This is a genomic window from Streptomyces sp. NPDC037288 (assembly GCF_055603265.1).
In genome coordinates this window covers 144,020-198,338 of sequence record NZ_JBVJVY010000005.1, presented here as the reverse complement: position 1 = coordinate 198,338, position 54,319 = coordinate 144,020, and the positions used below count along the sequence as shown (strand labels likewise).

Below are 54,319 nucleotides of genomic sequence, written 5' to 3'. Positions count from 1 at the left end.
GCCCGGCGCCGGGTGCGGCCCGGCGGCGGGCCCGAGGTCGCCTGGGTGCGCGGCGACGCCCGCGCCCTGCCGCTGAGGGCCGCCTTCGATCTGGTCGTCTCCTTCGGGGCGTTCGGTCATTTCCTGCCGCGCGAGCTGCCCGGGCTGTTCGCCCAGGTCCACTCCGTGCTGCGGCCCGGTGGCCGGTTCGCCTTCCCGGTGCTCGCGCCGCCCCGTCCGACGCAGCCCGGCTTCTGGGTGCTGCTCGGCTTCGACGCGGTGATGCGGGTGCGCAACGCGCTGTGGCGGCCGCCGTTCGTCATGTACTACCGGGCCTTCCGGCTCGGCGACGTGCTCGCGGAGCTGGCGCGCGCCGGATTCACCGTCGAGCTGCACACCCTGCCCGGGTTCGGGCGGCGCGGCGACGGCAGCCCACGGGCCCGGCTGGTCGAGGCCCGGCGGGCTCAGCTCGCCGCGGGCAGCGTGAACTCGTAGACCAGTGTGTCCCCTTCGGCGTCCACCACCAGATCGGTGATCTCCAGTGGCCGGGCGTACTGGTCGTGCACGCGCCGCGTCACCCGCACCGAGGAGGCGCCGTCCACCTGGGTGATGGAATCGCGGTGGTGCAGGGCCAGGCCGGCCTTGCGCATCCAGTCGTAGGCCCGCCGCAGATGCGCGGGCGTGGCGCCGTCGGCCCGGTCCCGGTAGCGGGCCAGCTCCGCGACCTCGGCCAGCGCCACCGCCGAGAACGACGTCACCGCCGTGCGCAGCGACCGGCCGTCCGGCGTGTCCGACCGGTAGCGGTGCACGAGCGTCGGCCGGCGCGGGGCCAGGCCCAACGCCCGCGCGTGTTCCGGCGGCGGAGTCTCCCAGGTGACCGTGGCCCGGTCGACCGCGGACGGGTCCGCCGAGCGGGCGCCCAGCGGGAAGGCCGGCGTCCCCGGTGCCTGGACCGGCCGGGCGGGCAGCGCGGCATGGCTGCCCCGCCGGTCGGTGGCGACCAGACCGCTGCGCCGCAGCACCTCCAGCGCCTGCCGGACGGTCTCCCGGCTGACCTGGAAGTGCGCGGCCAAGTGCCGTTCGCCCGGCAGCCGTTCGCCGGGCGGAATGGTGCCGTCGCGCAGTTCGTCGAGCAGCAGTGCCGCGATGCGCCCGTACAGGGGCCGGTCGTCGTTCTGCGCGGGTTCGTGCGGGGTGGTGCGGGCCATGCCGCGCCTCCTGTGGTGACAAGACGTAGTCGTTCGGGCTCGTTGCGCGACCACAATTAGCATTGGTCTAAACCACGAGGGAAGACCGGCCTGCCGGTTCGGCCGAAACCCGCCCGCGCGGGGCCGTTGTCACAGGGCGCTGCCGCCTCCCACCCGGGCGCGTTCGCCTGCGCCGCGCCGACCACGGGATTCGGCAGTGCCGCGAGCGCGGCGGGCGGCAACTGGCTGAGGACGGCCACCCGTTCGCTGTCCGCCACGGTCGGCGAGCAGACGCGCGCACAGCGCCCCCCTGGGCCGCGGTGGTCGACCCCACGTCGAGCAGCATGTTCCGCTGCTGCGGTCGGGTGGCTCCCGCTGCCGCGCGCGGCCTCAGGCGTACGACCTCAGCCAGCGCACCTGCTCCACCTCGTGGAAGGGGCCACCGCCCTCGTGGTCGTTGAAGTCGTAGACCTCGATCGCCTTGTCCTCGTGCGCCCAGGCGTTGAACGCGGCGAACACCGTCGACGGCGGGCAGGTCTGGTCCTCCAGCGCCGCCGAGAACAGCGCCGGCGCCCGGCCCCGGGCCGCGAAGTGCACCGCGTCGAAGTAGGACAGCGTGCGCTGCACCTCCGCCGAGCGTCCGCGGTGCGTCTTGAGGAACAGGGCGATCTCGCGGTACGGGTGACGATCCGTCAGTACGGTCGCGCGCGGGAAGTCGCACAGGAACGGCACGTCCGGCGCGACCGCGACCAGGTCGGGGACCAGGCCGCCGACGGCCAGGCAGATGCCGCCGCCCTGGCTGGAGCCGAGCACCACGGTGCGCGCCGCGTCGGTCAGCGGGTGCGAGCGGGCCGCCTCCACGGCACGCACGGCGTCCGTGTACACCCGGCGGTAGTAGTAGTTCTCGGGCGCGTCGATGCCCCGCGTCATGAACCCGGGGTACGCCGGTGCCGCGCCCACCGGGTCCGCCGTGCCGCCCCCGGCACCCCAGGCGCTGCCCTGGCCGCGGGTGTCCATCACGAAGTGTGCCCGGCCCGTCGACGCCCACAGCAGGTTCTCGTGGGGCAGCCCGCGCCCCCCGCCGTAGCCGATGAACTCCACGACCAGCGGCAGGGGCTCACTCGCGCCGGCCGGCAGCCGCAGCCAGCCCTTGACCGGATGCCCGCCGAAGCCGGCGAACGTCACGTCGTACACCTCGACCGTCGACAGCCCGGTGTCCACCGGCTCGAAGCGGGCCTCCAGCTCGTGCTCGCGTGCCTCCTCGAGGGTCTTCTCCCAGAAGGCGTCGAAGTCCTCGGGCTCGGTGGACTCGCTGCGGTGCGTGCGCAGTTCATCGAGGGGAAGGTCGAACAGGGCCATCAACAACCGCCTTTGTGAAAGGAAACAGCGTCAGTTCACCGTACGTTGACGGTCGGAGGGTGACCAGTGGGTTTGCGCCCGCCCGGCGGCCGGATCGCCGTCATGCGGATCGCGGTCATGCCCGTGGCTGGGTCCACCTCGGGCCCGTGCGCGCCCACTCCCGCTCCCACTCCGCCAGCCGGTGGCGCAGGGCGATCCGGCGCTCGGCGGCGTATCCGAGGAGGACGACGGCCGCCGCGCCGCCCGCCGCGCACACGCCGACGGTCACCGAGTGCTGCCAGACCGCCGCGTCGTCGGCCGGCGGTGCGACATCGCGGCCACGGGCGTCGAACCACACGGCGACCGTGTCGCCGGTGCGGGTCCCCGCCGGCACCCGGGCCCACGCCGTCCGGGTCCCCCTGCCGGGCTCGGTCCAGCGGACCTCGGCGCGGTAGGGGTGCTCGCGGTCGCCCTGCACGGCGGACACCCGCACGGGCGGGTCGCCGATCACCAGCGCGCGCACCTGATGGCGTTCGGCCCGCTGGGCAGCGGCGAGCGTCCGGGCCTCGTCATGCGCGCGCAGGCCGGCGGCCGCGCCGGCCAGGGGTGCGACGACGAACAGCAGGACGGCGACGATCAGCACCGTCCACGCCTCCACGAGATCCGAGTGGCGCCGTAGCGGATTGCGCCGCCAGCGCCAGCCACGCACCCGGGTACGCATGTCCACCTCCTCGCACCGTCGGAGCCGGAGAGCCGACGAGCCGCTCACCGCGGCATGTCACCCCCGCCGCTCACGCACACGAGTGTCCACACCCGTCTCGTACCCCGTACGGAGCACCTCGCTCACGTTGCGAAGCGCGAGTTCGAGCCCGTCTGGAGCGCGGAACGCGCCATGCGCCCCACGATCACGCGACCGGCCGCGGTGCGCGCCCCGGGATCAGCCGAAGCGCTCGATACGGATCCGGCCCACCGGCTGGCCCGCCGCGACCAGCAGCCGGGAGGCGTGTTCGGCGAACCCGTTGGATCCGCACACATAGGCCTCCCACCCCCCGGGAGGCTGCTCGGACAGGAGCGGGGCCACATGGGCGGCCGCCATACGTCCCACGGGCACACCCTGCGGAGCGCTGCGGGTGAACACGGGCGTCGTCTCCGCGCCCAGCTCCGCGGCGTAGATCAGTTCCTCGGGGCTGCGCGCGGACACCAGCATGCGCAGCGGCAGGGCGAGGCCGCGCCGCCGGTGGTGCCGGACCATCGACATCAGCGGGACGATCCCGGAACCGGCGCCGATCAGCAGCGCGGGCCGGTCGCCCGGCCAGGCGAAGAACCCGCTCAGCGGCCCGCGCACCTCGATCGTGTCCCCGGGGCGGGCGACGGTGTGGAACCAGCCGGAGACCTCGCCGTCCGGCACGTGGTCCAGTGTCAGCTCGATGTGCCCGGAGTCGTCCGGCGCCGAGGCGATCGAGTAGTGGCGCTGCGCCACATAGCCGTCCGGCGCGGTCAGCCGCAGCATCAGATGCTGGCCGGGCACATGCCCCGCCCAGTCCGGCACCGCCAGCCGGAAGGTGGCCGCGTGCGGCGTCTCACGCCGGATCTCCGTCAGGGTGGCCGTCTGCCACACCGCCGCCACCCGCTCGCTCACGGCGATGCGGCCGGGAACCGCGAACTCCCCGGCGGGAACGTTCGAGCCGGGGTCGGGGGAGGCCCCGGCCGGGGGGTCCGGGTGCGTCGTCAGCGTCTCAGTCACCGGAGTAACGCTGCTCCTCCCAGGGGTTGCCGCGCTCGTGGTAGCCGTTCCGCTCCCAGAACCCGGGCTCGTCGTGGTCGAGGAGCGTGAGGCCCGCGATCCACTTGGCGCTCTTCCAGAAATAGAGGTGGGGCACCAGCAGCCGTGCCGGGCCGCCGTGCTCGGACGGCAGCGGCTCGCCGCCGTACTCCCAGACGATCCAGGCCCGCCCGCCGGTCAGGTCACCGAGTGGCAGGTTGGTGGTGTAGCCCGTGTGGGAGCGGGCGATCACATGGGTGGCCGACACATGGGGCCGCGCAACACTGAAGAACGCGTCCAGGGAGACACCGCCGAACCGCACGCCGAACTTCGACCAGCCCGTCACACAGTGGATGTCGCCGTCGTACTCCGAGGCCGGCAGCGCGTGCGCGGCGTCCCAGTCCCAGGTGTACGACCGCTCGACCAGTCCGTCGATGCGGAAGGTCCAGTCGGCCGGCGCGAGGTCGGGGGTGACCTCGGCGGACAGGACGGGCCAGTCCTCGCCCGCGTCGTACTGCCCGGGTGGCAGCCCCGGGTTGTGGACGCGCGGGCGGCCCGTGAAGCCTCGCGTGACGTTCATCCTTAAACCGTACGCTGTCGTTCAGGGTGCTCAGTTTCCTGGTCACGCCCCTGATCATTGCGCCCGGCCCAAGGCGTACGTCCACACGCGGCACGGCGGAGTGAACACGGGCGCGATCCGGCTGTACGAGTCCTTGGGCTTCCGGCTGCGGCGTCGTACGGCGTTCCTCGCGGCCCGCGCCCCGCAGCGGCCGGTGGACGACCGGGCCGCGGCAGCGGCACCTGTGGCGTGAGTGAGGGGGACAGCAGAGGGGTCAGGCGGGTCCGGTCTCGCGCGGACCCGCGTTGTACCGCTCCAGGTAGGCCGCGAAGCGCACCAGGTCCTCCTCCGGCCAGTTGGCGAGCCGCTCGCGGAACGCGGCGCGGCGGCTGCGGGTGACCTGGGCGAGGATCTCCCGGCCGGCCTGCGTCAGATGCAGCACCTGGACCCGGGCGTCCTCCGGGTCCGGGCGGCGCTCGATCAGCCCGGCCCGCTCCAGCGCGGTCACCTGGCGGCTGACCGTGGACTTGTCCAGGGCGTAGTGCGCCGCCAGGTCGGTCGCACGGCAGCCCGCCTGCTCCTCCAGGTGGCCGAGCAGGGTGTACGACACCAGCGACAGCTCCGGGTGCATACGGCCTGCCGAGGCGCGGGCCCGGCGGGCGAAGATGGTCATCTCGCGCTGGATCGTCTCGACGGCCGACTGCGCTGCGCTCACGGGAATACCTCCTCCGGCGTTCTAGTTGTATAGTACAACTTGAGCAGGAAGTTGTATAAGCCAACCTTTGGAGGTCGCCCGCGATGAGGTCACCGGCACTGCGCCACGTGCTGACGCACCTGATCACCCCGCTGCTGATGTGCATAGGCATGGGGCTCGCGTACATGGGGGCCTTCGTCACCCCCGAGCCGCACCACCTGCCCGTCGCCGTCGTCGGCACCGCCCCGCAGGCCAAGGTCTTCGCCCAGACCGTCAAGGACACCGCCGGGGACAAGCTCGACGTGCGCACGGTCGCCACCCGCGCCGACGCCGTCGACCTGCTGAAGTCCCGTGAGGTGACCGGCGCCTATGTGCCGAGTGCCGAGGTGCCCGAACTGCTGGTGGCGAGCGCCGCCTCCGACATGGGCGCGACCGCCGTCGAGAAGGTCTTCACGCCGGTCGCCGCCGGGAAGGGCGTGCCGCTGAAGGTCACCGACGTGGCCGAGCCGGTCGCCGACGACCCCACAGGCCAGGGACTGTTCTTCCTGCTGATCGCCCTCAGCATCGGCTCCTACGCCTCGGTCGCCGCCCTCGGTGCCGCCGGCGCGGGCCTGTCGATGCGGGTGCGGGCACTGCTCGCGCTCGGCGTCTCCGCCGTGGTCAGCGGCATCGGCGCGCTGCTCGCCGGACCGGTGTTCCACCTCGCGCACCACGACCTCGCCGGCGTGTGGGGCATGGCCTGGCTGTACTCGGCCGGCATCCTCTTCGTCGGCGTCGGCCTGCACACCTTCCTGAAGCGGTGGACGACGCTCACCATGATGGTGCTGTTCGTGATGCTCAACTTCACCAGCTCCGGCGGGTTGTTCCGCCCCGAGCTGCAGAACGGCTTCTTCGGCGCCCTGCACGCCTTCTGGAACGGTGCCGGCTTCGTCGAGGGCGTCCGCAGCCTGCTGTACTTCGGTGACGACGGTCTCTCGCGCAACCTGTGGACCCTCGTGCTCTGGCTGCTGGCGGGCCTGGTGGTGACCGGGGTCGCGGCCCTGTACGAGCGGCCCCGCAAGGCCCGGCACGCGGCCGGCCACGCCGGCGCCGCAACGGAGGCGGCGGCCACACCGGCCCTGGTGCCCGCCGAGCGCGAGGCGGAGCGGGCCGCCGAGGAAGAGGCCGAGGAGACGGTCGGCGTCTGAACCGGGCCGGCCAGGACAGGGAGCGCACGTCATCGCCGCGAGCGTAGCCGCCGCGCCAGTCGTTTTCGCCCGAACCGGGGGGCGCCCCTTGGGGTATGGTGGCTGTCCGGTCGCGGCGCTCGCGGCCCCGATCGCGAGGAGGTGGGACCCATCACCGCTGTGTCAGCCGGGGTGCTCTCTCCTCAGGACGACGCGGTGCACCGGCAGCGGTGACCGCGGGAGCGCCCTGAAGTTCTCGCGCTCCCGAAAGGCCCGTCGCCTCCATGCCATATGCGTCGCGTTCGACATCTTCGAAATCCTCGTCGTTCTCGTCGTCTTCCCGTTCCCTCACCGCCGTCGTCTCCGCGCTGCGCGCCGCCGGGTGTGTCTTCGCCGAGGACGAGGCGGACTTGATCCTCGCCACCGCCGGCACCGTGGACGAAATGTCCTCGATGGTGGACCGTCGTGTCGCCGGGCTCCCGCTGGAACAGGTCCTCGGCTGGGCCGAGTTCCGCGGGCTGCGCATCACCCTGGAGCCGGGGGTGTTCGTCCCCCGCCGCCGCACCGAGTTCCTGGTCGACCAGGCGCTGGCCCAGGCGTCGTACGCGAGCGTGGTCGTGGACCTGTGCTGCGGCTCGGGCGCGCTCGGCGCGGCCCTCGCCGCCGCCCTGGACGGTGCCGAGGTGCATGCCGCCGACATCGACCCCGCCGCCGTACGGTGTGCCCGCCGCAACCTCGCCGCCTTCGGCGGCCGGGTCCACACCGGCGACCTCTACGGCGCCCTGCCCGCCGCACTGCGCGGCCGTGTCGGCATCCTCACCGCCAACGTGCCCTATGTCCCCACCGCCGAACTGCCCCTGCTGCCTGCGGAGGCCCGCGACCACGAGCCGCGCGTCGCCCTGGACGGCGGTGCGGACGGCCTGGACGTGCTGCGGCGGGTGGCCGCCGGGGCGCCCGAGTGGCTCGCGCCGGGAGGCTGTCTGCTGACCGAGACCAGTGAACGGCAGGCGCCGGCAGCCGTCCGGGCCCTCACGGGCGCGGGCCTGACGTCCCGTCTGGCGGTGTCGGAGGAGCTGTCCGCGCACGTGGTGATCGGCGTACTGCCGTAACCGTCAGGGCAGTTCCTGCGCCCGGGCGATCAGCAGGGCGACGTCGTCGTGGTTGTCGGGGTGGTGCAGGGTCCGCAGCAGGAGGTCGCAGGTCTCCTCCAGCGGGCGGGCGGGGTCGTCGAGCAGGGACAGCAGGAAGTCCAGGCGTTCGTCCAGGGAGTGGCAGCGGGTCTCCACCAGCCCGTCGGTGTAGAACACCAGCTCGTCGCCCGGCTCGAAGTCGACCGTCACGGTGGAGAACTCGATCCCGCCGACCCCCAGTGGCACCCCGGTCGGCAGGTCGAGCAGTTCCGGCGGCCGGCCCGGGCGGACCCGGGCCGGCGGCAGATGGCCGGCGTTGGCGATCCGGCACTGTCGCAGGTGCGGATCGTGCACGGCGTACACGCAGGTTGCGATGGAGTGGTCCAGGGCCGACGTCGTCTTGTCCAGGTGCTCCAGCAGCAGCGCCGGGTCGAGGCCGAGGGCGGCCAGCGTGGTGGTCGCCGTGCGCAGCCGGCCCATGGTCGCGGCCGCGCTGATCCCGCTGCCCATCACGTCGCCCACCACGAGCGCCGTCTTGCCGCCCTCCAGCGGGATGACGTCGAACCAGTCGCCGCCGACCTCGCTGGTGGCCCCGGCGGGCTGGTAGCGGGAGGCCACCTCCAGGCCGGTCATGACCGGCGGATGGCCGGGCAGCAGGCTCCGCTGCAGGGTCAGGGCGGTGTTGCGGGCGCTCTGGTACCAGCGCGCGTTGTCGATCTGCACGGCCGCGCGGGCGGCCAGCTCCCGGGCGAGCAGCACGTCGTCCTCGTCGAAGGGCGCCGGATTGCTGGTGCGTTTGAGGTCGAGGGCACCGAGCACCTCGCCCCGCGCGATCAGGGGCACCGCTAGATACGAGTGCAGTCCCGCCCGGCCCAGCAGTTCGGCCGCCTCGGCGGAGCGGGCGATGCGCGGCAGGTCGTCGTCCTTCACGTGGGGCACCAGCACCGCCTCGCCCGAGCGCACGCACTCGGTGACGAGGCGGTCGGGTGCGTACCGGGCGATCCGGCCGGGCGGGTCGGCGGCCCGTACGGCGTCCGAGTCGTTCTGCGGGCGCACCGCCAGGGCCCGGATCACCGCCGCCTGCGACGGGCCGAGCGTGCTGCGCCGGCCCTCCACCACCGCGTCCAGCAGGTCCACGGCGGCCACGTCGGCCAGCTCCGGCACGGCGACGTCGGCCAGCTCACAGGCGGTGCGGTCCAGCTCCAGCGTCGTACCGATCCGGGCGGAGGCGTCGGCGACGACCGCGAGCCGGCGGCGGGCCGCCTCCGCCGCCAGCGAGGCCCGGTGCTGCTCGGTGATGTCGACCACCGAGACCGCGACACCGAGCACGTTGCCCATCGAGTCCTCGAGCCGGTACAGCGAGTGTGCCCAGGTGTGGTCCTGGTCCGGGTCGGCGGGGGTACGGCCGACCAGCGTGTTGTCGATCACGGGCACGCCGGTGTCCAGCACCTGCCGGGCGTCGGTCTCCACGGGCTCGGAGTTCAGCATGGGGAGCACTTCGCGCAGCGTGCGGCCCACGTGCTCGGCGGCCGGCACCCCGTTGATCTTCTCCAGGGCCGGGTTGACCGAGACGAACCGCAGCCGGGTGTCCAGGACGGCGTAGCCGATCGGTGACTGCTTCACCATCCGCTCGGACAGGGCCACGTCCTGCTCCAGCCGCCGCACGGTCGACTGGTCGGCGGCGAGTCCGAGCGCGTACACGTCACCGCGGTCGTCCAGCAGCCGCATGTTGCGGAACTCCACCAGGCGGGTGCTGCCGTCCTTGTGGCGGATCGGGAAGCCGCCGGCCCAGCTCTGCCCGGTGCGCATCACATCGGCGAAGAGCTTGCCGACCAGCTCGAAATGCCGTTCGTGGACCATGAGCCGGGCGGCGTACTGGCCGAGGGCCTCGCCGGCGCTGTACCCGAACAGCTCCTCCGCCTGCGGGCTCCACAGCACGATCCGCCCGGTGGTGTCCAGCACCACCGAGGCCACGCCCAGTACGTCGAGCAGACCGCCGGGACGCAACGGCCCGCGCACCGGCTCGCCGCCCTCCGTCACCGGAGCCTCGGCTGCACTCATGCCATGCACCGCCTTCGCCCGTTGGCACGGCACATCGTCCCCCGTGCCGACTCCCCTTGTTCCACCGCGCTCACACCCGACTCTCCGACGCCTTCGCCGGCTACGTCCACCATCTCTCACCCCAGCGGTGCACGTCCGCCGAAGCCGCCACGCCGGGGCGGGACTCGTCCCGGACATCGTGCACGCCGGTGCGGCGGGCCGGGAGAGTTCACGCTCATGTTGCTTCATTGGCCTGTACATGACCATCGCGCCACGCCAGACTGTCCGCCGTCCGAGTGTCTCCCGCCCGTCCGCCCTGCCCCTGCCCCTGCCCGCGCCCCGTGTTCCCATCCCCCGTCCGAGGAGTCGGCCATGCCCGCGTCCGCCCGGCAACGTTGTCACGCAGTTCTCGCCGGACTCGTCACCTTCGCCACCGCCGCCGTCGTGTCGCTCGCCGCACCCGGGCCCGCCGCCGCGGCCGACACCTGGACCGAGACCGGTTCCGACCGCGCCGACCCGCTGACCGAGAGCCAGGGGCTGGCCTCCGTCGAGATCCCGGCGAACAGCCCCAACCGGTACACGGGCATCGGGACGATCCCGCTCGGTGTCTCCAGCCGCGGCTGGAACCACGTCGGCGACCCGGACGCCTCGTACAACGGCTACTACATCGAGCCCTATCAGCGGGACTCCGGCAACTCGAAGATGTACCGCGTGCAGGCGCCCGACGGCACCTGGTCGGAGTACGTCCACACGCTGAGCCCCGGCGAGGCCCTGAACAACTCCTGGGACGCCGTCTCGCCCGACGGCCAGTGGATGCTCTCGGGCGAGTGGGGCACGATGAACCGCCTGCTGGTCTTCCCGACCCCCGGCGTCAACCCGGCCACCTCCCCCTCCGCGAACCTCCCGCAGGCCGCGACGGTCCACCTGGACCACGCCGTCCGCGACGTCCAGGGCTGCGACTTCTCCGCCCCCACCACCCTGCTGTGCTCCTCCGACGACCCGGACGGCAGCCTCTTCGGCCTCACCAAGCCGCTGCTCCGGATCGACCTGTCTGCCCCGCCCGGCGGCTCCTCGGACGTCACCGGCCATGTCACCGCCCTGCGCCGGCTGCCGCTGCGCAGCTCCTGCTCGGGGTCCTTCGAGGTGGAGGGCATCGACTACGACCGCCGCACCGGCATCCTGCGCGTGATCGTCGTGTCGCCCGGCTTCTGCGTGCTGACGGACAGCAAGACGTACAAGTTCTCGCGCGGCTGAGCCCACCTGGGGTGTGCGGACCGGCCGGTGGTGCTTTCCTGAGGATGGACGCGGTTCGGCGGGGTACCCCGTTCCACTGCAGCGCGGCCACGAAGGGAGCGATCAATGGCACACACGGAGCGGTCGCATCCGGAAACCGTCACGGTGGAGATCAGCGGTGACAAGGAGGACGCCCGCCTCGTCTTCGACGCGCTGGGCTCCTGCTTCGCGTCCGACCGGGGCGCGGACGAGATCCCTCAGCAGCTCCACGAGGTCCGGCCGATGGTGTGGCTCGGCACCTACGACGTCGCGGACGCCCGTGGCCAGGGCTGCGAGCCGGTCCACCTCGGCGCGTCCGTCCAGGCGGACGTCCAGGGCGGCTACTGGGCCGTGGACCGGTTCCGGCACACCCTGGACTCGATGTTCACCGTCGAGGAGACCTGCACGGCCTCCGGCGACCAGGAGAGGGATCTGCATCTGCGGCTGCAGAGCCGCTGACCCCCCCTTCTCGCTACCGCAGCGCCCCGTCCGGCTCCGCGCCGGCCGGGGCGTACTGCGCCTTGCCGTCGCCGAAGGACCAGTCCACGCACGTGTTCTCGGTGACGGTGACGACGACGTTGCGCGGCTCGGTTCCGGTGCGCTCGTGCACCAGCCCGGCGATCCTCCGGTACAGCGCGCGCTTCAGCTCCGGGGGCCGCCCCGAGCGCATGGTGATCGCCACGAACACCACCGAGCCGTCCTTGCGCAGGCCCAGGTGGTCGCCGTAGCGCAGCGTGCTGGTGACGCCGTCGTGGCCGGTCAGCACCTGGAAGCGGTCCTCGGGCGGGACGCCGAGCGTCTCCACGAGGGCGTCGTGGACGGCCTGGCCGAGCGCGTCGAGCCGGGCGGGGTCGGTGCCGAGCGCGTCTATCCGGACGAAGGGCATGGCGAAGCGTCCTTTCGGGGCGGGTGTGGGTCTCTCCCGAGTCTCTTCCCGAGTCGTGTACATACTAGTAGGTACAGAGTGGCTGGTGTCACGTCGGCCCGGTTGTGCAACTAGTTGCATAAAACCTCGGGTGTCCTCTACAACAAGAGGCGACGACACCGCGCACGGAGGGCCCGATGAGCCGTTACCCGCACCTGATGACCCCGCTCGACCTGGGCTTCACCACCCTGCCCAACCGCGTGCTCATGGGCTCCATGCACGTCGGCCTGGAAGAGGCCGAGCGCGGCTTCGAGCGCATGGCGGCGTTCTACGCGGCCCGCGCCCGCGGCGGGGTCGGCCTCATCGTCACCGGCGGCATCGCACCCAACGACGAAGGCCGCCCGTACGAGGGCGGCGCCAAGCTCACCACCGAGGCGGAGGCCGAGCAGCACAGGGCCGTCACCGAGGCCGTGCACCGCGAGGGCGGCCGGATCGCGCTGCAGATCCTGCACTTCGGCCGGTACGCCTACCACCAGGACCTCGTCGCGCCCAGCCCGCTGCAGGCGCCGATCAGCCCGTTCGTGCCGCGCGAGATGACCGACGCCGACGTCGAGCGCACCATCGACGACTACGCCCGCGCCGCCCGCCTCGCCCGGCAGGCCGGCTACGACGGCGTGGAGATCATGGGCTCCGAGGGCTACCTCATCAACGAGTTCATCGCCGCGCAGACCAACCGGCGCACCGACCGCTGGGGTGGCTCCTACGAGAACCGGATGCGCTTCCCCGTCGAGATCGTCAAGCGGGTGCGCGAGACCGTCGGCGAGGACTTCATCGTCATCTACCGCCTCTCCATGCTGGACCTGGTCCCGGGCGGCTCCTCCCTGGACGAGGTGATCACCCTCGGCAAGGCGGTCGAGGCCGCCGGGGCGACGATCATCAACACCGGCATCGGCTGGCACGAGGCCCGCATCCCGACCATCGCCACCTCCGTGCCGCGCGGCGCCTACACCTGGGTCACCAAGAAGCTCATGGGCGAGGTGTCCGTGCCCCTGGTGACCACCAACCGCATCAACACCCCGGACGTCGCCGAGGAGTTGCTGTCCGGTGGCTACGCGGACATGGTGTCGATGGCCCGCCCGATGCTGGCCGACCCCGACTTCGTCGCCAAGGCCGCCGCCGGGACACCGGAGGCGATCAACACCTGCATCGGCTGCAACCAGGCCTGCCTCGACCACACCTTCAGCGGGAAGATCACCTCCTGCCTGGTCAACCCGCGCGCCTGCCACGAGACGGAGCTGGTGCTCGCCCCGACCCGGCTGAAGAAGCGCGTTGCCGTCGTCGGCGCCGGCCCGGCCGGACTCGCCTGCGCCGTCTCCGCCGCCGAACGGGGCCACGCGGTCACCCTGTTCGACGCCGCGGGCGAGATCGGCGGCCAGCTCAACGTCGCCCGCAAGGTCCCCGGCAAGCAGGAGTTCGACGAGACGCTGCGCTACTTCCGCCACCAGCTCGACGCGCACGGGGTCGACGTACGCCTCGACACCTGGGTCACCGCCGAGACCGTGGCCGGCTACGACGAGGTCGTCGTCGCCACCGGCGTCACCCCGCGCACCCCGGACATCCCCGGTGTCGACCACCCCCGCGTCCTCGGCTACCTCGAGGTGCTCCGCGGCGGTGCTCCCGTCGGCGACCGCGTCGCGATCCTCGGGGCGGGCGGCATCGGTTTCGACGTCGCCGAGTACCTCACCGACGGCGGCGACAAGGCGAGCGAGGACCCCGAGACCTACTTCCGGAACTGGGGCGTCGACATGGACTACCAGACACCGGGCGGCCTCGCGGCCCCCCAGCGGCCGGCCCCGCCCCGCCAGGTCCACCTGCTGCAGCGCAAGACGACCAAGGTCGGCGCCGGCCTCGGCAAGACCACCGGCTGGATCCACCGCACCGAGCTGAAGCACCGCGGCGTGACCATGGTCCCGGGCGTGCGCTACGACCGGATCGACGACGCGGGCCTGCACATCACCGTCGGCGACGAGAGCACGGTCCTGGAGGTCGACACGGTCGTCCTGTGCACCGGCCAGGAGCCGCGCCGAGACCTGTACGAGGAGCTGTCCGCCGCCGGGCGCAGCGTCCATCTGATCGGCGGCGCGGACGTCGCGGCCGAACTGGACGCCAAGCGGGCCATCAAGCAGGGGACGGAGCTGGCGGCGGCCCTGTAGGCCGCCCGGAACACGTCCCTAGGATGAGTCCATGTCACTCCCGCACGCGATCCTCACCGCCCTGCTGGAAAAGCCGTCGTCGGGACTGGAGCTGACCCGCCGGTTCGACAAGTCGATCGGCTACTTCTGGTCCGCGACGCACCAGCAGATCTATCGCGAGCTGGGGAGGCTGGAGGCCGAGGGGCTCATCCGCACGCTGCCGGCCGAGCAGCCGGCCCGCGGGCAGAAGAAGAGCTACGAAGTCCTGCCCGCGGGCCGCGCCGAACTGGCCCGCTGGACCGGCGCCGCCCAGGACCCGAGGCCCCAGCGAGACGTGCTCCTGCTGCGGCTGCGGGCCGCGGCGGTGGTCGGCACGGCCGGCTTGGAGGCGGATCTGCGCCGCCATCTGGAGCTGCACCGGCGGCAGTTGGCCGTGTACCGGGAGATCGAGGAGCGCGACTTCCCGCCGGACCGCGACGCCCCCGAGGACCGGCTGCGCCACCTCGTGCTGCGGGCCGGCATCGACCTGGAGACCTTCTGGACCCAGTGGCTCACCCATGCCCTGGCGGAGTTCGCCGAACTGCCCGACGCCGGCTGAGCCGCGCTCAGAGCCGGTACGGCCGCGAACGCCGGCGCAGATACCAGCCCGTGGCGATCATTCCGGCGCCGACCAGGGCCCCGCCGACGCCCAGCGTCAGGGAGCCGTAGTCCCGGGTGGCGCCGCCCGCGCCACCCATCACGCCCCGGGAGGGCGCCGGCGTGGACGTCGACGAGATCGTCGGCGCCGAGGGCGCCGAGACGATCACCGACTGGGTGCCCGCCGTGCTGCCGCTGGAGCAGACCACGACCACGGTGTACGTCCCCGGGCTCACTCCCGACCAGGCCGCGGACTGGCTGATGGTCGTACCCGACAGGGCCACCTGGCGGCCCTGGGCGAAGTTCGCCTGCCGGCTGCCGAGCAGGGCCGCGGTGCCCCAGCTGCCGTTGATCTGGGTGCAGGCGCTGGTGACCACCGAGACGGTGGACCCGGTGGTGCTGACGGAGATGCCCGAGACCGCGGCGGACGGGCCGGCCAGGGCGGTGGGGAGCGCCGCGGCGGACGCCAGGAACAGACCGGAGCGGACGAGGAGTCGCGAGGTGTGCATGGGCTGGCCTCCGGCGGCACGGTTGGCGGTACGTCCCATGCGCCGCCGGGGTCGGGAAGCGTCCGTGCTGCCTGGGCAGCAGCCAACGCGGCCACGGGCCCGCCCGCACCCGGGAGACACCCGGCCAGGTGACGGTTTCCTCCGTCCGGCGCAAGGTGACACGCCGTGGGGATGCGCCCGTCAGCCGCCCGTGGTCACCGTCCGCTGCGCCGACCAGCCGCCCCAGGTGCCGTCCGGCAGCCGTGCCCGCAGCCGCACCCGGTGCTCCTCGCCCGCGCTCCGCCCGACGTAGAAGGTGTAGCCGGCCCGTCCGCGCGGGGGCGTGCCACCCCACACCAGCGAGGTGGCCGAGGCGTCGTCGAGCCGGATCTGGTACTCGGTGATCACTCCGTCCACGCGCGGCGGGTCCCAGGACAGGTCGAGGTAGTACGCCCCGCCTGCCCGGTGGGTCGTCGTGGTGAAGCCGGTGGGCGCGGTGTTCCGGCCGTCGTCGGTGCCCGGCGTGGTGAGGCGCACCGGGGCGCTCGCGGGGGAGAGGTTGTCGGCGGCGTCGCGGGCCCGCACCGTGAACACATAGCCGGTGCCGGGGCGCAGTCCGGTCACCACGGTCGCGGTCTGGTTCCCGCCGACGCTGTGGATCTTCGTCCCGCTCTGGTACACGTCGTACGACACCACGCCCCGGTCGTCCCGGGAGGCACCCCAGGACAGCTGGACCGCGCGGCTGCCGACGGTCCGCCCGGCGGGTCCCGACGGCCGGGTCGGCGCCGAGCGGTCCGCCGCGATCCTGGCCGGTGTGCGTGCCCGCACCGCCAGGCTCGGCGGGCCGAGCCGGCCCTCGGCGTCCCGGGCCCGCACGGTGAAGGCATACAGGGTGGACGGCCTGAGCCTGGTGACGTCCACCATGTGCTGCGCGCCCGGCACTTCCTCCACCCTTGTGGTGCCGCGATACACATCGTAGGAACGGATGCCGGGTCCGTCCGGCACCGCGTTCCACATGACGTGCACGCTCGTGGCGCTGCCCGCCCGCGCGGTGACCCCGGTCGGAGGACCCGGCGCCCGGCCCTCGTCGCCGTCGGCGGCCCGGTTCCCGCCACAGGCCGCGACCAGCAGCAGGGCCCCGCAGACCGGGACGAGCGGCCAGGGAACGCGTCGCACGGCTCTGCCTCCCCGGGGACGGCGTCGGCGTCACGCAAAGGTCCGGACCAATATGGCGCGGCGGGTGCGGGGGTGGCAAGAGGGCCGCGGTGGTGGCGGCCGGGGGTGTTACGTATGCTGAGCCACCTACGGCTGAACTACCCGAGAGGGCAGGGGAGTTCATGCCTGTGGCGCGGACACGCTGTCGTCGCCGAACCCGCGCCGGCGCGGGTGGCCGGGGGATCCGGACCGGCTTCGGCCCGGATCCCCGGCCCCTGTTGTCGCCGCCCATTGGCCCAGTTGGTGGAGTTGTCCCTCACGGGGTGTCATAAGCGTGCTCCATCCGGCCGCTTCGGAGTGGCCCGGACAGCCGGGGCCGTGTACCGGCACCACAGTGTGCTGGATGTCCGCCCGTCCCCGTCGAGAGGGTCCTCATCGTGCGTGTCCCGTCCTTGACGCTGGCCGTCGCCGGCGCCACTTTGCTCGCCCCGGCTGCGCTGCCCGTCCCGGCGGTCGCCCTCCCACCCGGGGAACGGTCCATGTCCCGCGGTGGGGGCGCCGTGGCCGCCACCGATCTGCTGGCCCGCCTTGGAGAGTGTCACCAGATCTCCCGGGGCCGGTACCGCACCGACACCGACAGCCCCGCGAACGTCCCCGTCTGCGGCACCCGGGACGCCGTCTACTGGAAGGCCGACCTGGATATCGACTGCGACGGGCAGTCCACCACCCGGTGCAACCGCCGCACCGACCCGCAGTTCGCCGACGCGACCGCCTACGAGCAGTCCGACGGCCGCCATCTGAACGCCGAGACCCTGCCCTACATCGTCGTGCCGGCCCCCAGCCGTATGTGGAACCCCCACAAGGACGGCGTACGCGGCGGCTCCATCGCCGCCGTCGTCTACCGGGGCCGGGTGCAGTACGCCGTGGTCGGCGACACCGGTCCGCGCGACGTCATCGGCGAGGCCTCCTATGCCACCGCCCGGCGCCTCGGCATCCGGGCCGACCCGCGCGGCGGCGGGGCGCCCTCCGGTGTCACCTACATCATCTTCAGGAACTCGCGCGTGGACCACATCGAGGACGACGCCGCGGCGGCGGCCGCCGGAGCGCGGCTGGCCAGACTGTTCGTCGCGGACAGGTGACCAGCGCGTCCCCGTGGAGCGGTCAGACCTTGCGGTAGCCGTACGCCTCCCTCGCCGCGGCCTCGACCGCGTCCAGGTCGGCGCCGGTGGCGGCGGTGACCACGGCGGCCACCGCGCCCTCCACGAAGGGCGCGTCCACCAGCCGTGACCCGTCCGGCAGTTCGTCGCCCTCGGCGATCAGCGCCTTCACGGTGAGCACGGCACTGCCGAGATCGGTGAGCAGCGCCACCCCGGCGCCCCGGTCGACCGAGGCCGCCGCGGCGGAGATCAGCTCGGCGCTGGTGCCGAGCCCACCGCCCTCGGTGCCGCCGGCCGGGGCCACGGGCACCGCCATGGCCCCGCCCGCCAGCCCCTTCGCCAGCTCGGCGACCGAGGCGGCCACCTCCGCACTGTGCGAGACCAGCACGATCCCGACCAGCTTCTCGTCACTCACCGTCAGCCCTCCGCCGCTTCTTCCATCGCGGCGATCAGCAGCGCCGACGAGGTCGCGCCCGGATCCTGGTGGCCGATGCTGCGCTCGCCGAGATAACTCGCCCGGCCCTTGCGGGCCTGCAGCGGCGTGGTGGCCACCGCGCCCGCCTCGGCGGCGGCCCGCGCGGCGGCGAAGCCGTCACCGAGCGCGTCCACGGCCGGGACCAGGGCGTCGATCATGGTCTTGTCGCCGGGGGCCGCCCCGCCGAGCGCCATCACCCCGTCCACACCCGCGCGCAGTGCCTCGGCCAGCTCCTCCGCGCTGACCTCGGCGGCATCGCCGAGCGCCTTGCCGGTCCGGCGCAGCAGGGTGCCGTACAGCGGCCCGGACGCGCCGCCGACCGTCGAGATGAGCTGCCGCCCGGCGAGGGTCAGTACGGCACCCGGGGTGTCCGGCACGTCCTTCTCCAGGGCGGTCCGCACGGCCGTGAAGCCGCGCTGGAGATTGCTGCCGTGATCGGCGTCCCCGATGGCCGAGTCGAGGGCGGTGAGCCGCTCCGCCTCGCGGTCGACGGATGCGGCGGTCGCCGCCATCCAACGGCGGAAGAAGTCGGCGTCGAGCACTGGATCTCCTTGCGTGGTAGGAATGATGACCGGCGTGCCACGGGTGAGGGTCGCCTCGTCCGCCGTATCACATCCCCCAGCGCAGCGCCGGGGTCTTCACCGGCGCGTCCCACAACCGCAACAGCTCCTCGTCGGCCTGACAGAGCGTCACCGACGCGCCCGCCATGTCCAGGGACGTGACGTAGTTGCCGACGAGCGTGCGGGCCACCGCGACGCCGCGCTCGCGCAGCACCCGCTGCACCTCGGCGTTGAAACCGAACAGCTCCAGCAGCGGGGTGGCGCCCATCCCGTTGACCAGCACCAGCACGGGGTTGCGCGGGGGCATGTCCTCCAGGATCGCGTTCACAGCGAAGTCGGCGATCTCCCCGGAGGTCATCATCGGCCGCCGCTCCCGGCCCGGCTCACCGTGGATGCCGATGCCCAACTCCAGCTCGCCGTCCGGTAGTTCGAAGGTCGGGCTGCCCTTTGCCGGGGTCGTGCAGGCGCTGAGGGCCACGCCGAAACTGCGCGCGTTCTCGTTCACCTGGCGCCCGAGGGCCTCCACGCGTTCCAGCGGCTGCCCCTCGGCCGCGGCGGCGCCCGCGATCTTCTCCACGAACAGGGTCGCACCGGTGCCGCGCCGGCCGGCGGTGTAGAGGCTGTCGGTGACGGCCACGTCGTCGTTGACGAGCACCTTGGCGATCTGGATGCCCTCGTCCTCGGCGAGTTCGGCCGCCATGTCGAAGTTGAGCACGTCGCCCGTGTAGTTCTTCACGATGAACAGCACTCCGGCGCCGCTGTCCACGGCGGCCGCGGCGCGCGCCATCTGGTCCGGTACGGGCGAGGTGAACACCTCTCCGGGGCAGGCGGCGGAGAGCATGCCCGGGCCGACGAACCCGCCGTGCAGCGGCTCATGCCCCGACCCGCCGCCGGACACCAGCGCGACCTGCCCGGCCACCGGGGCGTCCCGGCGGACGATCACCCGGTTCTCCACGTCCACGGTCAGGTCCGGATACGCGGCCGCCATCCCGCGCAGCGCGTCCGCCACGACGGTCTCCGGCACGTTGATCAGCATCCTCATGGGTATCTCCTCGTGAACGTAGCACTGGGGCGCAAAACCTGTGTCTTGGCAGGTCACCGGCACAGAGGGCGATTTTTGATCTGGGTGGTTCGGTTGCGGTCCGTTGCGGTCGGAGGCGGGTCGTGGCGGGCTTTCGCTGACTCGACACTGACTTCGGTGACGGGGCGTCAGGTGTTGGCGGCCATCTGGTGGAGGTGGCAGCCCGTCCCGCCTATTGGCAGTATCGACCTTGCGGCACCGAAGGTCACCTGCGGCAGTGCGGCTTTACGGTGCGTAGCGCCCGGTCGACCCACCGTGCCCGGGGCCATCTGCGGCTGGTGGCCGTGTGGACTGCCGCTGTCGACGGCGCCCCTCCAGGGCCACGGGCGCCGCCTCCGGGCGGCCTGCCGTCGTGCGCTTCGCCGATGTGGCGCCAAGCGGTTACGCGTAGACGGCGTCCTGGTTCGAGAGCGTCTTCTGCGTCAGCGCGTCGACAACCGCCTGCGAGGGAAGGGACTTTCCTGACGGGCCCGGCCTGTTGCGGGTGGGTGCCCGGTTGAACCGATCCCTGGCCGCTGCATCGAGCCGTCCGTGGTCGACGCGTGTCCGCGCCGAGCGTGATTCGGGTGCGTTTCGGCACATGCCACCGTCATGCGCACGACCAGAACAACGATGAACGCGGGCGACCACTCTCCGGTTCGGGGGCGGTCGGTTCACCTGGGTCCCGGGCGGTGGGCGGCGAGGTGTTTGCGGGCCTCGTGGTAGGCGTCCGCGTCGATCTCGCCGGAGGCGAAGCGCCGGTCGAGGATCTCCTCCGGTGTCTCCCTGTGCGTCCACCCACGATCCGAGCCGTCACCGCGACCGGCCGGGTGCCGTGTCAGGTGGACCACGGCCCAGACCGCCAGCCCGATCAGCGCGATCCACAGCAGCGGCATGAACGCCATCCAGACCCAGCCGCCGTCCCAGTACATCACCGCAGCTCACCTCCCCAGGAGGCATCCCACACCTCATTGTCCGTCCGGGCCGGTCCCCGTGCCAGGGCTCTTCGGGGCGGTCACGGCGCCGGACGCGACCGGCTGCCGCGGTCAGCCGTGGTCAGGGGAAGGCGAGGGAGGGGAGTGTGTCGAGGACGTGGCCGGGAGGCTTGGGTGTGCGGGATACCGCTCGTCGTAGCGGCGCGTCTTCCACAGCGCGACGGCGCCGATCCAGGTCACCAGGAAGGTGACCACGATGACGATGCCGATGGTGTTGAGGTCGACGGCGGCCAGCCATGACCAGGGCGCGCGGTCGGCCGCGCCGAGCCGCTCCGCGAGCAGGGAGACCAGCTCGACCGTGCCGACGACGAACGCCACGAAGATCGACAGGCCGGTCATGGTGAGGTTGTAGTAGATCTTGCGCACCGGGTTCGAGAACGACCACTCGTATGCCTTCGCCATGAAGACGCCGTCGGTGGTGTCCATCAGGCTCATGCCGGCGGCGAAGATCAGCGGCAGGGCGATGATCGCGAGCGGTGGCAGCGTGCCGTCCGCGGCCGAACCCGCCGCGAGGCCCAGCGCCCCGACCTGGGTGGCGGTGTCGAAGCCCAGGCCGAAGAGGAGGCCCACGAAGTAGAGCTGCCAGCTGTGCTCGATGAGCTTGTTGTAGCGGCCCTTGAAGACCCGGTTCATCAAGCCGCGGTCGGACAGCAGCTGCTCCAGTTCCTCAGGCTGGTGGCGACCCTGCTTCGCCTCCCGCCAGGTGCGGAAGATACCGCGCAGCACGGCCAGGTTCATGGCGGCGATGGCGTAGAGGAACACACCGGAGACCAGCGTGCCGATCACCCCGCCGACCTCGGCGAAGCCGGCCTGGAAGCGGTTCGCCGCCTGCGCGGCGAAGGCGATGCCCAGGGACAGGCCGAACACGACCGACGAGTGGCCGAGCGAGAACGCCAGCCCCAGTCCGAGCGGACGCTTGCCCTTCTGCAGCAGGTAGCGGGTGGTGTCGTCGATCGCCGAGATGTGGTCGGCGTCGAATGCGTGGCGCATTCCGAGGGTGTACGCGAGTCCGGCCGCCCCGGCATACAGGAGCGTGCCCTGGCTGTCGGCGAGGCCGTGGTACCGGGCGTTGTAGTAGGCGAAGAGGCCGAAGCCCGCGACGTGCAGCGCGGCCACGAAGCCGTACATCGCCACCAGGCGTCGTATCTCGCCCCGGTCGAACCGTCGGTTCGGCCGGACGGACGTGGCGGTCGTGCTCATGGGCGGCTCTCTCGGGACGATGTCGGGGGCCATGCCTTACTGCGCTGATGCTCCAGATGCGAATCTTATGCAGTAAGAGGGGCTGCCTTCTCCCCGGGTTGGGAATCGACCCTGGTCCGGATCGCTGTCCGGACCGCCGCGGTGGCCACGGTGACCGGCGGAAACAGCACGTCCCCGGTCCGGTCCCATCGATCAGGGCGATGGCCGCCGGTCACGATGCCGGCTCGACCGGCAGTTCCAGGAGAACCTCCCAGCCGCCGTCACCGGTGGGCCCGAACGTGACGGTGCCGCCGAGGAGGGCCGCGCGCTGCCGCAGGGCGACCAGGCCGTAGTGCGCACTGGGCAGGGGCAGGGCGGGCCGGGTCGGCGCGGTGTTGCCGACCGTGACACGAACGGCGTCACCCTTGCAGCAGGCGCGTACGGTGGCGGTGGCTCCGGGCGCGTGTTTGCGTACGTTGGTCAGCGCTTCCTGGACGGTCCGGTAGACGGCGCGCTGCAGAGCCGGCGAAAGGTCGGCGGGCAGATCCGTCGTCAGGTCGGTGTCGATACCGCTGGCGTCGATCAGCCGCCGCAGGTCGGCCAGGGAGGGCTGTGGAGTGAGTTCCCTGGGGCGGCTGCGGGAGTCACGCAGGACGTTGACCATGTGCCGCAGTTCGTCGAGGGTCTGCACACTCAGTCGCCGGATGGTGGCCGCCGCTTCCCTCGCTCCGGCGTCCTGCGTGGCGACCTGCAGCGCACCCGCCCGCACCGAGATCAGGCTCACCTGGTGGGCGACCACGTCATGCATCTCGCGTGCCAGCTGCGCGCGCTCCTCGGCCAGGACGGCCTGTGCGCTCAGCCGTCGCTCGTGGTCCCGGGCCCGCGAGATCTCGGCCAGCCGCAGCGACAGATCACACCGGGCCTGGACCAGCTGGCCCAGGAAGACGGGGGCCGCGGCCGTCGCCGCGGTGTACCCCAGAGTGATCAACGCCGAGGCGGTCGCCAGATCCAGGTGCGGCGGCGGCGACCAAGAGGTCATGTCGCAGAGTGTGTAGGCCATGGCGCACACGGCCAGCAGCATCCGCCTCCGGGTGCGCGTGGCCAGGGTGTACAGCGCCGCCAGAGCGGCGAAGGTCGCGTCCGACAGCAGGACGGCGGGCAAGGTGAGCAGGAAGATCGGCAGCGGCCGGCGCCGGCGCAGCAGAAGCAGGCAGGCAGCGGCCAGGGCCAGGCCCATGCGCAGCGGCTCGTCCGCGCCGACGTGCACCCAGACGTCCAGCAGTGCGGCGCCGACGAAGCCGGCATCACGCAGTGCGCCGGCCAGGCGGCGGGGCATCATCCCGGCTCCAGGTGTCGGGGCGGTCTGAGGAGTCCGGCGCGTTCGGCGACCAGGGCTGCCTGGACGCGGCTGCCCACCTCCAGCTTGGTGAGGATGGCGCTCACATGGTCCTTCACCGTGCCGGTGCCCAGGTGCATCCGGGTGGCGATGTCCGCGTTGGACAGTCCCTCGGCGATCAGGACGAGCACGGCGCGTTCGCGTTCGGTCAGCCGGTCCAGGCCGCGGGCGGCGGTCCCCTGGCAGCTCGCCTCGAGGTATCCGTCCACGACGGTCCGCGTGATCTTGGACGACAGGACGGTCCCCCCGTCGGCCAGGGCGCGCACGAGGAACGGCAGCTGCTCCGGGTCGGTGTCCTTGAGCAGGAAGCCCGCCGCCCCGCAGCGCAGGGCCGTGGCCACGTACTCGTCCATGTCGAACGTCGTGAGCATGGCCACCACCGGAGGCTGCGGCAGCCGGCGCAACTCGGCCAGGACGGACAGTCCGTCCACATCCGGCATGCGGATGTCCAGCAGTACGACGTCCGGGCGCGTCTCCCGCGCCGTCCGTACCGCCTCCCCGCCGGGAACCGCCGCCACGACCTCGAGATCCTCCGCGGCGTCCAGGATGCACCGGAAGCCCGTACGGATCAGGGCCTCGTCGTCGACCACCAGTACCCGGACCACCCACGCTCCCACTCGCCGTCGGATCACCGTCCGTCGTACCACGCCGAGCAGCGCCCCGCTCCCCGAGACGGATGACCGGCCAGCTGGCGGGGTCAGGGCCGGCCGGTCGGCGGGGACGCTCCGGCCTGCTGCCGGATGGTTACGGCAACAGGGTGCGCGAACCCTGGAGAACGTGGAACGCAACGAGCCGGACCGAGGCGGCCCCGGCGGCGGTGGATCGCCGGCCGCCGCCGCAAGAGGCCGGCACGACGGCAGAGCGGCATCGACGTGGCGGTGTCGCGTCCCGGCGGCGTCACGCCGGGCCACACGAGGAGGGCAGCCGCATGACGATCAGCCTGACACTTGTGTGCGCACACTCCGCAGACGCAGCCTTCGGGCACGCTCTGCCCAGTGACTGCGACCTCGACGGGGCAAGCACCGTCCTGCCGACGCCTGGCCCCGACATGTCGGCCGTGCGGTCGCCCACGACCCGCTGTGCACGGACCGTCGCAGCGCTCGCGCTGAAGGCCACGGCGGAGCCCGCACTGCGCGACCTGGACTACGGCGCATGGCGCGGCCGCACCGCGGCCGACATCGTCGCCGCAGACCCCTGCGGATACAGCGTCTGGGTCACCGACCCGGATGCGGCACCCCACGGCGGCGAAACCATACGCCAGCTCTGCCAGCGGACCGCGCTCTGGCTCACCGGCCTGCCTCCCGACACCGGCCACGCCCTGGCCATCGCCGAACCGGCCGTCTGGCGGGCCCTCCTCGTCCACGCCCTGTCCGCACCCGCACGAGCCTTCTGGCACCTGCCGATATCGCCCCAGCACGCCGTCTGCCTCACGCGTCGCGGTGACCTCTGGAGCATTCGGCCGGCCACCATGTTCCGCGCACCGAGCGACGGCCGGCGTCCGACCGCGCCCGGCACCGGGCCGACGAGGCCCGGGCGCACCACCGGCCGGCACGCGGCGCAGCCCTGTCGGCACCTGTGCCCGCCCCTGGTGGGACACCCCTGACCAGGTAGCCGCACATGCCGCGGGCGTGACCGGGAGACTGCCCGACACTCGTCTTCCACTGATGCGTGGCAGAAGCAGTCGGACCGTGATCGCCCGTTTACCATCTGTCGCATGCTGCGGGAATCTGCCGGCCGCGCGGCGGTGCGCAAGCCGGCCCTCGCCCTCCTCCTGGGACTGGTGCTGCTGCTCCTGGCCCACGCCGTCGCGTGTGCCGGGCACCTTGCCGACGACCACGCGCGTGACGCACCGGTGGCCGCGTCCGCGCCGCACGAGGTGGCCGGAGCGGGCCTGCCGCGGTCCGTCCCGGAGGCGGCGGACGACGGCGACCCGGGTCACGGAGCGTCCGAACACCCCGGGCACGGCAGCGTGTGCTGCGATCCCGCGGACCTGCCTGCCGGTCCGCGCGCCACGGCAGGGGCCGTGCTCCTCGCGTCCATGCTGCTCGCACTGCTCTTTTCGCGTCGTCGCGCCGTGGACCCCCTTACGCCGGGTGCCCTGCCGGGGCGAGCGAGTCCGGGGCCCGTAGCCACCCTCTGCGGCTCCCCTCTGCTCGACCTCGTCTGCGTCAGCCGTACGTGACGGTGCCGCCCGGCAGAACGCCGGGCCCTCCGGCACTTCCACCCGTACGTCAGACACGTGGTTCCCGCGGCAGCGGAGCCACGGGAGGACCCCACCATGAGCACCGCCCTGCGCCGCGTCGCCTCACCCGACGTCACGTCCTTCCTCGCGGCACACGACCTTCCCGAACCGGTGCGAGCGCCCCGCCGGTCACCGGCCGGCATGGTCGGCAACACCCCTGTCCTGTGGGTCGGGGAGCCCTTCAACCCCGCGGGCCGCGGCTTCTGGGCCAAGCTGGAGGGCGCCAACCCCGGAGGAATCAAGGACCGCGCGGCCCTTCACATGGTCGACGCCGCACGAGAGCGGGGCGACCTCGCGCCGGGCGCCCCGATCCTTGAGTCCACCAGCGGCACCCTCGGTCTCGGCCTGGCCCTGGCCGGCATCACCTACGGCCATCCGGTCACCCTCGTGTCGGATCCCGGCATGGAGCCGTTGATGGTGCACCAGTTGCGCGCGCTGGGAGCGCACCTGGACGTGGTCACCGAGCCCGCCTCCCGGGGCGGCTGGCAGGAGGCACGCCGCCGGCGCGTGCGCGAGCTGCTGGCCCGCACGCCGTCCGCCTGGTGCCCCGACCAGTACAACAACCCCGACAACGTCGCCGCCTACGCCTCCCTGGCCCTGGAACTCGTCGTCCAGCTCGGACGGGTCGACGTCCTGGTCGCGGCCGTCGGTACCGGTGGCCACTCGGCCGGCGTCGCGCGCACTCTGCGCGCCTTCAACCCGCAGCTCAAGCTCGTCGGCGTCGACTCGGTGCACTCCAGCGTCTTCGGCCAGCCCGCAGGCCCCCGCCTGATGCGCGGCCTGGGCAGCAGCATCCACCCGGGAAACGTCGACCACGCCGCCTTCGACGAAGTGCACTGGGTGGCCCCGGAAGAGGCGGTGTGGGCCTCCCGGCGGCTGGCCCGCGGCCACTGTGCCAGCGGCGGCTGGAGCGTGGGCGCCGTGGCACTCGTGGCGAACTGGCTGGCCCGTACCGAGCCGGAGCGGACCAGGATCGCTGCCGTCTTCCCCGACGGTGTGCACCGCTACTGGGACACGGTCTACAGCGACGACTACTGCCGCCGGCACGGCCTGCTGCGTCGCTCCCCGGCATCCGAGCCGGACGAGATCACCCACCCGGGCGCGTGCGCGGTGGAGCGCTGGACCCGCTGCACGACCGTCACCGCGCCCGAGGGAGCGGTGCGATGAAGTCCCTTGCCGCGCAGTACCGTTCGTTCAACGGCTGTGTCCGGCTGCTGATGGTCCAGCAGTTCGCCATCAACACGGCCTTCTACATGCTGATGCCCTATCTGGCCGTGCACCTCGCGGACGGCCTGGGCCTGGCCGCCTGGTCGGTCGGGCTGGTGCTCGGGGTGCGCAACTTCACCCAGCAGGGCATGTTCCTCTTCGGCGGCACGCTCGCCGACCGGCTCGGCTACAAGCCCGTGATCATGACCGGGTGCGTGCTGCGGACGGTCGGCTTCGCCCTGCTGGGCTGCGTCGGCTCGCTTCCCGCGCTCGTCGTGGCGTCGGCGGCGACCGGCTTCGCCGGCGCGCTGTTCAACCCCGCGGTGCGCGCCTGTCTGGCCGAGGAGGCGGGGGAGCGCCGCGTGGAGGCGTTCGCGGCCTTCAACGTCTTCTACCAGGCCGGGATGTTCGTCGGCCCCCTGGTGGGGCTCGCCCTGCTGGCCGCCGACTTCCGGCTCATCTGCTCGGTGGCCGCGATGCTGTTCCTGGCGCTGACGCTGATCCAGCTGCGCCTGCTGCCGGTCCGCACGGGTGCGTCGCAGACCGAGCCCGACGGCGTGCTGGCCGACTGGCGCACGGTCGTCGCCAACCGCCCGTTCCTCCTCTTCTCCCTCGCCATGATCGGCTCGTACGTCCTGTCCTTCCAGGTGTACCTGGCGTTGCCGCTGCAGGCGCACCGCGCCGCCCCGGGCAGCGGCGACGCGGTGACCACGGCGCTGTTCGCGGTCTCGGCCACGGTCGCCGTGGCCGGCCAGCTGAAGATCACCGCCTGGGCCAAGGCCCACTGGTCGTCCCAGCGCGCCATCGTGTACGGCATCACACTCATGGGCGCGGCCTTTCTGCCCCTGCTGCTCGGGACCACGCCGGTCACCCGGGCTTCGGGCCCACTGGCCTGGGCCACGGCGCTGACGCCACTCCTCGCGGCGGTCACCGTGCTGGGACTGGGTACCGCGATGGTCTACCCCTTCGAGATGGACACCGTCGTCTCCCTCGCGGGCGGACGCCTGGTCGCCACCCACTACGGCCTGTACAACACCGTCGCCGGCCTGGGCATCACGCTGGGCAACCTGGCCACCGGTGCCCTCTGGGACGCTGCCGACCGCCTGGGACGCCCCGAACTGACCTGGTGGGCGCTCGCGGCGACGGGCGGCATCTGCGCCGGTTGCGTGGGGCTGTTGGCGCGCTCAGGCCGGTTGACGGCGCGACCCGAGCGGACCCTCACGGCGGTTGCCTCGTGACGGGGAACCGGCCTGACGGCGGTACCTGACCCTCGCCGGCCGTGGCCGCGGAACACCCGTGTACCGCGCGACGGGATTCCGGCCCGCCGGGCGCTGAAGGTCACCCTGGCCGCGGACACGGTGTCCATCGCCGTGATGGAACTGGTCGACGACACCGTCATCGTGGGCGTGCCCGGCGCCATGGACGCGCCTTGGATACGGCCCCGGCGGACCGCTCCGATCCTCCGCCGGGCCGGGGGAGTACCAGCGCACGAGGGCACCTCTGCGTGCCCCTCCCCCCTTGACCCGACGCTGCCCTACCGTCGCCGCCCCTGCTCTCAGCTCTTCTTGCCCCGACCCGTCAGCGCGTCGCGCATGCGGTCCACCAGGCCGGTGCCCGGGGCCAGGAGTTTGTTGGCCGGGGGAGTGTCCGGTGCGGACGGGTGCGGGCGGGTGGGGGCCGTCTTCTTCGCCCGGCGCACCTTGTCGCCCAGCTCCATCAGCGCGTCGGCCGGACAGGCGGCCTCCAGCCGCGGGAAGAGGTTCTGCTCCTCGTCCGTCACATGCGAGCGGATCTCACTCATCAGCTGCGCCATCAGCGTGTCGAACTGCGGATCGTCCGCCTGCATGCCCTCCAGGTCCTTCATGATCTGTTCGGCCTTGGCGTGATCCTCGAGTTCCTTGTCGGCCAGGGCGTCCCCACCGGAGATGTGCTCGCGCACCGCCGGGTACAGATAGGCCTCCTCCGCGACCGAGTGGCGCACCAGCTCGATCGTGGCCTGGTCGGCGAGATCCTTGCGGTCCTTGGAGCCGGGCGGCAGCGCCTCGATACGACCGAAGATCTCCTCGACCTCGCGGTGGTCGGTCGTCAGCTCCTGGATGACGTTTCCGCCGTGACCCATGTCGTTACCTCCTGCGAGACATCGCGGCGGCCCATCGCGGCCTGCCGTCGTCGCGCCGAGTGCCCCGCGCGCGGCGCGCTACACGGCCCGCCCGCGCCGGGTCAGCGCATCGGGTGGCTGGGTACGGCCGTCCGGCCGCGCGGGTAGCCGCCGGGTGCGCGTATCGAGCGAACGGCCCGTGGCCGTGCAGCCCGGCTCGGGCAGTGGTCAGGCCTGCGCGTCGGGTTAACGGGCCGTGGCCGTCCGGTGCGACTCGGCCGGCTGTGCCCGGTCAGGCGCCGGGTCGGCGCTTCGAGTGGCGCGCCGCGGCCGTCCGGCCCGCCTGCGACAGCGTCCACCGCCACCAGTGGTCCAGCAACTCCTCCTCGAGCGCCCCCGCGTCCACCAGCGCCGGCCAGCCCACCGCCCGCGCCTGGGCGCTGACCTTGGCACCGCCCGCGACCGGGTCCACGGCGATCACCGGGGTACCGGTGCGCAGGGCCAGCACCAGGCCGTGCAGCCGGGTGGTGACGACGACGTCGAACCGGGAGACCAGGGCGAGGAACTGCTCGGCCGTCGCGCACAGCCGCCAGTCGTCCGTGGCCAGCCGGGTGTCGGCCGGCACCCGCGCGCAGTCCTTCCCGGCCAGCCAGCGGGTGAGCCGCGGGTTGACCTCCTCGTGCCGGCGGCGCGCGCCGTACTCGCCCTGCCCCCGGGAGAGCAGCACCCCGGCCACGGGTGGTAGCGGGCCCGCCGGGGCCGCGGCCGCGAGGTCGTGCCGGGCCGGGGCCGCGGTGCCGTCCCGGGCGACGATCTCATGGAAACCGGTGGCCGCGGGATCCGCCGGATCGACGACCGAGACGCCGGCGGCGAGTCGCCGACAGCTCCCGAACCTGGCATGGAGCCCGGCGACTTGCGGCCCGTGCACCGGACCGCACACGAAGAGCACGGTGTCGTACGCCTCCGGTCGCGCCGCCTCCAAGGACAGCGCGCCGGGACGGAAGCCGGGGCTCCACGCCGTGTCGTGCGGGATACCGGCCAGGGTCAGTACGGCCGACGCCTGCCGCTGCGCCAGCGTGTCCCCGGCCGTCGCCTCCCCGTCCCGGAAGCTGAACCAGCCCGTCAGCAGAACCCGCCCGGGTGGCCGGCCGGACCCGCGCACCACGCGCAGCAAGCCGGCCGTGAGGTCGTCGTCCATGTTCCTCACCAGCCCTCTCCTGCCTGTGCCGGCCCTCCCCGGAGCTCTCCGAGTCCCTCCCGGGTCCTTGTCCGGCCCTCTCCCCGGCTTCCCCCGCAGCTGCCGAGACCCTCTCCGGCACCTCTCCGGCACCCCGGACCTCTCGAAGACCTCTCCGGCCGTCCCCGGCCGTCTCCCGACGCTGCCTTTCCGGCTCCCTCCGAACCTCTTCGGACCCCTCCGCGGCCCCAGCAACCCGTCCGTGAAGGCACCTCCCCCCGCCTTCCCTCCCGCGTGACCACCGCCGGAGTCGCGCGAGTACCCCTGCTTCCGGACAATAAGAATCCAACGTGTGAAACCAACTGGCACGGGAACTCCTGCCAGTGCCGTCCAGCCAACGGCGGCCGAGCAGGGCGGTCCTCCGGACCAGCGGGACCGGTGCCCTGTCCTGATTTCTCTCCCCCCTTTTCTCTCCATGCACCCCCAGCGGGCCGACGAGGTCGGCCCGGCGACGCGGTACGCGCCGAACGCCCAGGCAGGAGCGTTGCGACAGCCCAGCCAGGAGCGTTCCACGGGCGCGACGACGTGGACGAAGGAATGGCCCCATGACTGGTGACACACCGATTTCCTGGCGGCACGCCCTCGTGACCGGCGGCGCCGGCTTCCTCGGCTCCCATCTGTGCGAGAGCCTGCTGGATTCGGGCGTCGAAGTCGACTGCGCCGACAACCTCGCCTGCGGCCGGCGCGAGAACGTCACCCAGCTCGAGGACCGGCCCGGTTTCCGGTACGTGCACTGCGACGTCTCCGACCCCGACTGCGTGGAGTCGCTGCCGGGGCCGTACGACCTGGTCCTGCACTTCGCCTGTCCGGCCTCGCCCGCCGACTACCTGCGCCTGCCGCTGGAGACCCTGGACGTCGGCAGCCTCGGCACCCGCAACGCGCTCGCGATCGCCGAACGCGACGGCGCGCGTCTCCTGCTCGCCTCCACCTCGGAGGTCTACGGCGATCCGCTGGTGCACCCGCAGCACGAGGGCTACTGGGGCAACGTCAACCCGATCGGCCCGCGCAGTGTGTACGACGAGTCCAAACGGTTCGCCGAGGCCCTGGTCACCGCGCACGCCGGCAGCAAGGGCACCGACGCCGGGATCGTGCGACTGTTCAACACCTACGGGCCGCGCATGCGGGCCCACGACGGCCGCGCGGTGCCCACCTTCATCTGTCAGGCCCTGGCCGGGGAGCCGGTCACCGTCACCGGCGACGGCAGCCAGACCCGTTCCCTGTGCTACGTGGACGACACCGTCGACGGCATTCTCCGGGTCGCCGCGAGCAGGTCCGTACGGCCCGTGAACATCGGCGGCAGCGACGAGATCACCGTCGCCGACCTGGCCCGCCGCGTGGTCGCCCTCACCGGCTCCCGCTCACCCATCGCGTTCATCGACCGGCCCGTCGACGACCCCGGCCGACGCCGCCCCGACACCACCCTCGCGCGCGAGCTGCTCGGCTGGTCGCCGCAGGTCCCCTGGGAGGAGGGCCTGAAGCAGACCATCGCCTACTTCGCCGCCCGGCCCGCCGAACCGGTCCCACGGGAGGAGGACCCGGTACCGCACTCCTGACCCCCGACCGCCCGCCGCACTGGAGCAGCGCATGCATGTCCTCGGTATCAACGCACTCTTCCACGACCCCGCCGCCGCCCTGATCACCGACGGCAAGATCGTGGCGGCGGCGGAGGAGGAGCGGTTCTCGCGCCGCAAACACGGCAAGCGGCCCGTTCCCTTCTCCGCCTGGGAGCTGCCCGAGCAGTCGGCCCGCTGGTGCCTGGAGCAGGCCGGCCTCACCCCGTCCGACCTGGACGCCGTCGCGTACTCCTACGCCCCCGCGCTCGCCCGCCCCGCCGAGCGGATGGGCCTCAACGACCCCTGGGACCACCTGCGCCAGGAGTACGCCCGCCAGGCTCCCGGCTTCCTCGCCGAGGCCCTGCCGGGGCTCGACCCGGCCAAGGTGAAGTTCGTCCCGCACCACGTGGCCCACGCCGCCTCCGCCGGGCCCGTCTCGCCGTACCCGGACTGCGCCGTCCTCGTCCTGGACGGCCGCGGCGAGTGCGGTTCCCACCTGGCCGGCCGCTACACCAACCGCGAGCTGACGGTCCTCGGCACCCAGCAACTGCCCGACTCCCTCGGCCTGTTCTACGAGGACCTCACCCAGCACCTCGGCTTCCTGCGCAGCAGCGACGAGTTCAAGGTGATGGCCCTCGCCTCCTACGGCACCCCGCGCTTCGCAGCCCGGCTGCGGGAGTATGTCCAGGCCGACGCGCAGGGCGGGTTCCGCGCCCGGCCCGTCCCCTGGGCCGACCTCGTCCCGCCCCGCCCGGCCGGCGGAGCCTGGGGCCAGGACCACGCCGACCTCGCCGCCAGCGCCCAGCTCTGCCTGGAGGAGGCCATGCTCGCCCTCGCCCGGTGGCTGCGCGAGCGCACCGGCGAGGACGCGCTCACCCTGGCCGGCGGTGTCGCGCTGAACTGCGTGGCCAACACCCGGCTGTGGCGCGAGAGCGGCTTCCAGCACGTGTGGGTGCAGCCGGCCGCCGGAGACGCCGGTACGGCCCTGGGCGCGGCCGCGCATGTCGCCGGCCAGAAGGACACCCTGGAGCCGATGCCGACCGCCGCCCTCGGCCGGGGCTGGACCGACGCCGAGCTGCGGGCGTGGCTGGAGCGGGCGGCCGTACCGTACGAGGAGCCCGCCGACATCGCCGAGACCGCCGCCGAGGCGCTGGCCGCCGACGGGATCGTGGCCTGGTTCCAGGGCCGCAGTGAGTACGGGCCGCGCGCCCTCGGCCACCGCTCGCTGCTCGCCCACCCCGGCAAGGCCGACAACCTGGAACGGCTCAACGCGGTCAAGGGACGTGAGGAGTTCCGGCCGGTCGCGCCCATGGTGCTCGCCGAGCGCGCCGCCGAGATGTTCGACGGGCCGCTGCCCAGCCCGCACATGCTGTTCGTGCACGAGGTGGCCGCCGACTGGAGGGCCCGCATCCCCGCCGTGGTCCACGTCGACGGCACGGCCCGCATCCAGACCGTCGACCGCGCCCAGGAGCCCCTGGTCGCCCGGATGATCGACGGCTTCGAGCGGCGTACCGGGCTGCCGGTGGTCGTCAACACCAGCCTGAACACCGCCGGGCGGCCCATGGTCGACGACCCGCGCGACGCGCTGGAGTGCTTCGGCTCCGCACCCGTGGACCTGCTGGTGCTCGGGCCGTTCGCGGTCCGCCGCGGGAAGGCGTTCGCATGACCGCCGTGCCCGCCTACAGCGTCGTCGTCCCGACGATCGGCCGTCCCTGCCTCGCCGAGTGCCTGCGGGCGCTCGCCGAGGCCGCGGGGCAGCCGCCGCACGAGGTGATCGTGGTGGACGACCGGCCCGCGCCCGACGGCGAGTTGCCCCTGCGGGCGGCCGGGCCGCTGCTCGACCGGGTGCGGATCCTGCGCACCGGCGGCAAGGGTCCGGCCGCGGCCCGCAACGCCGGCTGGCGTACCGTCGAAACCCCCTGGACGGTCTTCCTCGACGACGACGTCCAGGTGCTGCCCGACTGGTCCCGGCTGCTCGCCGAGGACCTGCGGGAGGCCGGCGAGGACGTCGGCGGCATCCAGGGACAGCTGCGTGTCCCCCTGCCCCTGGACCGCCGGCCCACGGACTGGGAGCGCAACACCAAAGGCCTGGAGAACGCCGCCTGGGCCACCGCCGACATGGCCTACCGCACCGACGCCCTCACCCGGGTCGCCGGCTTCGACGAACGCTTCCCGCGTGCCTTCCGCGAGGACGCCGACCTCGCCCTGCGCATACAGCGGGCCGGCTGGTCGCTGATCAGGGGGAGGCGGATCACCCGGCACCCGGTCCGGCCGGCGCACTGGTGGGCCTCGCTGCCCGCGCAGCGCGGCAACGCCGACGACGCGCTGATGTACCGGCTGCACGGCCGCGACTGGTGGGCCCGCGCCCAGGCGCCCCGCGGCCGGCTGCACCGCCACCTGGTGGTCACCGGCGCCGCGCTCACCGCCGCTGCCTGCGCCCTCGCCGGCCGCCGCCGCGCCGCCACCGCCTGCGCGGCCCTGTGGACGCTGGGCACGGCCGAGTTCGCCCTGGCCCGCATCCTGCCCGGCCCCCGTACGGCCCGCGAGATCGCCGGGATGCTCGGCACGAGCGTGCTCATCCCGCCGCTCGCCGTGCGGCACTGGCTGCGCGGAGTCGTCAGCCACCGGCACGCACGACCGCTGGGAGGTGCGGGGTGAAACCTGTCTCCGCCGTCCTGTTCGACCGCGACGGCACCCTCGTGGAGGACGTGCCCTACAACGCCGACCCCGGCCGCGTCCGGCTCCTGCCCGGCGCCGCGGCGGCCGTCGCACTCGCCCGCTCCCACGGCCTCGCCACCGGTGTCGTCAGCAATCAGTCGGGCATCGGACGCGGCCTGCTCAGCGCCGACGACGTACGCCGGGTCAACGCGCGCGCCGACGCGCTGCTGGGTGGCCTGGACACCTGGGAGTTCTGTCCGCACACCCCGGACGCCCGCTGCCACTGCCGCAAGCCACGCCCGGGCCTGATCCTCGCGGCCGCCGCCCGCCTCGGCGTCCCGCCCGCCGAGTGCCTGGTGATCGGCGACATCGCCGCCGACGTACTCGCGGCCCGCGCGGCCGGCGCCCACGGGGTGCTCGTCCCCAACGCGTGCACCGCGCCGGCCGAAGTGGCACGCTTCACCGACCAGAGCGCCCCTGACGTGCTCACCGCGGTCCGCAGGGCCCTGGCGGGTGCGGCGGGGCCGACCGGCACGGCTGCCCCGCGGCGGGAAGCGCCGGCCCCTGACCGGCCGCGGCCCTCCTGGCGGCAGCCCGCAGGTGCGGCCCGGATGCAGCCGCCTCGTGAGGAGGCGGCTGCATCCGGCGGAGCACGGCCGTCTTCGTGGTACGCGCCGGGCCGTGATCGCACGCGGTCGCCTTCGCCGGAGACGCCGGGCCGTGATCGCACGCGGTCGCCTTCGCCGGACCCGACGGGCTCGGCCGGGGTGAGGCCGTCTGAACGGGACGCGGCAGCTCCGGTCCGAGCCCGGCCGTCGGGGCGGGGTGCGGCGGCGCAGAGCCGAGTGCGGTCGTCTTCGCGTGACGCTGTGGCTCCGGGTGGGAGTTGGTCGTCCCGGCAAGGCGCGGTGGCTCCGGGCCGAGTCCAGCCGTCCGAGCGGGACGCGGCAGGCCTGGGGCGAGGTCGGTCCTCCGAACGGGGCCCGGCGGCCGAGGGCCGTGCGTGGTCGTCCCGGCCGGACGCGGCGTTCCCCGGTAGGGGGCGGTCGTCGTGAAGGCTCTCGTCGTCCGGCTCGACAGCTTCGGGGACGTGTTGCTCGCCGGGCCCGCCGTGCGTGCCGTCGCCGCTCACAGCGCGCGCGTCACCATGCTGTGCGGTCCGCGCGGCGCGGACGCGGCGCGGATGCTGCCCGGGGTCGACGAGGTGCTGGTGTGGGAGGCGCCCTGGGAGGGCTTCGACCCGCCCGACGTGAACCCGCAGGACGTCGAGGACATAGTCGGCCGGCTGCGTGCCGAGGCCTTCCACGCCGCGCTCGTCCTCACCTCCTTCCACCAGAGCCCGCTGCCCACCGCACTGTTGCTGCGACTGGCCGGCGTCGGCCGGATCGGCGCCGACAGCGTCGACCACCCCGGGCGGCTGCTCGACGTACGGCACCGGCGGCTGCCGGGCCGTCACGAGGTGGAGGCGGCGCTCGACACCGCCGCCGCCATGGGCTTCCGGCTGCCTCCGGGAGACGAGGGGCGGTTGCGTGTGTTCCCGCCACCGGACACCAGCGGCCTCACCGGCAACGGCCCGTACGTCGTCCTGCACCCCGGAGCCAGCGCGCCCGCCCGCGCCTGGAACCCCCACCGGTGCGCGGACGCGGTCGCGCTGCTCACCGACGCCGGGCACCGCGTGGTCGTCACGGGCGGCCCGCACGAGCGCCTGCTCACCCGGTGCGTGAGCGGCGACGCGGGCGTCGACCTCGGCGGGCGGACCTCCCCGCGGACCCTCGCCGGGGTACTGCGCATGGCCGACGTCGTGATCAGCGCCAACACCGGCCCCGCCCACCTCGCCGCGGCCGTCGGCACCCCGGTCGTCTCGCTGTTCGCACCGGTGGTCCCGGCCGAGCGCTGGGCACCGTACGGCGTCCCCGCCATCCTCCTCGGCGACCAGTCGGCGCCGTGCGCGAACACCAGGGCGCTGACCTGCCCGGTGCCCGGACACCCCTGCCTGGACGAGGTCACCGGCCAGGACGTGGTGCGCGCGGTGCACAAGCTCATCCAGGAGCGGCACTCATGAACATCCTCGTCTGGCACGTGCACGGATCGTGGCTCACCGCCTTCGTGCAGGGCCCGCACACCTACCTCGTCCCGGTCACCGACGACCGCGGCCCCGACGGACTCGGCCGTGCCGTGACCTGGGACTGGCCCGAGACCGTCGAGGAGCACACCCCGAAGGAGCTGTGGGACCACCACATCGACCTGATGGTGTTGCAACGGCCGCACGAACTCGACCTGGCCCTGCGCTGGACCGGCCGCCGCCCCGGCGTGGACGTGCCCGCCGTGTACGTCGAGCACAACAGCCCCGACGAATCCCCCGAGCGGCAACTCCACCCGCTGGCCGGGCAGTCGGAGATCCCGGTCGTGCACGTCACCCACTTCAACCGGCTCATGTGGAACAACGGGCAGGCCCCGACCGACGTCGTGGAACACGGCATCATCGACCCCGGCCACCGCTGGACCGGCACCGGGCGCCGCGCGGCCGTCGTCGTCAACGACCCCGTGCGCAGGGGCCGTACGACCGGCACCGACCTGCTGCCCCGCTTCGCGCGGTGCGCGCCCCTGGACGTCTTCGGCATGCGCACCGAAGGGCTCGCCGAACACCTCGGCCTGCCCCCCGGCCGCTGCCGCACCCGCGACCTGCCCCAGCACGAGCTGCACCGCGAGATGGCCCGCTGCCGGCTCTATCTGCACCCCGTGCGCTGGACCTCGCTCGGACTGTCGCTGCTGGAGGCGATGTTCCTGGGCATGCCGGTGGTCGCCCTGGACACCACCGAGGCACGGGAGGCGATACCCGACGGCGCCGGGGTGGTCTCGAACCGTCTCGACGTACTGGAGGACGCCGTACGGGCCTTCCTGGCCGAACCCGAGCTCGCCCGCCGCACCGGCGCGGCGGCCCGGGCCGCGGCCCAGGCCCGCTACGGAGAGCGGCGCTTCCTGGACGACTGGGAGCGCCTGATCAAGGAGGTCACCCGATGAGCCGCATTCCGCACACGGCCGGGCGCATAGCCATGGTCTCCGAGCACGCCAGCCCGCTGGCCGCGCTCGGCGGACCGGACGCCGGCGGCCAGAACGTGTACGTGGCGCAGGTAGCCCGGCAGCTCGCCAGACAGGGATACCGGGTCACGGTGTACACCCGGCGGGACTCGGCGGGCCTGCCGGACCGGGTGACCCTCATCGACGGGGTGCAGGTGGTGCACGTGCCCGCCGGACCGCCCGCGCCCGTCCCCAAGGACGAACTCCTGCCCCACATGGACGAGTTCGGGGCGTTCCTGGCCCGGCAGTGGTCACTGAACCCGCCGGACGTGGTGCACTCCCACTTCTGGATGTCGGGCCTGGCCGCCCTCGCCGGGGCCCGGGACCTCGGCATACCCGTCGTGCAGACCTATCACGCGCTGGGCACGGTCAAGAAGCGCTACCAGGGCGCCGCCGACACCAGCCCGCCGCAGCGCCTCGCCATCGAGGAGGCCGTCGGCCACGAGTGCGCGCGGATCATCGCCACCTGCAGCGACGAGGTCGCCGAGCTGAAGGCCATGGGCCTGCCGGAGGACCGGATCAGCGTCGTACCGTGCGGCGTCGACCCCGACCAGTTCGCGCCCGCCGCCCGCACCCGCCCGCCCGGCGCCCGCAGGCGGCTGCTGTCCGTCGGACGGCTGGTGCCCCGCAAGGGCTTCGACCGCGCCATCCGGGCCCTGGCCGGCATCCCCGACGCCGAACTGCTCGTCGCGGGCGGCCCCGAGGCCGATCTCCTCGGCGCCGAACCCGAGGCGCGGCGCCTGTACGCCATCGCCGGCGAGTACGGCGTCAGCGACCGCGTCACCCTGCTCGGCGGCATCAGCCGGGCCCGGATGCCGCGGCTGATGGCCGGCGCGGACCTGGTGCTGTCGCTGCCCCGCTACGAGCCGTTCGGCATCGTCCCGCTGGAGGCCATGGCCTGCGCCACACCGGTCGTCGCCACCGCGGTCGGCGGCCAGCTCGACACGGTCGTGGACGGCACCACGGGCGTGCTGGTCCCGGCCGACGACGACTACGACCTCGGCGCTGTCGTCCGCGCGCTCCTCACCGACTCCGACCGGCTCGCCCGGTACGGCGCCGCCGGCCGGCAGCGGGTGCTGACCCACTACACCTGGGACCGCGTGGCCGACGGCGTGGCGGCGGTGTACGGCGCGGTGTCCTCGATCCCCTCGCTCTCGGGAGTCGTCCGATGAAGACCGTCCACGACACCACGCACTGCGACGACCTCGCCAAGGCCCTGGACGCGTTCCGCGAGCACGGCTCCCTCATCGCACGGTGGGGCACCGAACTCGCCCGCCGCCTGGGCTCCGGGGCCCGGCTGCTCGTCGCCGGGAACGGCGGCAGCGCGGCACAGGCCCAGCACCTGACCGCAGAACTCGTCGGCCGCTACCGCGACGACCGGCCGCCGTTCTCCGCGGTCGCCCTGCACGCCGACACCTCCTCCACGACCGCGATCGCCAACGACTACGGCGTCCAGGAGATCTTCGCCCGGCAGACCGCCGCCCACGGCCGCCCCGGAGACGTGCTCATGCTGCTGTCCACCAGCGGCGCGAGCGCCAACCTGCTGGCCGCCGCCGAGTGCGCGCACCGGCTCGGCATGACGGTGTGGGCGCTGACCGGACGGGCCCCCAACCCCCTCCAGCTCGGCGCGGACGACGCGCTGTGCGTGGACGCGCCGGTGGCCGCCACCGTGCAGGAACTCCACCTGGTGGCCGTGCACATGCTCTGCGAGGCCTTCGACGGCGCGGTCGAGCGCGGGGCGGCGCACCGTACCGGGTCCAGCGGCGCGGACGGCAGGCCGGGTGTCGTCGGCCGGCTCGTCGGCCGGGCCCGCACGGTCGGCCGGTCCGTGGACGGCACGCCCGTAGCCCCCCGGAAGGGACCCGCATGAACAGCTCGCGCACCCGCCTGGTCGTCGTGGGCGACGCGCTGCTCGACCACGACCTGTGCGGCCGGGCCGAGCGGCTGGCCCCGGACGCCCCCGTGCCGGTGGTGCACGGTACCCGGCGCAGCTCCCGCCCGGGCGGCGCGGCCCTCGCCGCCTGCCTCGCCGCCACCGACGGCCGCCCGGTCACCCTCGTCACCGCGCTCGGCGACGACCCCGCCAGCGACACCCTGCGCGAGCTGCTGGCCGGCCGCGTCGACCTGGTGGAGGTGCCGCTGGACGGCACCCTGAGCAGCAAGACCCGGGTCATGGCTGGGGACCGGCCGGTGCTCCGCCTGGACGACGGCGAGGGGCGGGCCCGCGCGGCGACGGGGGCCGCCGAGGCCGCCGTGACCGGAGCCGACGGCGTCCTGGTCGCCGACTACGGGCGGGGCACCGCCGACGTCCTGCGCGGGGCGCTGACCACCGCCGCCACCCGGACGCCCATGGTCTGGGACCCCCATGTACGCGGCCGGCCCCCGGTCCCCGGCGTCCGTCTGGCCACACCCTCCGCACAGGAGGCCCGCGCCTTCGCCCGGCGGCTGGACGGCGCCGACGGCACGGGCGACGAGGCCGGGCTGCGCACCGCCGCCCGGGACGCCCGCACCCTGGTCCGGGCGTGGGAGGTCCGGGCCGTCGCCGTGACCCTGGGCGAGCGCGGGGCGCTGCTCTCCCACGGCGAGACACCGCTGCTGGTACCGACCCCGGCCGCCGCGGCGGGCGACCCGTGCGGCGCCGGCGACCGGTTCGCCGCGGCGGCCGCCGGCCTGCTCGCCGACGGCGCGCTCACCGAGGCCGCCGTACAGGCCGCCGTCCACGCCGCGACCCGCTACGTCGCCGAGGGCGGCGCCCGCGCGGTCGCCACCGCGGACCGGGCGGACGCCCCCGAGGCGGCCCCCTCCTCCGGGGACACCACGGCGGACGCGGTGCGCACGGCCGCCCGGGTCCGGGCGGCGGGCGGCACCGTCGTCGCCGCGGGCGGCTGCTTCGACCTGCTGCACGCCGGGCACGTCGCGCTCCTCCAGGCAGCCCGCCGGGCCGGCGACTGTCTGATCGTCTGCGTCAACTCCGACGCCTCGGTACGCCGCCGCAAGGGCACCGGACGCCCCCTGGTCCCGGCCCCCGACCGGGTCCGGGTGCTGCGTGCCCTGGAGTGCGTCGACGCGGTCGCCGTCTTCGACGAGGACACGCCCGAACGCATCCTCGGCGAACTCCGCCCGCACATCTGGGCCAAGGGCGGCGACTACGCCCGCACCGAATTGCCCGAACAGCCCCTGGTGGAGAGCTGGGACGGCCAGGTCCTGCTGCTGCCCTACCTGGACGGCCGCTCCACCACAGCCCTGGCCCACCGCGCGGCCCAGTCCCCGGCCCGCACCGGAGGAACCCCCAGGTGACCCCCGAACCCCCGGCACGCCCGACAGCCCCCGCCGACGCGCAGCGGACCCGGTACCCGGCACGTCCGCTCGGCGGTGCCAGGGCTGTGCGCGGTGCCTGGTCGTCCCGGATCGGCACCCGGTGCGCTCCGCCGGCGGTCTTGGCCGACCCGGGGCGGTACAAGGCGTCCGCTGTGACGGCACTGGTCCCGATGCGCGCGCCGCCCAGCACCGGTCCGATGGCGTCCGCCTCCGCGCGCCCGCTCCGCCATCCGGTACGCGTCCACCGCCCGGGACGTGGTATCCGCCCGCCGTTCCGCCACGGCAGCCGCACCCTTCGGAGGAGTCACCCGGTGACCCGCACGCCCTCGTCCCACCCCCCGGTCGTCCTGGTGCTGCGCGCGCTGGGGCTCGGTGATCTGCTGGCCGGTGTGCCCGCGCTGCGCGGCATCCGGCGGGCCTTCCCCGGCCATCGGATCGTCCTCGCCGTGCCGGCCGGCCTCGCCGAACCGGCGCTCGCCACCGGGGCGATCGACGCCGTGTTCGCCGCCGAGGCCCCGGGGCGGGCGGTGCCCTCCCTCACGCACTGGACCGGCAGGCCGCCCGACGTGGCGATCGACCTGCACGGCAACGGCCCCGAGAGCCGCGACGCCCTCGCGGCCGTACACCCGCGCAGGCTGCTCGCCCACGCCGGCCCGGACGGCCCGCCCTGGCAGGAGCACCACCACGAACGGGACCGCTGGTGCGCGTTCCTGCACGCCTACGGCATCCCGGCCGACCCCATGGATCTGCGTCTGCCCCGGCCCGGGACGCCGTCCCCGGTGCCGGGCGCGGTGGTCGTCCACCCCGGCGCGGCCTCCGGCTCCCGCCGCTGGCCGGGGGAGCGGTTCGCCGCCGTCGTACGGTGTCTGCGCGCGGCCGGACACCACGTCGTGGTCACCGGCGGGCCCGGCGAGGACGCGCTCGTGCGTTCGGTCGCCGAGCGCAGCGGGCAGCGGGCCCGTGACGTCCTCGCCGGCGGGCTGCCGTACGCGGAGCTGTCCGCGCTGGTGGCCGAGGCGTCCCTGGTGCTCAGCGGCGACACCGGCCTGGCACATCTCGCGGTCGCCCACGGCACCCGCTCCGTCACCCTGTTCGGCCCCGTGTCGCCGCACCTGTGGGGCCCGCCCCCGAGCCCGACGCACCTGGCCCTGTGGAAGCCCGGCCCGCCCGGCGACCCGCACGGCCGCACCCCCGACGCCCGCCTGCTGCGCGTCCGCTCCGGCGAGGTCGCCGCGGCCTGTCTGCGGCTGCTCGGGCCGGCAGCCGGCGGCCCCCGGCAGGCCGGACCGGAGGTGGCGCATGTCCAGTGATGAGTCCGCCGCCGACCTCACCCGCAGGCCGGCCGCCGCACGGGACCCGCGGATCACCGTCGCCGTCATCACCCGCGACCGGGCCGCCAGCCTGCTGCGTACGCTCGACGCGCTGGCCGGGCTGCCCGAGCGGCCGCCCGTCATCGTCGTCGACAACTCCCGTGACGACACCACCCGCAGGGCCGTGCGCGACCACCCGGCCCTCACCCGCCTGCTGCGGCCCGCGTCCAACACCGGCGCCCTCGGCCGCAACCTCGCCGCCCGGCACGCCCGCACCCCCTACGTCGCCTTCAGCGACGACGACTCCTGGTGGGAGCCGGGCAGCCTGCGCCGCGCCGCCGACCTCCTCGACCACCACCCCCGGCTCGGTCTGCTCGCCGCCCGCACCCTGGTCGGCGAAGACGCCGCCGACGACCCCCTCAACGCCGTCCTCGCCGCCTCGCCCCTGCCCCCGGAACCCGACCTGCCCGGCCGCCCGGTGCTCGGCTTCCTCGGCTGCGCCTGTGTGGTGCGCCGGGAGGCCTTCCTCGACGTCGGCGGCTTCCACCCGCTGCTCTTCTTCGGCGGCGAGGAGACCCTGCTGGCCTACGACCTGGCCGCCGGGGGCTGGGGCGTCGCCTACGAACCCGCGCTGCGCGCCCGCCACCACCCCGAGGACCACGGCCGCACCGGCCGCCCCTTCCTCGTCCGCCGCAACCACGTGCTGACCACCTGTCTGCGCCGCCCCTGGCCCGTGGCCCTGCGGGCCGGCACCGGCCTCGCCGTGGCCGCCGCGGCCGGCCGCCCGGGTGCGCGCCGCGCTCTCAGGGAGACCCTCGTGCGCTTCCCGGCCGCCCTGGCCCGCCGCCGCACCCTGCCCCCGCACGTCGAACACGCCGCCCGCCTGCTCGACCGACAGGCGGCCCCACGCCCGCAGGAAGACAGCGCGCGATGACCCGGACCGCCCCCGACGACCGTACGACCGTCGTCGTGATCACCCACAACCGCTGCGAGGAACTGCTGCACACCCTCGCCCTGCTGCACCGGCTGCCCGAACACCCCCGCGTGATCGTCACCGACAACGCCTCGACCGACGGCACCGCCGAAGCGGTCGCCCGCGAATTCCCCCAGGTGACGCTGTTGCGGCCGGACCGCAACCTCGGGGCCATCGGCCGCAACCTCGCCGTCCGTCAGGTCCGCACGCCCTACGTCGCCTTCTGCGACGACGACACCTGGTGGGAGCCCGGCAGCCTGCGCCGCGCCGCCGACCTCCTCGACGCCCGGCCCCGGCTCGCGGCCGTCACCGCGCGGATCATCGTGGAACCCGACGGCACCGAGGACCCCGTCGTACGCGAACTGCGCGAGTCCCCGCTGCCCGGACCCGACTGGCTTCCGGGCCCCGCCCTCGGCTCCTTCCTCGCCGCCGCCACCGTGCTGCGCACCGAGGCCTTCCGCGCGGGCGGCGGCTTCCACCCCGGCCTGTGGCTCGGCGGCGAGGAGGAACTGCTCGCCTGCGATCTGTTGCGGCAGGGCTGGTGGCTCGCCTACGCCGAGGACCTCACCGTCCACCACCACGCCTCCCGGCTGCGCGACAGCACGGCCCGCCGCGTCCTCGGCCTGCGCAACACGCTGTGGTTCACCTGGCTGCGCCGCCCGCTGCTGCCGGCGCTGCGCCGCACCGGGCACCTGCTGCGGACCGTGCCCCGGGACGCCGCCTCCGCGCGCGCCTTCGCCCGTGCCACCGCCGGACTCCCATGGGTGCTGCGCCAGCGCGACCCCGTGCCCCCGGACCTGGAACGCCGGCTCGCGGCGCTGGAGCGGGCCCGCCGGAATTCACCCGCACGGCGGTATGTCGGCTGACCGTACACAGCGCGACACGCCCGGCCCGAGTCGTTGCGCCGGGCGCGGGTCACAGGCACAGTGAACTCCCCGGTCAAGACGCGGCTGGCTGATCCTGATCCTTTCCCCCGAGGAAGCCTGATCCCCATGGATGACGGTCAGCGCCCCCGTGTCCGGCTCCGCCCCGGCGGCCCGGCCCCGCTGCTCCTGCAGACGGTGCACGAGCAGCGTCCCGGGCTCGGCGCGGTCAGCGTCCTGAAGGCACGGGGCACGGTCGACGCCTCCAACGCCGGGGAGTTCTCCGAGGCGCTCGCCGAGCACATCGCCCAGGCCGGCAGAGCCGGCGAACACCCCGTGCTGGACATGACCGAGCTGTACCTCGCCTGCGCCGCCGCGGTGCGCGCCGTCGACCGGGCGACCGGGATCCTCGCCTTCTCCGGCCGCGCCCTGCCCGTCGTACAGCCCCGGCCGCACGTACGGGAGGCGTTGCGCGCGGCGGGGCTGCCGGGTGTGCGGGCCCACGCCACGATGGCGTCCGCCCTGAACTCCCTGCAGGAACCGCTGGAGGCCGCGCGACGCGCGAGTTTGCGGCCCGACGGCACCACCTGGTGAGAACACCGGCCGGCCCACCGGCGCGGTGGATGGCGCGATCGCGGGTCGGACACCTACCGTGCACAGTGGTCAGGAAGAGGCCCCTCGAGTCTTGTGCGACGTCTGATCCCGGTGATGCCATGAAACCCTCTTCCGACCCGCCCCCCGCCCCGGCCCCGCTCGTCATCGAGTCGTCCGTGGTGGAGGGACTGCCCGCAGAGGGAGCGCTGCTGCTGCGCATGTCGGGCAGCCTCGACGCCGCGGGAGCCGAGGCCTGGTCGGCGGAGCTGCGCGGCCACCTCGAGAAGGCGGACCGGGCGGGCCTGCGGCCCGTCCTCGACATGGCCCATGTGCAGCTCGGCGGCGCCGCCGTGCTGCACACGCTCAGCGAGACGACCCGCTCGCGCACCGGACGCCCGGACCTGATCATCGTCCGCGCGCGGCCCGGTGTGCGCGAGGCGGTGCACCTGGCCCGCCTGAACGGCGTCCGGCTCTACGCCACCCTCGAGGAGGCGCTACGGGAGCTCGCCCGCACCGCCTCCCGCGTGGAGGACCTGCCCGCCTGGCGGTCGCAGATGGCGGATCCGCTGCGGCCCAGTTACGAGGATCTGCGCAAGGAGGTGCGCGCGCTGCGCGCCCGGGTGCGCACCGCGCCGGTCATCGGCATGGCGCAGGGCGTGCTCATGGTCCGCTACGGCCTGCCCGACTCGGGCAGCGCCTTCCGGGTGCTGCGCGACGTCTCGCAGCGGTTCAACGTGCCGCTGCGCGTCCTCGTCTCCGCGGTGGTGGTGGCCCGGCCCCCGGACGGCGAGGTGTGGTTCCCGGGCCGGCGCTCCCTGCCCGTGCCGCAGCTGCGGATCCTGGCCCGCGACGGCCGGGACCCCCGCTACCGCCGGCAGATGATCGACGCCGTGCTGCACGAGGCGCTGGCCATCGGGCGGGCGCCGGCCGGGTACGTGCGCTTCGTCGACCCGGCCGCGAACACGCTGATGCTGGAGACCCACTACGGCTGCGTGGACACGTTCGTGGACCATCTCGTGCGCGGCCGGGACGAGGGCACGGCCGACGCGGTGGCCCGGCTGCGCGGACGCCGGGTGAGCGTGCCCGACGTCGCCGCCGACGCGCTGCTCTGCGAGGAGTTCCGGCGCGTCCTGCTGACCACGGGCACCGGTGCCCTGCAGAGCGTGCCCGTGCTGTCCTCGGCCGGCTCCTGCACCGGTGTGATCACCCTGCACTGGCCCGACGCCGGGCACCGGCCGACCGCCGCCCAGGCCGAGGCCCTCGGCCTGCTGGCCTGCGACACGGCGGCCTGGCTGAGCTGGTACCACCGTTCGGTGCTCCTCGACGCCCTGGAACACCTCCACCGGGCGGCGAGCGGTTCCGCCTCCTCGCCGGCCGTGCCGGGTGCGGGTGAACCGCGACGCCCTGGGAACCCGGAACAGGCATGCACCCCGCACCATCCGGAGGGAGTCCGGCGCATGTCCAATCCGCAGCAGCCCGAACAGCGGCGCAGTGACAAGGGAGGCGCCACCCCGCAGGACACCGGCGAGCGGAAGGCCCGCGAGGCGGCCGACCGGAGCGCCCGCCCGCACGGCTCGGACAAGGGCGAGAAGGGCGGCGGCAAGGGCGGTGGCGTACCTCCGTCCCAGCGCCCCGACCACCCCTGACAACGGCCTTTTCCTTACCCCCGACCCCGGCGGCCGCCTTGAGCGCCCGCCGGGGTCCGGACGCGTCCCGCCCGGAAGACACGCCGGTCCGGCCAACCGGACCCGCCTGCCGTAGCCCCGCGTGCACGAGCACCGGGCCGATTGCCGCGTTCAGGAGGCCCCCGCGCCGCCGCCCCGCGTCGCGTTCGCGTTCCGAGCGCTACGCTCCCCGGTATGCGGATCTCCGTCTCCTCCGACATGGACGAACCCGTGGCCCGTCTCCTGGTCGCCGAGTTGCAGCGCCGTGGCCATGAGGTGCGGGCGTACGGCGCGCTGCGGCCGGGCGCCGACGCGCAGTGGGCGGTCTGCTCGGAGGCGGCTGCCCGGGACGTCGCCGAGGGCGCCGCCGATCAGGCCGTGGTGTGCTGCTGGACCGGCACGGGCGCGTCCATCGCGGCCAACAAGGTGCCCGGCGTACGCGCGGCGCTGTGCACGGACGCCGTCACCTCGGACGGCGCGCGCCGCTGGAACGACGCCAACGTCCTCGCGCTGAGCCTGCGCCTGACCTCCGAACCGCTGCTGAAGGAGATCCTCGACGCCTGGTTCGCGGCGGAACCCAGCCAGGACCCCGAGGACCGGCAGAACGTGGCCCGCGTCGGCCGCCTGGACGCCGCCCGGCAGGATTCCTAGAGGCGTACGGCGGTCCGGCGCGGGCCGGGCCGGCGGGCCGACCCCGTGTCCGGGGCCGGGATTCAGTGGGCGCCCAGTCCGCCGCCGCCGAACGAGCCGCTGGAACCCCGGCTCCAGCGCGGACGATCCTTCGACTCGCTCGGCTTGGAGTCCATGTTGCTCAGTTCGTACGGGGTGAGCGGACGGCCGCCCTCGGGGGTCTGGGGGACCTCCTGGGACTCCCTGTTCTGCCGGACTTCGCGCACCGGGCCGTCCGGCGGCAGCTTGGGCTGTTCCTCGGGCCGGGGCCGAGGAGACTCGCGGTACTTGACGCGGGAGTTCATCCAGAAGCCGCCGGCGAGCAGCGCCAGGACGCCCATGGCCACGATGAACAGGACGAGGCTCATCAGGCCGCTCGCTGCGGCCAGCTGCATCGATGCGGTATTCATAGGACAGGCATACCCCGCCCATAACCGGACGAACCGGACGCAATGCGTGACGGCGGCGTACGTACGGCGATCCCGGGCCCACGGCGCCCGGCGACCCGGTGCCCCACGCCACCCCGTGTGCGCCGGCACGGGTGTCCCTGCGTCCGTAGGGTGGTTTGCGGTCCCGTGCCCCGGCTACCCGCACCATGTGACATCGCCCACTTCGCAGCAGCTGTACCGGTTCCTGGAAGACCGCTTCGCCTGTGCGCAGGCGTGCACCGAGTGCGCCAGGGCCTGTGCGGTGCGCGCGAGCCTGGTCGACCCGGACGGCACCGAGCGCCAGGAGCGGCTGCGCAGGCTGGGCATCATGTGCGCCGAGGTGTGCGACTCCACGTGCCGCATCCTGTGTGAGGAGAACCGGCAGGACGAGGACGAGATCCGGGTCCGGCTGGAGTGGTGCCGCTCCGCCTGCCTGGAGTGCGCCCGCGCCTTCGACGACCAGCCCGGCGCCGAGTCGGCCGCAGCCACCTGCAGGGACTGCGCCGGCGCCTGCTCGGAGTTCCTGCAGAGCCTCATGTGACCTTCCCGCGGGGATCCGGGAATTCCTACCCCCCTCATTCCCTATTTCTGGAACACGTTCTACGGTGTGCGCCGTCAGGACCACCCTGGGGGAGCCTGGAGGCGCCGTGCACCTCGACCACACGCCCGAGCAGCAGCGACTGCGCGCCGAACTGCGCGCCTACTTCGCGGAACTGGTCCCGGACAACGCCTACGCCCGGTACGCCGACCCGGCCGCGCAGAAGCGGTTCTACCGGGACACCATCCGCCGGCTCGGCACCGACGGCTGGCTCGGCGTCGGCTGGCCCAAGGAGTACGGCGGACGCGGCATGACGGCGATGGAGCAGTTCATCTTCTTCGACGAGGCCGCGCAGGCCGGCGTACCGCTGCCGCTGATGGCGCTCAACACGGTCGGCCCGACGCTCATGCGGTTCGGCACCGAGGAGCAGAAGGCCTACTTCCTGCCCCGCATCCTCTCCGGCGAGATCGACTTCGCCATCGGCTACAGCGAACCGGACGCCGGCACCGACCTCGCCTCCCTGAAGACCAGAGCCGTACGAGAGGGCGACGAGTACGTCGTCGACGGCCAGAAGATCTGGACGACGAACGGAGACACCGCGGACTGGGTGTGGCTCGCCGTGCGCACCGACCCCGCCGCCCCGCCGCACAAGGGCATCACCATGCTGCTGGTGCCGACCTCCGACCCGGGCTACTCCTGCACACTCATCACCACGCTCGCCTCCCACGACACCACCGCCAGCTACTACGAGAACATCCGTGTCCCGGTCTCCCGCCGCGTCGGCGAGGAGAACCAGGGCTGGCTGCTGATCACCAACCAGCTCAACCACGAACGCGTGACGCTCGCCGCGCACGGCACCATGGCCGTCCGCGCCCTGCACGACGTCCAGCGCTGGGCGACGGAGACGAAACTCGCCGACGGCCGCCGCGTGGTCGATCTGGGCTGGGTGCGCCGGCTGCTCGCCCGCACGCACACCCGGCTCGACGCGCTGAAACTCCTGAACTGGCAGATGGTCACGGCCGTCCAGGACGGCACGCTCACCCCGCAGGACGCCTCCGCCGTCAAGGTCTACGGCTCCGAGGCCCGCCGCGACGCCTACGCCTGGCTCATGGAGATCGTCGGGGCCGCGGCACCGCTGAAGGAGGGCTCGGCGGGTGCCGTCCTGCACGGGGAACTGGAGCGCGGCTACCGCTCGGCGGTCATCTTCACCTTCGGCGGCGGCAACAACGAGATCCAGCGCGAGATCATCTCGTGGATCGGCCTGGGGATGCCGAGGGTGCGGCGCTAGCCTGCTTCCGGGCCCGGGCGAGACCCGGACCGATCTGGGCAGGCACTCACCGCACAGCGGTGCCTCATGCGCGCGGCCGGTGCAGCGGAATGCCAGCGCTGGTCGGCAAAGGCGCAGGTCGGCGGCGATAGGAGGTGACAACCGATGGCTGTGGTCACACCTGCGGGCATGGGTGATCCCGGGCTGTTCACGCCGAACTCCGTGACCTGGCAGATGCACGGTGACCCCATGATGTGGGTCGCCGGTGTCCGCGCGCTCTACCTCCAGGCCCTGCATCCGCGCGCGGTCCGCGGGGTCATGCAGAACTCCGACTTCCGGCGCGACGCCTGGGGCCGGCTGATGCGCACCGCCGACTTCGTCGGCACGACGACGTACGGCACCACCGAGGCCGCCGAGCGGGTCGGCGCGCGCGTGCGGAAGATCCACCGCATGCTGACGGCCACCGACCCGGGCACCGGCGAGCGCTACGGCGTCGACGAGCCCGAGCTGCTGCTGTGGGTGCACTGCGCGGAGATCGACTCCTATCTGCACGTGCTGCGCCGTTCCGGTTTCCCGCTCACCGACACCCAGGCCGACCGGTACATAGCCGAACACCGGGTCAGCGCGCGCCTGGTGGGCCTGGGCCCGGAGACCGTACCGGCGAGCCGGGCCGAACTCGCCGCGTACTTCGCCAAGGTGCGCCCGCGGCTGGCGGCCGGACCCGAGGCGCGCGAGGTGGACGACTTCCTGCGCCGCCCGCCGACGCACCCCCTCCTCGTCCCGGCGCGCGAGGTGCTGTGGCGGCGCGTGGCGCAGTTGGCGTACGCCGCTCTGCCGCCGTACGCCCACGAGCTGTACGGCAGACCGGCCCCCGCACCCGCCGTCGTCACCCGCCGGTTGCGGGCCACGGGCGCGCTGCTGCGGCGTGTTCCGGCACGTGTGCGCTGGCAACTGCCGCCCAGACACATCCTGCGGGCCATGGCGAGGCTCGGGCCGGACGCGCGTCCGGCACCGTACAAAGTCGGACGATAAGCCGCCATACTGGACGAGCAGGGGGTGTGGCGCGGATCGGGCCGGTGCGACACGGCCGGGTGCGGTGCGCGGCGGCCCACCGGCGGCGGGGCGGGCGGCGACGGGGGCGGCGGATCGCTATGGGGGAGAACAGGCTGGTTCAGGGCCGGTACCGGCTGCTCGACCTGATCGGGCGGGGCGGGATGGGTGAGGTGTGGCGGGCCCGGGACGAGTCCCTCGGCCGGCAGGTCGCGGTGAAGTGCCTCAAGCCGCTCGGCCCGTGCCACGACCCGTCCCTCACCCGCGCCCTGCGGGAGCGGTTCCGCCGCGAGGCCCGGGTGGCCGCCGCCCTCTCGCACCGCGGGGTGACCGTCGTCCACGACTTCGGCGAGTCCGACGGAGTCCCCTACCTGGTGATGGAGCTGCTGGAGGGCCGCGACCTGAGCCGGCTGCTGGAGGACAACAAAGGTCATCCGCTGCCCGTGGACGACGTGGCGGACATCGCCGCCCAGGTCGCCGCCGCCCTCGCCTACACCCACCAACACGGCGTCGTCCACCGGGACTTGAAGCCGGCCAACATCGTGCGGCTGGCCGACGGCGCCGTGAAGATCTGCGACTTCGGCATCGCCCGCCTCGGCCACGACATCGGCTTCACCGCCGCCCGGCTCACCGGCACCGGAGTCGCCCTGGGCACCCCGCACTACATGTCCCCGGAGCAGATCGGCGGAGATGAGGTCGACCAGCGCAGTGACCTGTACTCACTGGGCTGCGTGCTGTACGAAATCACCACCGGGGCACCGCCGTTCGACCTGGAGGACCCCTGGGCGATCCTCATCGGCCACCGCGACACCCCGCCCCGCCCCCCACGCGAACAACGCCCCGAGCTGCCCGGCCACCTGGAGCGGATCATCCTCGACCTGCTGGCCAAACGGCCCGAGGAACGGCCGTACGACGCAGGGGAGTTGCTCGCCCGGATCCGGGGCGGGCGTACAACGGCCGCTCCCCTTACGGCCGTAGCACCCGCGCCCCCGGACGCCCGGCGCGAACTCCGCCTCCCGCCGTGGACCCGAGGCATGACCACCGGACACAAGGCGCTGGGGCCTGGGCCCGGCGCACTGCCCCCGGACCCGGGGGCGGCCCTGTCGGACCGGTGGCCCGCAGCGCTCCGAGGGGCCGCGGGGCTGTATCCGGCAGACGACTGCCGTCGCGTGGGCGCGCCGAGCCACGACGGACCTGCGGACGTCCGGCGCCCGGCACTGCCACCTCCCGCGGAGCGCACCGCACGCCCCGCGGAGCGCACCGCGCTGCCCGGCCCCGATCACCCCGATGCCCTGGCCGGCCGCTACGAAACCGCCTTCGCCCTGCTGCGCGCCGGCCGGGTCGCAGAAGCGCTGGCCGCCTACACGGACCTCGCGGAGACCAGAGCCCGCGTTCTCGGCACCGACCATCCCGACACCCTCGCCGCCCGCCAGGAGACCGCCTATGCGCTGGGACGGCTGGGCCGCCACTTCGAGGCACACCAGGTGTACGCGGAGGTGCTGACCGCCCGCGTGCGCGTCATGGGCCCCGACCACCCCGACACCCTGCGCTGCCGCCACAACCTCGCCTGCACCCTCGGCCGGCTCGGCCGCCTCGACGACGCCTGCCGTACGGCCCGGGAGGTGGCCGCCGCCCGGGCCCGGGTGCTCGGTCCCGACCACCCCGACACCCTGGTCTCGCGCTGCGAGGTCGCCTACGCCGAGGGCCAGTCGGGCCGCTGGGAGGAGGCGCTGCACATCTACCGCGAGGTCGCCGGGGCCAGAGCAGGCGTCCTCGGCGCCGACCACCCCGACACGCTCGCCGCCCGCTACGAGACCGCCCTCAGCCTCGGCCGCCTCGGCCGCAGCGCGGACGCCCTGCGTGTGTACCGCGAGCTGATCGGAGACCGCACCCGCGTCCAGGGCCCCACCCACCCCGAGACCCTGCGCGCCCGGCACGGCCTCGGGGTCAACCTCGGCCGGCTCGGGTGCTGGGAGGACGCCCTGACCGAGGCCCGCGACGTGTGCCTGCTCCGCGAACAGACCCTGGGGCCCGCACACACCGACACGCTCGTCAGCCGCCGCGAGGTCGCGGTCGCCCTGGGCTGGCTGGGCCGCTGGGCGGAGGCCCTCTCGGAGTACCGGCGGATCACCGCGACCCGCGAGCAGATCCTCGGCCCGGACCACCCCGACACCCTCGCCGGCCGCAACGACGAGGCGCACTGCCTCGAACGCCTGGGCCGCGGCGTCGAAGCGGTGGAGCTGTACCGGAGGGTCGCCGTACTGAGCCGGCGGCGGGCCTCTGGCGGGCGGTGACGGCGGAGCGTCCCAGCCGTCCCCGTACTGCCCTTGCTGCCCTTGCTGCCCTTGGCATGTGCCAGAGGTATCTCCCCTATTTGGCGGTGCCGGCGGCCGTCCCCGCCCTGAGATGGTGAGGCCAGTCCCCGGTGGAGCGAGCCCCGGTGACCGGCCACTCGGCCACCGGTGGAATCCCACCCTCACAGAGGTCGCGCCCGCGCCGGTTCCACACATCGGCGCTGCTGCCGCCCGCACAGCTTTCAGGAGTCAACCGTGCGTGTCATGATCCACCTGCGCCCCCAGCCCGATGTCGTCGCAGCCGTCATCGATCCGAGCGAGACCACCACCGCCGCCGATGTCGCCGGTGAGATCCCCGGAGTCGCGCTCGACCCGGACTTCGAGCCGGTACCGGTGCCCCGGCCGCAGCCCGCGGCCCCGGGCGTGGACCCCTTCTCGCTGGAGTCCGCCACCTTCTCCATGGCCCCCGAGCACGCCGGTGTCCTCGTGCGCGGCGCGATCCAGGACTACGACGTGGCCAGCCGCTACGCGATGCTGTCTGCGGCCCGTCCGGACATCGTCGGCATCTTCTCCGACCCGGTCATCCAGACGCTGCCGACTTGCGGCAGCGACGGCCCGGTCGGGGACTGGCACGACATCCGCAGCAAGCTGACCGACCACCTGAAGTCGGAGGGCATGGACGGCGAAGGCGTCGCCCTCGCCATCCTCGACACCGGCATCAACGTCGCCCACGTGTCCCAGGTCCTGGGGGAGCAGGTGACCGTCGACGAGATGCGGAGCTGGAAGCCCGCGGGGGTCACCGGGAACTTCGGCCAGTTCCCGGTCGCCCACGGCTCGATGTGTGCCTTCGACACCAGGATCACCGCCCCCAGGGCCACCCTCCTGGACCTCCCCATCCTGCGCCCGAAGCCCCTGCTCGCGCTGCTCACGGACGCCGTGGCGGCCTTCGCCCACCTGCGGACCGTCCTGGACGCGATGCCGCAGGACAGGCGCGCGCTGGTGGTCAACAACAGCTGGGGCTCCTTCGACCCCCGCGGGGACTTCCCGCCGGGCCACCCGGGCAACTACTCCGACAACCCCGCGCACCCCTTCAACCTGGCCGTCAGCGCCCTGGAACAGGCGGGCGCGGACATCCTCTTCGCGGCCGGCAACTGTGGACGGGAGTGTCCCGACATCCGCTGCGCCTGGCCCGACCGGCCCATCAACGGCGCCAACTCGCACCCCCGTGTGCTGTCCATCGGCGCCGTCGACCTCCGCGGCGCCCGCGTGGGCTACTCCTCCCAGGGCCCCGGGCGGCTCAGCCGGCGCAAGCCGGACGTCTGCACGTACACCCACTTCGCGGGATCGAAGGCGTTCGGGGAGAACGAGCCCGATTCCGGGACCTCCGCGTCCTGTCCCGTCGCGTCCGGTGTGGTGGCCGCGGTGCGCTCCCAGCTGCCCGTCGCCGAGCTGTCCCCGGCCGAGCTGCGCACTCTGCTGCGCCGTACGGCGGACGACCTCGGGATGGCCGGTTTCGACTTCGACTACGGGTACGGCACGATTGACGCGGCCGCCATCGTCGAGGCGGCGCGCCGCCGCAGGAAGAACGGCCGTCATCGCTGAGGAGAGGGCATGACCCAGGGCCCCACCGTCCTCGTGACGGTGACACTGCCCGCCGGGGCGACGCTGCGGGACGCCCTGCGCCGGTACGGGCTCACTCCCGAGCAGGTCGACGAGACGTACGGACTCGTGTCCGTGGATCCGGCCCAGGGCCTCTACGCCCTGCTGGTCAGCGAGGAAGCGGCGGCGCACATCACCGGCTGTCCGGGGGTGTCGGGTCCCTTCGCCAATCCGCCCATCGAGCCGTACGGGCCGCCGCAGTCGGGACCCCGGCCGGGTGACCGCGAACGATGACCGACGCGGCGGGGGGGGGGGGGGGGGGGGGGGGGGGGGGGGGGGGGGGGGGGGGGGGGGGGGGAGGGGGGGGGGGGGGGGAAAAGAGAAAAGGGGTCGGC

General features: G+C 73.7%; 54 protein-coding genes and 1 pseudogene (1 of these 55 only partly in view). 35 read left to right on the top strand and 20 right to left on the bottom strand.

What is annotated here, in order from left to right; translation table 11 throughout:
- A protein-coding gene (locus tag ACZ7GZ_RS08355) for a class I SAM-dependent methyltransferase (protein ID WP_471022057.1) crosses the window boundary here: on the top strand, nucleotides 1–474 show its 3' portion. 279 nt of this gene lie to the left of the window's left edge; only the last 474 of its 753 coding nucleotides appear in the window; the start codon falls outside the window, past its left edge; it ends in the stop codon at nucleotides 472–474.
- Here the strand turns inward: ACZ7GZ_RS08355 and ACZ7GZ_RS08350 are convergent.
- The 5 genes from ACZ7GZ_RS08350 to ACZ7GZ_RS08330 all read right to left on the bottom strand — a co-directional run bounded on the left by ACZ7GZ_RS08350 (nucleotide 444) and on the right by ACZ7GZ_RS08330 (nucleotide 4,846).
- Nucleotides 444–1,187: a GntR family transcriptional regulator gene (locus tag ACZ7GZ_RS08350; RefSeq protein WP_471022056.1), complete on the bottom strand. Its 744-nt coding sequence runs from the start codon at nucleotides 1,185–1,187 to the stop codon at nucleotides 444–446. The two genes, ACZ7GZ_RS08355 and ACZ7GZ_RS08350, sit on opposite strands and share 31 nt — an antisense overlap.
- A 369-nt stretch (nucleotides 1,188–1,556) precedes the next feature.
- Complete coding sequence (locus ACZ7GZ_RS08345; protein WP_471022055.1) at nucleotides 1,557–2,525, bottom strand: acetylxylan esterase; 969 nt, start codon at nucleotides 2,523–2,525, stop codon at nucleotides 1,557–1,559.
- A 115-nt stretch (nucleotides 2,526–2,640) separates the two neighbouring features.
- Nucleotides 2,641–3,225, bottom strand: coding sequence for an Rv1733c family protein (locus ACZ7GZ_RS08340; RefSeq protein WP_471022053.1), 585 nt, complete (start codon nucleotides 3,223–3,225; stop codon nucleotides 2,641–2,643).
- 216 nt (nucleotides 3,226–3,441) lie between these two features.
- Complete coding sequence (locus tag ACZ7GZ_RS08335) at nucleotides 3,442–4,149, bottom strand: ferredoxin reductase (RefSeq protein WP_471022226.1); 708 nt, start codon at nucleotides 4,147–4,149, stop codon at nucleotides 3,442–3,444.
- A 91-nt stretch (nucleotides 4,150–4,240) separates the two neighbouring features.
- Complete coding sequence (locus tag ACZ7GZ_RS08330) at nucleotides 4,241–4,846, bottom strand: sulfite oxidase-like oxidoreductase (protein WP_471022052.1); 606 nt, start codon at nucleotides 4,844–4,846, stop codon at nucleotides 4,241–4,243.
- A gap of 100 nt (nucleotides 4,847–4,946) precedes the next feature.
- On the opposite strand from ACZ7GZ_RS08330, the gene ACZ7GZ_RS08325 reads away from it, so the two are divergent.
- The gene (locus ACZ7GZ_RS08325; protein ID WP_471022050.1) at nucleotides 4,947–5,078 is read left to right on the top strand and encodes a hypothetical protein; all 132 of its coding nucleotides are present in this window, start codon (nucleotides 4,947–4,949) and stop codon (nucleotides 5,076–5,078) included.
- 21 nt (nucleotides 5,079–5,099) lie between these two features.
- On the opposite strand, the gene ACZ7GZ_RS08320 is transcribed toward ACZ7GZ_RS08325, so the two are convergent.
- Nucleotides 5,100–5,498, bottom strand: a complete 399-nt coding sequence (locus ACZ7GZ_RS08320; protein WP_471022224.1) for a MarR family winged helix-turn-helix transcriptional regulator — start codon at nucleotides 5,496–5,498, stop codon at nucleotides 5,100–5,102.
- Between the two features lie 125 nt (nucleotides 5,499–5,623).
- Between ACZ7GZ_RS08320 and ACZ7GZ_RS08315 the strand changes: the two genes are divergently transcribed.
- Complete coding sequence (locus ACZ7GZ_RS08315; RefSeq protein WP_471022049.1) at nucleotides 5,624–6,706, top strand: ABC-2 transporter permease; 1,083 nt, start codon at nucleotides 5,624–5,626, stop codon at nucleotides 6,704–6,706.
- A 263-nt stretch (nucleotides 6,707–6,969) separates the two neighbouring features.
- A complete protein-coding gene (locus tag ACZ7GZ_RS08310) occupies nucleotides 6,970–7,794 on the top strand; it encodes a putative protein N(5)-glutamine methyltransferase (RefSeq protein ID WP_471022047.1) in 825 nt (274 codons plus the stop codon).
- Between the two features lie 3 nt (nucleotides 7,795–7,797).
- On the opposite strand, the gene ACZ7GZ_RS08305 is transcribed toward ACZ7GZ_RS08310, so the two are convergent.
- The gene (locus tag ACZ7GZ_RS08305; RefSeq protein ID WP_471022046.1) at nucleotides 7,798–9,876 is read right to left on the bottom strand and encodes a SpoIIE family protein phosphatase; all 2,079 of its coding nucleotides are present in this window, start codon (nucleotides 9,874–9,876) and stop codon (nucleotides 7,798–7,800) included.
- 351 nt (nucleotides 9,877–10,227) lie between these two features.
- Between ACZ7GZ_RS08305 and ACZ7GZ_RS08300 the strand changes: the two genes are divergently transcribed.
- Entirely contained in the window at nucleotides 10,228–11,109 is an 882-nt protein-coding gene (locus ACZ7GZ_RS08300; RefSeq protein ID WP_471022044.1) for a hypothetical protein, read from the top strand.
- Between the two features lie 105 nt (nucleotides 11,110–11,214).
- Nucleotides 11,215–11,586, top strand: a complete 372-nt coding sequence (locus tag ACZ7GZ_RS08295) for a hypothetical protein (RefSeq protein WP_471022043.1) — start codon at nucleotides 11,215–11,217, stop codon at nucleotides 11,584–11,586.
- A 13-nt stretch (nucleotides 11,587–11,599) separates the two neighbouring features.
- Here ACZ7GZ_RS08295 and ACZ7GZ_RS08290 read toward each other — a convergent pair whose 3' ends face one another.
- Nucleotides 11,600–12,013, bottom strand: a complete 414-nt coding sequence (locus tag ACZ7GZ_RS08290; protein ID WP_471022041.1) for a tautomerase family protein — start codon at nucleotides 12,011–12,013, stop codon at nucleotides 11,600–11,602.
- 176 nt (nucleotides 12,014–12,189) lie between these two features.
- On the opposite strand from ACZ7GZ_RS08290, the gene ACZ7GZ_RS08285 reads away from it, so the two are divergent.
- Together ACZ7GZ_RS08285 and ACZ7GZ_RS08280 are read left to right on the top strand one after the other, a co-directional pair.
- Nucleotides 12,190–14,205, top strand: a complete 2,016-nt coding sequence (locus ACZ7GZ_RS08285; protein WP_471022040.1) for an oxidoreductase — start codon at nucleotides 12,190–12,192, stop codon at nucleotides 14,203–14,205.
- Nucleotides 14,206–14,236: 31 nt separating this feature from the next.
- On the top strand, nucleotides 14,237–14,782 hold the full coding sequence (locus tag ACZ7GZ_RS08280; protein WP_471022039.1) for a PadR family transcriptional regulator: 546 nt from the start codon (nucleotides 14,237–14,239) through the stop codon (nucleotides 14,780–14,782).
- A gap of 7 nt (nucleotides 14,783–14,789) precedes the next feature.
- Here the strand turns inward: ACZ7GZ_RS08280 and ACZ7GZ_RS08275 are convergent, their stop codons facing one another.
- Together ACZ7GZ_RS08275 and ACZ7GZ_RS08270 are read right to left on the bottom strand one after the other, a co-directional pair.
- Complete coding sequence (locus ACZ7GZ_RS08275; RefSeq protein WP_471022038.1) at nucleotides 14,790–15,329, bottom strand: hypothetical protein; 540 nt, start codon at nucleotides 15,327–15,329, stop codon at nucleotides 14,790–14,792.
- A 180-nt stretch (nucleotides 15,330–15,509) separates the two neighbouring features.
- On the bottom strand, nucleotides 15,510–16,484 hold the full coding sequence (locus ACZ7GZ_RS08270) for a fibronectin type III domain-containing protein (RefSeq protein WP_471022037.1): 975 nt from the start codon (nucleotides 16,482–16,484) through the stop codon (nucleotides 15,510–15,512).
- A 416-nt stretch (nucleotides 16,485–16,900) separates the two neighbouring features.
- Here ACZ7GZ_RS08270 and ACZ7GZ_RS08265 point away from each other — a divergent pair, with 416 nt between their 5' ends.
- A complete protein-coding gene (locus tag ACZ7GZ_RS08265; RefSeq protein ID WP_471022034.1) occupies nucleotides 16,901–17,602 on the top strand; it encodes a glycoside hydrolase family 75 protein in 702 nt (233 codons plus the stop codon).
- Between the two features lie 22 nt (nucleotides 17,603–17,624).
- Here ACZ7GZ_RS08265 and ACZ7GZ_RS08260 read toward each other — a convergent pair whose 3' ends face one another.
- The 7 genes from ACZ7GZ_RS08260 to ACZ7GZ_RS08230 form a co-directional block, all read right to left on the bottom strand.
- Nucleotides 17,625–18,035, bottom strand: a complete 411-nt coding sequence (locus ACZ7GZ_RS08260; protein WP_471022033.1) for a PTS-dependent dihydroxyacetone kinase phosphotransferase subunit DhaM — start codon at nucleotides 18,033–18,035, stop codon at nucleotides 17,625–17,627.
- A gap of 2 nt (nucleotides 18,036–18,037) precedes the next feature.
- Complete coding sequence (gene dhaL, locus ACZ7GZ_RS08255; protein ID WP_471022030.1) at nucleotides 18,038–18,637, bottom strand: dihydroxyacetone kinase subunit DhaL; 600 nt, start codon at nucleotides 18,635–18,637, stop codon at nucleotides 18,038–18,040.
- A gap of 67 nt (nucleotides 18,638–18,704) precedes the next feature.
- Complete coding sequence (dhaK, locus tag ACZ7GZ_RS08250) at nucleotides 18,705–19,697, bottom strand: dihydroxyacetone kinase subunit DhaK (protein WP_471022029.1); 993 nt, start codon at nucleotides 19,695–19,697, stop codon at nucleotides 18,705–18,707.
- Nucleotides 19,698–20,389: 692 nt separating this feature from the next.
- A complete protein-coding gene (locus ACZ7GZ_RS08245) occupies nucleotides 20,390–20,650 on the bottom strand; it encodes an SHOCT domain-containing protein (RefSeq protein WP_471022028.1) in 261 nt (86 codons plus the stop codon).
- Nucleotides 20,651–20,761: 111 nt separating this feature from the next.
- A complete protein-coding gene (locus ACZ7GZ_RS08240) occupies nucleotides 20,762–21,910 on the bottom strand; it encodes a HoxN/HupN/NixA family nickel/cobalt transporter (protein WP_471022026.1) in 1,149 nt (382 codons plus the stop codon).
- Between the two features lie 211 nt (nucleotides 21,911–22,121).
- The gene (locus tag ACZ7GZ_RS08235) at nucleotides 22,122–23,228 is read right to left on the bottom strand and encodes a sensor histidine kinase (RefSeq protein WP_471022025.1); all 1,107 of its coding nucleotides are present in this window, start codon (nucleotides 23,226–23,228) and stop codon (nucleotides 22,122–22,124) included.
- Complete coding sequence (locus ACZ7GZ_RS08230) at nucleotides 23,225–23,890, bottom strand: response regulator (RefSeq protein ID WP_471022024.1); 666 nt, start codon at nucleotides 23,888–23,890, stop codon at nucleotides 23,225–23,227. The genes ACZ7GZ_RS08235 and ACZ7GZ_RS08230 overlap by 4 nt, the downstream gene beginning before the upstream one ends.
- A 323-nt stretch (nucleotides 23,891–24,213) precedes the next feature.
- On the opposite strand from ACZ7GZ_RS08230, the gene ACZ7GZ_RS08225 reads away from it, so the two are divergent.
- From ACZ7GZ_RS08225 to ACZ7GZ_RS08205, 5 genes and pseudogenes are all read left to right on the top strand, one after another.
- Nucleotides 24,214–24,888: a histidine phosphatase family protein gene (locus ACZ7GZ_RS08225; protein WP_471022021.1), complete on the top strand. Its 675-nt coding sequence runs from the start codon at nucleotides 24,214–24,216 to the stop codon at nucleotides 24,886–24,888.
- A 111-nt stretch (nucleotides 24,889–24,999) separates the two neighbouring features.
- The gene (locus tag ACZ7GZ_RS08220; RefSeq protein ID WP_471022020.1) at nucleotides 25,000–25,467 is read left to right on the top strand and encodes a hypothetical protein; all 468 of its coding nucleotides are present in this window, start codon (nucleotides 25,000–25,002) and stop codon (nucleotides 25,465–25,467) included.
- 96 nt (nucleotides 25,468–25,563) lie between these two features.
- Entirely contained in the window at nucleotides 25,564–26,694 is a 1,131-nt protein-coding gene (locus tag ACZ7GZ_RS08215; RefSeq protein ID WP_471022019.1) for a PLP-dependent cysteine synthase family protein, read from the top strand.
- Nucleotides 26,691–27,971, top strand: a complete 1,281-nt coding sequence (locus ACZ7GZ_RS08210; protein ID WP_471022017.1) for an MDR family MFS transporter — start codon at nucleotides 26,691–26,693, stop codon at nucleotides 27,969–27,971. Before ACZ7GZ_RS08215 ends, ACZ7GZ_RS08210 begins: the two co-directional genes overlap by 4 nt.
- Nucleotides 27,972–28,031: 60 nt before the next feature.
- Nucleotides 28,032–28,160, top strand: a pseudogene (locus ACZ7GZ_RS08205) (DUF4396 domain-containing protein); the annotation flags it as partial.
- A gap of 128 nt (nucleotides 28,161–28,288) precedes the next feature.
- Here ACZ7GZ_RS08205 and ACZ7GZ_RS08200 read toward each other — a convergent pair.
- A complete protein-coding gene (locus tag ACZ7GZ_RS08200) occupies nucleotides 28,289–28,852 on the bottom strand; it encodes a hemerythrin domain-containing protein (protein ID WP_471022016.1) in 564 nt (187 codons plus the stop codon).
- Nucleotides 28,853–29,123: 271 nt separating this feature from the next.
- Nucleotides 29,124–30,029, bottom strand: coding sequence for a polysaccharide pyruvyl transferase family protein (locus ACZ7GZ_RS08195; RefSeq protein ID WP_471022223.1), 906 nt, complete (start codon nucleotides 30,027–30,029; stop codon nucleotides 29,124–29,126).
- Between the two features lie 584 nt (nucleotides 30,030–30,613).
- On the opposite strand from ACZ7GZ_RS08195, the gene ACZ7GZ_RS08190 reads away from it, so the two are divergent.
- The 15 genes from ACZ7GZ_RS08190 (at nucleotide 30,614) to ACZ7GZ_RS08120 (ending at nucleotide 46,730) form a co-directional block, all read left to right on the top strand.
- Entirely contained in the window at nucleotides 30,614–31,621 is a 1,008-nt protein-coding gene (locus ACZ7GZ_RS08190; protein WP_471022014.1) for an NAD-dependent epimerase/dehydratase family protein, read from the top strand.
- 31 nt (nucleotides 31,622–31,652) lie between these two features.
- The gene (locus ACZ7GZ_RS08185; RefSeq protein ID WP_471022013.1) at nucleotides 31,653–33,287 is read left to right on the top strand and encodes a carbamoyltransferase family protein; all 1,635 of its coding nucleotides are present in this window, start codon (nucleotides 31,653–31,655) and stop codon (nucleotides 33,285–33,287) included.
- Entirely contained in the window at nucleotides 33,284–34,279 is a 996-nt protein-coding gene (locus ACZ7GZ_RS08180; protein WP_471022011.1) for a glycosyltransferase family 2 protein, read from the top strand. The genes ACZ7GZ_RS08185 and ACZ7GZ_RS08180 overlap by 4 nt, the downstream gene beginning before the upstream one ends.
- Entirely contained in the window at nucleotides 34,276–35,334 is a 1,059-nt protein-coding gene (locus ACZ7GZ_RS08175) for a D-glycero-alpha-D-manno-heptose-1,7-bisphosphate 7-phosphatase (RefSeq protein ID WP_471022009.1), read from the top strand. Before ACZ7GZ_RS08180 ends, ACZ7GZ_RS08175 begins: the two co-directional genes overlap by 4 nt.
- Nucleotides 35,331–36,341, top strand: a complete 1,011-nt coding sequence (locus ACZ7GZ_RS08170) for a glycosyltransferase family 9 protein (RefSeq protein ID WP_471022008.1) — start codon at nucleotides 35,331–35,333, stop codon at nucleotides 36,339–36,341. The genes ACZ7GZ_RS08175 and ACZ7GZ_RS08170 overlap by 4 nt, the downstream gene beginning before the upstream one ends.
- On the top strand, nucleotides 36,338–37,300 hold the full coding sequence (locus tag ACZ7GZ_RS08165; RefSeq protein WP_471022006.1) for a glycosyltransferase: 963 nt from the start codon (nucleotides 36,338–36,340) through the stop codon (nucleotides 37,298–37,300). The genes ACZ7GZ_RS08170 and ACZ7GZ_RS08165 overlap by 4 nt, the downstream gene beginning before the upstream one ends.
- Nucleotides 37,297–38,529 (top strand): glycosyltransferase, encoded by a 1,233-nt coding sequence (locus ACZ7GZ_RS08160; RefSeq protein ID WP_471022005.1) that lies wholly within the window; start codon nucleotides 37,297–37,299, stop codon nucleotides 38,527–38,529. The genes ACZ7GZ_RS08165 and ACZ7GZ_RS08160 overlap by 4 nt, the downstream gene beginning before the upstream one ends.
- Nucleotides 38,526–39,227: a D-sedoheptulose-7-phosphate isomerase gene (locus ACZ7GZ_RS08155; protein WP_471022003.1), complete on the top strand. Its 702-nt coding sequence runs from the start codon at nucleotides 38,526–38,528 to the stop codon at nucleotides 39,225–39,227. The genes ACZ7GZ_RS08160 and ACZ7GZ_RS08155 overlap by 4 nt, the downstream gene beginning before the upstream one ends.
- Nucleotides 39,224–40,654 carry a PfkB family carbohydrate kinase gene (locus ACZ7GZ_RS08150; RefSeq protein ID WP_471022001.1) on the top strand — a complete coding sequence of 477 codons (1,431 nt, stop codon included), beginning with the start codon at nucleotides 39,224–39,226 and terminating at the stop codon, nucleotides 40,652–40,654. The genes ACZ7GZ_RS08155 and ACZ7GZ_RS08150 overlap by 4 nt, the downstream gene beginning before the upstream one ends.
- Nucleotides 40,655–40,986: 332 nt before the next feature.
- Nucleotides 40,987–41,985, top strand: coding sequence for a glycosyltransferase family 9 protein (locus ACZ7GZ_RS08145; protein WP_471021999.1), 999 nt, complete (start codon nucleotides 40,987–40,989; stop codon nucleotides 41,983–41,985).
- Nucleotides 41,975–42,919, top strand: a complete 945-nt coding sequence (locus ACZ7GZ_RS08140) for a glycosyltransferase family 2 protein (RefSeq protein ID WP_471021997.1) — start codon at nucleotides 41,975–41,977, stop codon at nucleotides 42,917–42,919. Before ACZ7GZ_RS08145 ends, ACZ7GZ_RS08140 begins: the two co-directional genes overlap by 11 nt.
- A complete protein-coding gene (locus ACZ7GZ_RS08135) occupies nucleotides 42,916–43,824 on the top strand; it encodes a glycosyltransferase family 2 protein (protein ID WP_471021996.1) in 909 nt (302 codons plus the stop codon). Before ACZ7GZ_RS08140 ends, ACZ7GZ_RS08135 begins: the two co-directional genes overlap by 4 nt.
- Before the next feature lie 126 nt (nucleotides 43,825–43,950).
- Complete coding sequence (locus tag ACZ7GZ_RS08130) at nucleotides 43,951–44,415, top strand: STAS domain-containing protein (RefSeq protein WP_471021994.1); 465 nt, start codon at nucleotides 43,951–43,953, stop codon at nucleotides 44,413–44,415.
- A gap of 119 nt (nucleotides 44,416–44,534) precedes the next feature.
- Nucleotides 44,535–46,061, top strand: a complete 1,527-nt coding sequence (locus ACZ7GZ_RS08125; RefSeq protein WP_471021992.1) for an ANTAR domain-containing protein — start codon at nucleotides 44,535–44,537, stop codon at nucleotides 46,059–46,061.
- Nucleotides 46,062–46,274: 213 nt separating this feature from the next.
- Entirely contained in the window at nucleotides 46,275–46,730 is a 456-nt protein-coding gene (locus ACZ7GZ_RS08120) for an RpiB/LacA/LacB family sugar-phosphate isomerase (RefSeq protein WP_471021991.1), read from the top strand.
- Nucleotides 46,731–46,792: 62 nt separating this feature from the next.
- On the opposite strand, the gene ACZ7GZ_RS08115 is transcribed toward ACZ7GZ_RS08120, so the two are convergent.
- Complete coding sequence (locus tag ACZ7GZ_RS08115) at nucleotides 46,793–47,158, bottom strand: DUF6479 family protein (protein WP_471021988.1); 366 nt, start codon at nucleotides 47,156–47,158, stop codon at nucleotides 46,793–46,795.
- Between the two features lie 187 nt (nucleotides 47,159–47,345).
- Between ACZ7GZ_RS08115 and ACZ7GZ_RS08110 the strand changes: the two genes are divergently transcribed.
- The 6 genes from ACZ7GZ_RS08110 to ACZ7GZ_RS08085 all read left to right on the top strand — a co-directional run bounded on the left by ACZ7GZ_RS08110 (nucleotide 47,346) and on the right by ACZ7GZ_RS08085 (nucleotide 54,218).
- On the top strand, nucleotides 47,346–47,717 hold the full coding sequence (locus ACZ7GZ_RS08110; RefSeq protein WP_471021987.1) for a four-helix bundle copper-binding protein: 372 nt from the start codon (nucleotides 47,346–47,348) through the stop codon (nucleotides 47,715–47,717).
- A gap of 106 nt (nucleotides 47,718–47,823) precedes the next feature.
- Nucleotides 47,824–49,002, top strand: a complete 1,179-nt coding sequence (locus tag ACZ7GZ_RS08105; RefSeq protein WP_471021986.1) for an acyl-CoA dehydrogenase family protein — start codon at nucleotides 47,824–47,826, stop codon at nucleotides 49,000–49,002.
- 144 nt (nucleotides 49,003–49,146) lie between these two features.
- Nucleotides 49,147–50,013 (top strand): oxygenase MpaB family protein, encoded by an 867-nt coding sequence (locus ACZ7GZ_RS08100; protein WP_471021984.1) that lies wholly within the window; start codon nucleotides 49,147–49,149, stop codon nucleotides 50,011–50,013.
- A gap of 119 nt (nucleotides 50,014–50,132) precedes the next feature.
- Entirely contained in the window at nucleotides 50,133–52,325 is a 2,193-nt protein-coding gene (locus tag ACZ7GZ_RS08095) for a serine/threonine-protein kinase (RefSeq protein WP_471021982.1), read from the top strand.
- A 264-nt stretch (nucleotides 52,326–52,589) separates the two neighbouring features.
- Nucleotides 52,590–53,927, top strand: a complete 1,338-nt coding sequence (locus ACZ7GZ_RS08090; RefSeq protein ID WP_471022222.1) for a S8 family serine peptidase — start codon at nucleotides 52,590–52,592, stop codon at nucleotides 53,925–53,927.
- Nucleotides 53,928–53,936: 9 nt separating this feature from the next.
- A complete protein-coding gene (locus ACZ7GZ_RS08085) occupies nucleotides 53,937–54,218 on the top strand; it encodes a hypothetical protein (RefSeq protein WP_471021980.1) in 282 nt (93 codons plus the stop codon).
- Nucleotides 54,219–54,319 lie beyond the last annotated feature (101 nt).

Bases quoted from the DNA above. Each gene is read 5' to 3' on its own strand.
- ACZ7GZ_RS08200 (WP_471022016.1), bottom strand. From the start codon at position 28,852: ATGGGTCACGGCGGAAACGTCATCCAGGAGCTGACGACCGACCACCGC.
- ACZ7GZ_RS08320 (WP_471022224.1), bottom strand. From the start codon at position 5,498: ATGACCATCTTCGCCCGCCGGGCCCGCGCCTCGGCAGGCCGTATGCAC.
- ACZ7GZ_RS08345 (WP_471022055.1), bottom strand. From the start codon at position 2,525: ATGGCCCTGTTCGACCTTCCCCTCGATGAACTGCGCACGCACCGCAGC.
- ACZ7GZ_RS08315 (WP_471022049.1), top strand. From the start codon at position 5,624: ATGAGGTCACCGGCACTGCGCCACGTGCTGACGCACCTGATCACCCCG.
- ACZ7GZ_RS08210 (WP_471022017.1), top strand. From the start codon at position 26,691: ATGAAGTCCCTTGCCGCGCAGTACCGTTCGTTCAACGGCTGTGTCCGG.
- ACZ7GZ_RS08135 (WP_471021996.1), top strand. From the start codon at position 42,916: ATGACCCGGACCGCCCCCGACGACCGTACGACCGTCGTCGTGATCACC.
- ACZ7GZ_RS08285 (WP_471022040.1), top strand. From the start codon at position 12,190: ATGAGCCGTTACCCGCACCTGATGACCCCGCTCGACCTGGGCTTCACC.
- ACZ7GZ_RS08220 (WP_471022020.1), top strand. From the start codon at position 25,000: ATGCTGCGGGAATCTGCCGGCCGCGCGGCGGTGCGCAAGCCGGCCCTC.
- ACZ7GZ_RS08130 (WP_471021994.1), top strand. From the start codon at position 43,951: ATGGATGACGGTCAGCGCCCCCGTGTCCGGCTCCGCCCCGGCGGCCCG.
- ACZ7GZ_RS08155 (WP_471022003.1), top strand. From the start codon at position 38,526: ATGAAGACCGTCCACGACACCACGCACTGCGACGACCTCGCCAAGGCC.
- ACZ7GZ_RS08115 (WP_471021988.1), bottom strand. From the start codon at position 47,158: ATGAATACCGCATCGATGCAGCTGGCCGCAGCGAGCGGCCTGATGAGC.
- dhaK (WP_471022029.1), bottom strand. From the start codon at position 19,697: ATGAGGATGCTGATCAACGTGCCGGAGACCGTCGTGGCGGACGCGCTG.
- ACZ7GZ_RS08300 (WP_471022044.1), top strand. From the start codon at position 10,228: ATGCCCGCGTCCGCCCGGCAACGTTGTCACGCAGTTCTCGCCGGACTC.
- ACZ7GZ_RS08340 (WP_471022053.1), bottom strand. From the start codon at position 3,225: ATGCGTACCCGGGTGCGTGGCTGGCGCTGGCGGCGCAATCCGCTACGG.
- ACZ7GZ_RS08240 (WP_471022026.1), bottom strand. From the start codon at position 21,910: ATGAGCACGACCGCCACGTCCGTCCGGCCGAACCGACGGTTCGACCGG.
- ACZ7GZ_RS08310 (WP_471022047.1), top strand. From the start codon at position 6,970: ATGCCATATGCGTCGCGTTCGACATCTTCGAAATCCTCGTCGTTCTCG.
- ACZ7GZ_RS08090 (WP_471022222.1), top strand. From the start codon at position 52,590: ATGATCCACCTGCGCCCCCAGCCCGATGTCGTCGCAGCCGTCATCGAT.
- ACZ7GZ_RS08350 (WP_471022056.1), bottom strand. From the start codon at position 1,187: ATGGCCCGCACCACCCCGCACGAACCCGCGCAGAACGACGACCGGCCC.
- ACZ7GZ_RS08140 (WP_471021997.1), top strand. From the start codon at position 41,975: ATGTCCAGTGATGAGTCCGCCGCCGACCTCACCCGCAGGCCGGCCGCC.
- ACZ7GZ_RS08085 (WP_471021980.1), top strand. From the start codon at position 53,937: ATGACCCAGGGCCCCACCGTCCTCGTGACGGTGACACTGCCCGCCGGG.
- ACZ7GZ_RS08125 (WP_471021992.1), top strand. From the start codon at position 44,535: ATGAAACCCTCTTCCGACCCGCCCCCCGCCCCGGCCCCGCTCGTCATC.
- ACZ7GZ_RS08185 (WP_471022013.1), top strand. From the start codon at position 31,653: ATGCATGTCCTCGGTATCAACGCACTCTTCCACGACCCCGCCGCCGCC.
- ACZ7GZ_RS08275 (WP_471022038.1), bottom strand. From the start codon at position 15,329: ATGCACACCTCGCGACTCCTCGTCCGCTCCGGTCTGTTCCTGGCGTCC.
- ACZ7GZ_RS08190 (WP_471022014.1), top strand. From the start codon at position 30,614: ATGACTGGTGACACACCGATTTCCTGGCGGCACGCCCTCGTGACCGGC.
- ACZ7GZ_RS08330 (WP_471022052.1), bottom strand. From the start codon at position 4,846: ATGAACGTCACGCGAGGCTTCACGGGCCGCCCGCGCGTCCACAACCCG.
- ACZ7GZ_RS08235 (WP_471022025.1), bottom strand. From the start codon at position 23,228: ATGATGCCCCGCCGCCTGGCCGGCGCACTGCGTGATGCCGGCTTCGTC.
- ACZ7GZ_RS08150 (WP_471022001.1), top strand. From the start codon at position 39,224: ATGAACAGCTCGCGCACCCGCCTGGTCGTCGTGGGCGACGCGCTGCTC.
- ACZ7GZ_RS08295 (WP_471022043.1), top strand. From the start codon at position 11,215: ATGGCACACACGGAGCGGTCGCATCCGGAAACCGTCACGGTGGAGATC.
- ACZ7GZ_RS08215 (WP_471022019.1), top strand. From the start codon at position 25,564: ATGAGCACCGCCCTGCGCCGCGTCGCCTCACCCGACGTCACGTCCTTC.
- ACZ7GZ_RS08225 (WP_471022021.1), top strand. From the start codon at position 24,214: ATGACGATCAGCCTGACACTTGTGTGCGCACACTCCGCAGACGCAGCC.
- ACZ7GZ_RS08195 (WP_471022223.1), bottom strand. From the start codon at position 30,029: ATGGACGACGACCTCACGGCCGGCTTGCTGCGCGTGGTGCGCGGGTCC.
- ACZ7GZ_RS08165 (WP_471022006.1), top strand. From the start codon at position 36,338: ATGAACATCCTCGTCTGGCACGTGCACGGATCGTGGCTCACCGCCTTC.
- ACZ7GZ_RS08160 (WP_471022005.1), top strand. From the start codon at position 37,297: ATGAGCCGCATTCCGCACACGGCCGGGCGCATAGCCATGGTCTCCGAG.
- ACZ7GZ_RS08280 (WP_471022039.1), top strand. From the start codon at position 14,237: ATGTCACTCCCGCACGCGATCCTCACCGCCCTGCTGGAAAAGCCGTCG.
- ACZ7GZ_RS08180 (WP_471022011.1), top strand. From the start codon at position 33,284: ATGACCGCCGTGCCCGCCTACAGCGTCGTCGTCCCGACGATCGGCCGT.
- ACZ7GZ_RS08290 (WP_471022041.1), bottom strand. From the start codon at position 12,013: ATGCCCTTCGTCCGGATAGACGCGCTCGGCACCGACCCCGCCCGGCTC.
- ACZ7GZ_RS08305 (WP_471022046.1), bottom strand. From the start codon at position 9,876: ATGAGTGCAGCCGAGGCTCCGGTGACGGAGGGCGGCGAGCCGGTGCGC.
- ACZ7GZ_RS08095 (WP_471021982.1), top strand. From the start codon at position 50,133: ATGGGGGAGAACAGGCTGGTTCAGGGCCGGTACCGGCTGCTCGACCTG.
- ACZ7GZ_RS08100 (WP_471021984.1), top strand. From the start codon at position 49,147: ATGGCTGTGGTCACACCTGCGGGCATGGGTGATCCCGGGCTGTTCACG.
- ACZ7GZ_RS08120 (WP_471021991.1), top strand. From the start codon at position 46,275: ATGCGGATCTCCGTCTCCTCCGACATGGACGAACCCGTGGCCCGTCTC.